The 57671-nt window shown below is 62.4% G+C and carries 48 protein-coding genes, 1 rRNA gene and 2 pseudogenes (1 of these 51 running past the window's edge); 23 read left to right on the top strand and 28 right to left on the bottom strand.

Features of this window, described 5'->3' with window-relative positions; all coding sequences use genetic code 11:
• A protein-coding gene (gene ettA / locus OIU19_RS08725; protein ID WP_186554239.1) for an energy-dependent translational throttle protein EttA crosses the window boundary here: on the bottom strand, positions 1-48 show its 5' end (the start). It extends 1620 nt beyond the left edge of the window; the window shows 48 of its 1668 coding nt (coding positions 1-48); the start codon lies at positions 46-48; the stop codon falls past the left edge of the window.
• 256 nt (positions 49-304) lie between these two features.
• A complete protein-coding gene (locus OIU19_RS08720; RefSeq protein WP_264234691.1) occupies positions 305-700 on the bottom strand; it encodes a hypothetical protein in 396 nt (131 codons plus the stop codon).
• A 250-nt stretch (positions 701-950) separates the two neighbouring features.
• On the opposite strand from OIU19_RS08720, the gene OIU19_RS08715 reads away from it, so the two are divergent.
• Together OIU19_RS08715 and glyA are read left to right on the top strand one after the other, a co-directional pair.
• Complete coding sequence (locus tag OIU19_RS08715; RefSeq protein WP_264234690.1) at positions 951-4781, top strand: bifunctional diguanylate cyclase/phosphodiesterase; 3831 nt, start codon at positions 951-953, stop codon at positions 4779-4781.
• Positions 4782-4975: 194 nt separating this feature from the next.
• The gene (glyA, locus tag OIU19_RS08710; RefSeq protein ID WP_186554242.1) at positions 4976-6229 is read left to right on the top strand and encodes a serine hydroxymethyltransferase; all 1254 of its coding nucleotides are present in this window, start codon (positions 4976-4978) and stop codon (positions 6227-6229) included.
• A gap of 155 nt (positions 6230-6384) precedes the next feature.
• Here the strand turns inward: glyA and yjiA are convergent, their stop codons facing one another.
• From yjiA to OIU19_RS08695, 3 genes are all read right to left on the bottom strand, one after another.
• A complete protein-coding gene (yjiA, locus tag OIU19_RS08705; RefSeq protein WP_264234689.1) occupies positions 6385-7362 on the bottom strand; it encodes a GTPase in 978 nt (325 codons plus the stop codon).
• A gap of 77 nt (positions 7363-7439) precedes the next feature.
• Positions 7440-7637, bottom strand: a complete 198-nt coding sequence (locus OIU19_RS08700) for a YbdD/YjiX family protein (RefSeq protein WP_119145888.1) — start codon at positions 7635-7637, stop codon at positions 7440-7442.
• A gap of 17 nt (positions 7638-7654) precedes the next feature.
• On the bottom strand, positions 7655-9721 hold the full coding sequence (locus OIU19_RS08695; RefSeq protein WP_186554244.1) for a carbon starvation CstA family protein: 2067 nt from the start codon (positions 9719-9721) through the stop codon (positions 7655-7657).
• A gap of 165 nt (positions 9722-9886) precedes the next feature.
• On the opposite strand from OIU19_RS08695, the gene OIU19_RS08690 reads away from it, so the two are divergent.
• Positions 9887-10255 (top strand): PilZ domain-containing protein, encoded by a 369-nt coding sequence (locus tag OIU19_RS08690; protein ID WP_264234688.1) that lies wholly within the window; start codon positions 9887-9889, stop codon positions 10253-10255.
• A gap of 260 nt (positions 10256-10515) precedes the next feature.
• Positions 10516-12033 carry a nucleobase:cation symporter-2 family protein gene (locus OIU19_RS08685; protein WP_186554246.1) on the top strand — a complete coding sequence of 506 codons (1518 nt, stop codon included), beginning with the start codon at positions 10516-10518 and terminating at the stop codon, positions 12031-12033.
• Positions 12034-12105: 72 nt separating this feature from the next.
• Here the strand turns inward: OIU19_RS08685 and OIU19_RS08680 are convergent, their stop codons facing one another.
• Positions 12106-12234, bottom strand: coding sequence for a hypothetical protein (locus OIU19_RS08680; protein ID WP_264234687.1), 129 nt, complete (start codon positions 12232-12234; stop codon positions 12106-12108).
• A gap of 37 nt (positions 12235-12271) precedes the next feature.
• Complete coding sequence (gene radA, locus OIU19_RS08675; protein ID WP_264234686.1) at positions 12272-13639, bottom strand: DNA repair protein RadA; 1368 nt, start codon at positions 13637-13639, stop codon at positions 12272-12274.
• A 177-nt stretch (positions 13640-13816) separates the two neighbouring features.
• Here radA and mscL point away from each other — a divergent pair, with 177 nt between their 5' ends.
• Positions 13817-14236, top strand: a complete 420-nt coding sequence (mscL, locus tag OIU19_RS08670; protein ID WP_264234685.1) for a large-conductance mechanosensitive channel protein MscL — start codon at positions 13817-13819, stop codon at positions 14234-14236.
• 106 nt (positions 14237-14342) lie between these two features.
• Here the strand turns inward: mscL and OIU19_RS08665 are convergent, their stop codons facing one another.
• Positions 14343-15119: a ferredoxin--NADP reductase gene (locus tag OIU19_RS08665; RefSeq protein WP_264234684.1), complete on the bottom strand. Its 777-nt coding sequence runs from the start codon at positions 15117-15119 to the stop codon at positions 14343-14345.
• 205 nt (positions 15120-15324) lie between these two features.
• On the opposite strand from OIU19_RS08665, the gene OIU19_RS08660 reads away from it, so the two are divergent.
• Both OIU19_RS08660 and OIU19_RS08655 read left to right on the top strand, forming a co-directional pair.
• Positions 15325-16029, top strand: a complete 705-nt coding sequence (locus tag OIU19_RS08660; RefSeq protein WP_264234683.1) for an autoinducer binding domain-containing protein — start codon at positions 15325-15327, stop codon at positions 16027-16029.
• Positions 16030-16127: 98 nt separating this feature from the next.
• The gene (locus OIU19_RS08655; protein WP_264234682.1) at positions 16128-17252 is read left to right on the top strand and encodes a methyltransferase; all 1125 of its coding nucleotides are present in this window, start codon (positions 16128-16130) and stop codon (positions 17250-17252) included.
• A gap of 43 nt (positions 17253-17295) precedes the next feature.
• On the opposite strand, the gene OIU19_RS08650 is transcribed toward OIU19_RS08655, so the two are convergent.
• Genes OIU19_RS08650 through OIU19_RS08640 form a run of 3 tightly spaced genes read right to left on the bottom strand, consistent with a single transcriptional unit; the run spans position 17296 to position 19918 of the window.
• Positions 17296-17451, bottom strand: coding sequence for a DUF2474 domain-containing protein (locus OIU19_RS08650; RefSeq protein ID WP_264234681.1), 156 nt, complete (start codon positions 17449-17451; stop codon positions 17296-17298).
• Positions 17452-17464: 13 nt separating this feature from the next.
• Positions 17465-18472 (bottom strand): cytochrome d ubiquinol oxidase subunit II, encoded by a 1008-nt coding sequence (gene cydB, locus OIU19_RS08645; protein ID WP_264234680.1) that lies wholly within the window; start codon positions 18470-18472, stop codon positions 17465-17467.
• Positions 18473-18475: 3 nt separating this feature from the next.
• Entirely contained in the window at positions 18476-19918 is a 1443-nt protein-coding gene (locus OIU19_RS08640; protein ID WP_264234679.1) for a cytochrome ubiquinol oxidase subunit I, read from the bottom strand.
• Positions 19919-20338: 420 nt separating this feature from the next.
• Here OIU19_RS08640 and OIU19_RS08635 point away from each other — a divergent pair, with 420 nt between their 5' ends.
• The 3 genes from OIU19_RS08635 to trmA all read left to right on the top strand — a co-directional run bounded on the left by OIU19_RS08635 (position 20339) and on the right by trmA (position 24150).
• Complete coding sequence (locus tag OIU19_RS08635; protein WP_264234678.1) at positions 20339-21559, top strand: MFS transporter; 1221 nt, start codon at positions 20339-20341, stop codon at positions 21557-21559.
• 213 nt (positions 21560-21772) lie between these two features.
• The gene (locus tag OIU19_RS08630; protein ID WP_186554263.1) at positions 21773-23068 is read left to right on the top strand and encodes an NCS2 family permease; all 1296 of its coding nucleotides are present in this window, start codon (positions 21773-21775) and stop codon (positions 23066-23068) included.
• Positions 23065-24150 (top strand): tRNA (uridine(54)-C5)-methyltransferase TrmA, encoded by a 1086-nt coding sequence (gene trmA / locus OIU19_RS08625; RefSeq protein WP_264234677.1) that lies wholly within the window; start codon positions 23065-23067, stop codon positions 24148-24150. Before OIU19_RS08630 ends, trmA begins: the two co-directional genes overlap by 4 nt.
• A gap of 176 nt (positions 24151-24326) precedes the next feature.
• Here trmA and pcaG read toward each other — a convergent pair whose 3' ends face one another.
• A complete protein-coding gene (gene pcaG, locus OIU19_RS08620) occupies positions 24327-24932 on the bottom strand; it encodes a protocatechuate 3,4-dioxygenase subunit alpha (RefSeq protein WP_264234676.1) in 606 nt (201 codons plus the stop codon).
• Positions 24933-24943: 11 nt separating this feature from the next.
• Positions 24944-25663 (bottom strand): protocatechuate 3,4-dioxygenase subunit beta, encoded by a 720-nt coding sequence (gene pcaH / locus OIU19_RS08615; protein ID WP_264234675.1) that lies wholly within the window; start codon positions 25661-25663, stop codon positions 24944-24946.
• Positions 25664-25860: 197 nt separating this feature from the next.
• Between pcaH and OIU19_RS08610 the strand changes: the two genes are divergently transcribed.
• From OIU19_RS08610 to OIU19_RS08600, 3 genes and pseudogenes are all read left to right on the top strand, one after another.
• Positions 25861-26751: a neutral zinc metallopeptidase gene (locus OIU19_RS08610; RefSeq protein ID WP_264234674.1), complete on the top strand. Its 891-nt coding sequence runs from the start codon at positions 25861-25863 to the stop codon at positions 26749-26751.
• A gap of 203 nt (positions 26752-26954) precedes the next feature.
• A pseudogene (locus tag OIU19_RS08605) lies at positions 26955-28019 on the top strand (methyl-accepting chemotaxis protein); the annotation flags it as partial.
• On the top strand, positions 28011-28874 hold the full coding sequence (locus OIU19_RS08600) for a methyl-accepting chemotaxis protein (protein ID WP_372353301.1): 864 nt from the start codon (positions 28011-28013) through the stop codon (positions 28872-28874). The pseudogene OIU19_RS08605 and the gene OIU19_RS08600, both read left to right, overlap by 9 nt.
• Before the next feature lie 99 nt (positions 28875-28973).
• On the opposite strand, the gene ggt is transcribed toward OIU19_RS08600, so the two are convergent.
• From ggt to OIU19_RS08585, 3 genes are all read right to left on the bottom strand, one after another.
• A complete protein-coding gene (gene ggt / locus OIU19_RS08595; RefSeq protein ID WP_264234672.1) occupies positions 28974-30641 on the bottom strand; it encodes a gamma-glutamyltransferase in 1668 nt (555 codons plus the stop codon).
• A gap of 128 nt (positions 30642-30769) precedes the next feature.
• A complete protein-coding gene (locus tag OIU19_RS08590; RefSeq protein WP_264234671.1) occupies positions 30770-31672 on the bottom strand; it encodes a LysR family transcriptional regulator in 903 nt (300 codons plus the stop codon).
• A gap of 100 nt (positions 31673-31772) precedes the next feature.
• Positions 31773-32363, bottom strand: a complete 591-nt coding sequence (locus tag OIU19_RS08585; protein ID WP_264234670.1) for an NAD(P)H-dependent oxidoreductase — start codon at positions 32361-32363, stop codon at positions 31773-31775.
• A gap of 179 nt (positions 32364-32542) precedes the next feature.
• Between OIU19_RS08585 and OIU19_RS08580 the strand changes: the two genes are divergently transcribed.
• Positions 32543-32857: a putative quinol monooxygenase gene (locus tag OIU19_RS08580; RefSeq protein WP_264234669.1), complete on the top strand. Its 315-nt coding sequence runs from the start codon at positions 32543-32545 to the stop codon at positions 32855-32857.
• On the opposite strand, the gene OIU19_RS08575 is transcribed toward OIU19_RS08580, so the two are convergent.
• Entirely contained in the window at positions 32847-33611 is a 765-nt protein-coding gene (locus OIU19_RS08575) for a sulfite exporter TauE/SafE family protein (protein ID WP_264234668.1), read from the bottom strand. The two genes, OIU19_RS08580 and OIU19_RS08575, sit on opposite strands and share 11 nt — an antisense overlap.
• A gap of 77 nt (positions 33612-33688) precedes the next feature.
• Between OIU19_RS08575 and OIU19_RS08570 the strand changes: the two genes are divergently transcribed.
• Entirely contained in the window at positions 33689-34573 is an 885-nt protein-coding gene (locus OIU19_RS08570) for a LysR substrate-binding domain-containing protein (protein WP_264234667.1), read from the top strand.
• Positions 34574-34595: 22 nt separating this feature from the next.
• Here the strand turns inward: OIU19_RS08570 and OIU19_RS08565 are convergent, their stop codons facing one another.
• The gene (locus OIU19_RS08565) at positions 34596-35003 is read right to left on the bottom strand and encodes a type II toxin-antitoxin system HicB family antitoxin (RefSeq protein ID WP_186554277.1); all 408 of its coding nucleotides are present in this window, start codon (positions 35001-35003) and stop codon (positions 34596-34598) included.
• 46 nt (positions 35004-35049) lie between these two features.
• Positions 35050-35233 (bottom strand): annotated as a pseudogene (locus OIU19_RS08560) (type II toxin-antitoxin system HicA family toxin).
• 224 nt (positions 35234-35457) lie between these two features.
• Here OIU19_RS08560 and OIU19_RS08555 point away from each other — a divergent pair.
• From OIU19_RS08555 to OIU19_RS08525, 7 genes are all read left to right on the top strand, one after another.
• Positions 35458-36063, top strand: coding sequence for a CDP-alcohol phosphatidyltransferase family protein (locus tag OIU19_RS08555; RefSeq protein ID WP_264234666.1), 606 nt, complete (start codon positions 35458-35460; stop codon positions 36061-36063).
• A 43-nt stretch (positions 36064-36106) separates the two neighbouring features.
• Positions 36107-37861: a bifunctional alpha/beta hydrolase/class I SAM-dependent methyltransferase gene (locus OIU19_RS08550; RefSeq protein WP_264234665.1), complete on the top strand. Its 1755-nt coding sequence runs from the start codon at positions 36107-36109 to the stop codon at positions 37859-37861.
• Complete coding sequence (locus OIU19_RS08545; protein ID WP_264234664.1) at positions 37861-39285, top strand: dual specificity protein phosphatase family protein; 1425 nt, start codon at positions 37861-37863, stop codon at positions 39283-39285. Before OIU19_RS08550 ends, OIU19_RS08545 begins: the two co-directional genes overlap by 1 nt.
• Positions 39282-39713, top strand: coding sequence for a hypothetical protein (locus OIU19_RS08540; RefSeq protein WP_264234663.1), 432 nt, complete (start codon positions 39282-39284; stop codon positions 39711-39713). Before OIU19_RS08545 ends, OIU19_RS08540 begins: the two co-directional genes overlap by 4 nt.
• Before the next feature lie 10 nt (positions 39714-39723).
• Positions 39724-40347: a lysophospholipid acyltransferase family protein gene (locus tag OIU19_RS08535; protein ID WP_264234662.1), complete on the top strand. Its 624-nt coding sequence runs from the start codon at positions 39724-39726 to the stop codon at positions 40345-40347.
• 1 nt (position 40348) lies between these two features.
• On the top strand, positions 40349-41281 hold the full coding sequence (locus OIU19_RS08530; RefSeq protein ID WP_186554284.1) for a phosphatidate cytidylyltransferase: 933 nt from the start codon (positions 40349-40351) through the stop codon (positions 41279-41281).
• Between the two features lie 110 nt (positions 41282-41391).
• Positions 41392-41736, top strand: a complete 345-nt coding sequence (locus OIU19_RS08525) for a cupin domain-containing protein (RefSeq protein ID WP_003251579.1) — start codon at positions 41392-41394, stop codon at positions 41734-41736.
• A 123-nt stretch (positions 41737-41859) separates the two neighbouring features.
• Here the strand turns inward: OIU19_RS08525 and mmsB are convergent, their stop codons facing one another.
• Positions 41860-42747 carry a 3-hydroxyisobutyrate dehydrogenase gene (gene mmsB, locus OIU19_RS08520; RefSeq protein WP_186554285.1) on the bottom strand — a complete coding sequence of 296 codons (888 nt, stop codon included), beginning with the start codon at positions 42745-42747 and terminating at the stop codon, positions 41860-41862.
• 9 nt (positions 42748-42756) lie between these two features.
• Positions 42757-44283 carry a CoA-acylating methylmalonate-semialdehyde dehydrogenase gene (locus OIU19_RS08515; protein ID WP_264234661.1) on the bottom strand — a complete coding sequence of 509 codons (1527 nt, stop codon included), beginning with the start codon at positions 44281-44283 and terminating at the stop codon, positions 42757-42759.
• Between the two features lie 120 nt (positions 44284-44403).
• Here OIU19_RS08515 and OIU19_RS08510 point away from each other — a divergent pair, with 120 nt between their 5' ends.
• Positions 44404-45354: a LysR family transcriptional regulator gene (locus OIU19_RS08510; protein ID WP_264234660.1), complete on the top strand. Its 951-nt coding sequence runs from the start codon at positions 44404-44406 to the stop codon at positions 45352-45354.
• A 200-nt stretch (positions 45355-45554) separates the two neighbouring features.
• Here OIU19_RS08510 and OIU19_RS08505 read toward each other — a convergent pair whose 3' ends face one another.
• From OIU19_RS08505 to rrf, 7 genes are all read right to left on the bottom strand, one after another.
• On the bottom strand, positions 45555-46010 hold the full coding sequence (locus OIU19_RS08505; RefSeq protein ID WP_264234894.1) for an OmpA family protein: 456 nt from the start codon (positions 46008-46010) through the stop codon (positions 45555-45557).
• Between the two features lie 44 nt (positions 46011-46054).
• Entirely contained in the window at positions 46055-47326 is a 1272-nt protein-coding gene (locus tag OIU19_RS08500) for a diguanylate cyclase domain-containing protein (RefSeq protein ID WP_264234659.1), read from the bottom strand.
• Positions 47323-47898, bottom strand: a complete 576-nt coding sequence (locus OIU19_RS08495) for a YfiR family protein (RefSeq protein WP_264234658.1) — start codon at positions 47896-47898, stop codon at positions 47323-47325. The genes OIU19_RS08500 and OIU19_RS08495 overlap by 4 nt, the downstream gene beginning before the upstream one ends.
• Before the next feature lie 91 nt (positions 47899-47989).
• Complete coding sequence (gene recD, locus OIU19_RS08490) at positions 47990-50059, bottom strand: exodeoxyribonuclease V subunit alpha (protein WP_264234657.1); 2070 nt, start codon at positions 50057-50059, stop codon at positions 47990-47992.
• Positions 50056-53733 (bottom strand): exodeoxyribonuclease V subunit beta, encoded by a 3678-nt coding sequence (recB, locus tag OIU19_RS08485; protein WP_264234656.1) that lies wholly within the window; start codon positions 53731-53733, stop codon positions 50056-50058. The genes recD and recB overlap by 4 nt, the downstream gene beginning before the upstream one ends.
• The gene (gene recC / locus OIU19_RS08480; RefSeq protein ID WP_264234655.1) at positions 53730-57209 is read right to left on the bottom strand and encodes an exodeoxyribonuclease V subunit gamma; all 3480 of its coding nucleotides are present in this window, start codon (positions 57207-57209) and stop codon (positions 53730-53732) included. The genes recB and recC overlap by 4 nt, the downstream gene beginning before the upstream one ends.
• Positions 57210-57357: 148 nt before the next feature.
• Positions 57358-57473, bottom strand: a 5S ribosomal RNA gene (gene rrf / locus OIU19_RS08475).
• Positions 57474-57671: the final 198 nt, after the last annotated feature.

The following is a 57671-nucleotide window of genomic DNA, read 5'->3' as shown; positions in this document are numbered from 1 at the left end:
CGGCACGACCTTGCTCAGCCGATGCATGGTGTAGACGTATTGAGCCAAAACCAAGCCCTCTATCAGATAGGTAAAGACATCGACGTACGACCTGGCTGATGCCAGGGGGATGTGTTTACGGGGTGTCATTGAACAAAGTCGACCATTCTACGCCAAGTCGTGACGTTATACAGATGGCCGGATGGCGGACCGGAGCGAAGCCGGTCCGCGAGAAAATTGCGTGCCCTGCTCCCACGACAGCCAATGGCAGTTGCGTGGGAGCGGGCTTGCCCCGCGATCAGGGCGCAACAGGCTGCCAGCGGGCTTAGGCTCGACGCTGCTTCGCTTGCACGCCACGCGGCAGGCGATTGCCGGCCTGCTCGGCCAGACGCGCAGCCCACGCAGCCTTGGCATTGTAGCCAGGCGTCGCCGCGGGTTTGCTGACAGGCTGAACCACAGGCTTGCTGACAGGCTTGGCGGCGGCCGGCTTGGCCACAGGTGCGCCAGCAACAGCGACAGGCTCGGCAACCGCCTTCGCCGACTTACGCAGTTCAGCCAACGACGGGCTCTTGCGCACAGTAGCGGCAGCGGCATCCGCTTTGCTCAGCGTGCGCTGGCAGGACTTGCAAGATACGTCATCGGCCACGACAGTGCTGACCAGGGTCTGACTGCTGCGCCCGCAGGCGGAATCGAGGCCATTGGTGGAATAGTGGGTAACCAAAACCGTACATCTCCAGAAGCGTTGACAATGAAGCGGCCGGCATTCTCGCACAGGTTGCAGGGACTTGCCGACCAGCCCCAGCCAAGCACGACCGTCGGCAACCCGACTACACACTGGCACTTTGCCATATTTGCAGGCATGCTAGCCGGCTCCATGTCTACAGATTTATAGTGCGCGCCGTGCTCAGGCACAGGCACGGCCCATGCATGTACCGTCCCTGCCATCGCCAGCCCAATCGCAGGACCACCGCTTGACCAATCTCAACCAACCGTCAATCTTGCGCCCTGCCCCCCCTGCCGGGACCGCCTCCCTGCGTGGCTCACTCAAGGGCACCTTGGCCTTGCTGGCGCTGGTTTTACTGGGCCTGCTGCTGTGGCAGCTGTTCGCCCAGTTCCGCCATACCCAGGCCGATCTGCGCCAACACAGCCTGATAGCGAGCGCTGAACTGGCCGATCACCTGAACCTGAACATGGCACTCAAAGCGCAGCAGGCGGTGAACCTGGTGCAGCCCTATGTCAAACCGCCGACGCCCGAAGCGCTGCCAGCGCTGCGCGCAACCTTGCAAGCGCGCCTGCCTGGCCTGCGCCATGTAGCCTGGTTGGACAGCAGTGGACGGATTCTGAGCGACAGCTTCGAGGGCAGTCCCGACCGCCAGATGATTGACGAGCTACTCCAACTCAATCAAGGACGCAGCTACTTCTTCACCAATTCGCCCGACAACAGCTTGATCTATCTGCTGCTGCGCCAACCTGCCGAACAGGGCCGCGGCTACTGGCTACTGCGCCTGTCGGCGGATTACTACCTGCAACTGACGGCGCACCTGGACGGCCCCGATCACCCACTCTGGCTGCTGGAAAACAGCCGCAGTGGCGAAGTGCTCGAACGCCATGGGCCTACCCCGGTCAGTGACCAGCCGCTACAAAGTGTGATGCTGGCATTCATCGATAACAGCACCTGGCAACTGCGCGGTCTGTATGACGTCGGCCATGCGCAGCAGAAATTACTGCCCGCATTGATCGGCAAATGCCTGCTGGTGCTGATCTGCGCGCTGCTGCCGTTGCTCGCGCTGATCAACATGCGCCGTCGTCAGCGCGCCTTGCAGGAAGATCGACGACGCTATCAGGAGATCTTCGATGGCACGGGCGTGGCCTTGTGCGTGCTGGACTTGTCCAGCCTGCCCGGACAACTCGACCGCTATCACCTGCGCAATCATGCCGCCCTCAAGCAAAGCCTGGCGCTCGACCCTGGCTTGCGCCGCTCGTTGCTGCAAGAACTGAAGATCACCGAGATCAATGAAGTCGCCCGCCAACTGCTCAATGTCCAGTGCAACGAGGGCGCCTGGCAGCGGCTGATCGAAGGTACCGGTGATGGCCGTGACAGCGTTGGCATGCAACTGATCGATGCGTTGATCGAGCAGCGCATGCTGCTCGAACTGGAAGTGCGCCTGCCCGCCCCCCTGGGCGGCGAGCTGCACCTGTGGCTGATGTCGCGCCTGCCATTGCAACGCCGCGACTACCAGGCGGTGATCCTCAGTATCAGCGACATCACCAGCCGCAAGCAGGTCGAGCTGTCGTTGCTCGAGCGCGAGAGCTTCTGGTCGGACGTTGTGCGCACCGTGCCCGACCAGCTCTATGTGCAGGACGTTGCCAGCCAGCGGATGATCTTCAGCAACCGCCACCTGGGCCAGACCCTGGGCTACGACCGCGCCGAACTGGCGCAGATGGGCGACCGCTTCTGGGAGCTGCTGCTTCACCCCGAAGACGCCGCGCATTATCGCGAGCTGCGCCAGCTACAGCGCGACAGCGGGCACAGCCAATCGCTGCACTGCCAGCTGCGCTTCCGCCACCGGGATGGCAACTGGCGCTGCTACGACATCCGCGAGCAGGTGCTGACCCGCGACAGCGATGACCAGGTCACCCGCATCATCGGCGTAGGCAAGGATGTCACGGTGCAGATCGAGGCCAGCGAGTCGTTGCGTGACAGCGAGCAGCGCTACCGTATGCTCGCCGAAAGCATCAGCGACGTGATCTTCTCTACCGACAACAACCTGCAACTCAACTACGTCAGCCCCTCGGTGCTGGCGGTACTGGGTTATCAGGCCGACTGGATCTTCGACAACGGCTGGCAATCGATCGTCGCCAATCCAGCTCAACTGACAGGCATCTATAGCCTGATGGAGCGGGTCAGCAAGGTCCTTGATGACCCTGAGCAGCTGGCCAAACTGCGCCGCGAACTGCCCACCCAGCTGTTTGTATTCGACTGCTTGCGCGCCGATGGCCGCAAGATCCCTATCGAACTGCGCCTGGTGCTGGTGTGGGATGAGCACGAGCGCTTCGAAGGCGTTCTCGGCGTGGGCCGTGACATCAGCCAACAGCGCCGAGCCGAAAAAGACCTGCGCATGGCTGCCACGGTATTCGAGCACTCGACCTCGGCCATCCTCATCACTGACCCTGCCGGCTATATCGTCCAGGCCAACGAAGCGTTCAGCCGGGTCAGTGGCTATGCGGTCGATGAGGTGCTCGACCAACTGCCGGGCATGCTCACCGTCGAAGAGCAACAGGGTGCGCACCTGGGCTATATCCTCAAGCAGCTGCACCTGCGTGGCAGCTGGGAGGGCGAGGTGTGGCTCAAGCGTCGCGATGGCGAGCATTATCCGGCCTGGGTCGGGATTACCGCTGTGCTCGACGACGAGGGCGACCTGGCCAGCTACGTGTGCTTCTTCACCGACATCAGTGAGCGCAAGGCCAGCGAACAACGCATCCACCGCCTGGCGTATTACGACGCCCTGACCCATTTGCCCAACCGCACGCTGTTCCAGGACCGGCTGTATACCGCCCTGCAGCAAGCCGAACGGCAAAAATCCTGGGTGGTGCTGATGTTCCTTGACCTTGACCGGTTCAAGCCGATCAACGACTCGCTCGGCCATGCCGCAGGCGATCGCATGCTCAAGGACATGGCCCAGCGTCTGCTTGAGTGCGTCGCTAACGACGACACCGTGGCGCGCATGGGCGGCGACGAATTCACTCTGCTGCTGCAACCCAAGGCTTCGCGCGAGCAGGCGTTGAACCGCGCCATCCATGTGGCCGAGAATATCCTCGGCAGCCTGGTGCGGCCTTTCGTCCTGGAGAACCGCGAGTTCTTCGTCACTGCCAGCATCGGCATCGCCCTGAGCCCGCAGGATGGCAGCGAGCTCAGCCAGCTGATGAAGAACGCCGACACCGCCATGTACCACGCCAAGGAGCGCGGCAAGAACAACTTCCAGTTCTACCAGACCGAGATGAACGCCAGCGCCCTGGAGCGCCTGGAGCTGGAGAGCGACCTGCGCCATGCCCTGGAGCAGAACGAGTTCATCCTTTATTACCAGCCGCAGTTCAGCGGTGATGGCAAACGCCTGACCGGCGCCGAGGCGCTGCTGCGCTGGCGGCATCCGCGGCGCGGCCTGGTGCCGCCGGGGGACTTCATCCCGGTGATCGAAGAGCTCGGCCTGGTGGTCGACGTTGGCGATTGGGTGCTGCGCGAGGCCAGCCGCCAGCTCAAGGCCTGGCACCAGGCCAAGGTACGGGTGCCCAAGGTCTCGGTGAACATCTCGGCGCGGCAGTTCTCCGATGGTCAGCTTGGCACGCGGATCGCCACCATCCTTGAAGAAACCGGCCTGCCGCCGGCGTGCCTGGAGCTTGAACTGACCGAAAGTATCCTGATGCGCGAAGTGCATGAGGCGATGCAGATCCTCGACAGCCTGAAAATGCTGGGGCTGAGCATCGCGGTCGATGACTTCGGCACCGGCTACTCGTCACTCAACTACCTCAAGCAGTTCCCCATCGATGTGCTGAAGATCGACCGCACCTTCGTCGACGGGTTGCCTGAAGGCGAACAGGACGCGCAGATCGCCCGCGCTATCATCGCCATGGCTCACAGCCTCAACCTGGCAGTGATCGCCGAAGGCGTGGAGACCCATGAGCAGTTGGAGTTCCTCCGCGAACATGGCTGCGACGAGGTACAGGGCTACCTGTTCGGCCGGCCGATGCCGGCCAATCAGTTCGAGGCGCAGTTCAGTAACGAGACGCTGTTCATGTTCCAGTGAGGCGAATTCTGCTCATCTGCACCGGCTTTTAAAAACGGACCTGAGAGTCAACTGAAAATCCCAGCCAGCCCAGATGGGCCGCGGCATGCCACATGAACTCCATTGGTCCGCGACATGACGCCACTTCATATGCCAGGGGCGAATCAATCGGTTAGAATGCACACCCAATTCTGCCCCGATCCTTGAGGACCGCCATGTTCAGCCGTGATTTGACCATTGCCAAGTACGACGCCGATCTGTTTGCCGCCATGGAGCAAGAAGCTCAGCGTCAGGAAGAGCATATCGAGCTGATCGCTTCGGAAAACTACACAAGCCCAGCTGTCATGGAAGCCCAGGGTTCGGTACTGACCAACAAGTACGCCGAAGGCTACCCAGGCAAGCGCTACTACGGTGGTTGCGAGTACGTCGACGTGGTCGAGCAACTGGCCATCGACCGCGCCAAAGAACTGTTCGGCGCCGACTACGCCAACGTCCAGCCACACGCCGGTTCCCAGGCCAACGCCGCGGTCTACCTGGCCCTGCTGTCGGCCGGTGACACCATCCTGGGCATGAGCCTGGCCCACGGCGGTCACCTGACCCACGGCGCCAGCGTTTCGTCCTCCGGCAAGCTGTACAACGCCATCCAGTACGGTATCGACGGCAACGGCCTGATCGACTACGACGAAGTCGAGCGTCTGGCTGTCGAGCACAAGCCGAAGATGATCGTTGCTGGCTTCTCTGCCTACTCGCAGGTGCTGGACTTCCCACGCTTCCGCGCAATCGCCGACAAGGTCGGTGCCTACCTGTTCGTCGACATGGCTCACGTCGCCGGTCTGGTCGCCGCTGGCGTCTACCCGAACCCAGTGCCATTCGCCGACGTGGTCACCACCACCACCCACAAGACCCTGCGCGGTCCACGTGGCGGCCTGATCCTGGCCCGTGCCAACGCCGACATCGAGAAGAAGCTCAACTCGGCAGTATTCCCAGGCGCCCAAGGTGGCCCGCTGGAGCACGTCATCGCAGCCAAGGCGATCTGCTTCAAAGAAGCCCTGCAGCCTGAGTTCAAGGCTTACCAGCAGCAAGTGGTGAAGAACGCCCAGGCCATGGCCAGCGTGTTCATCGAGCGCGGTTTCGACGTGGTTTCCGGCGGTACTGAAAACCACCTGTTCCTGCTGTCGCTGATCAAGCAGGAAATCTCCGGTAAGGACGCTGATGCCGCACTGGGCAAAGCCTTCATCACCGTCAACAAGAACTCGGTGCCGAACGACCCACGTTCGCCATTCGTCACCTCGGGCCTGCGTTTCGGCACCCCAGCCGTCACCACCCGTGGCTTCAAGGAAACCGAGTGCCGCGAGCTGGCCGGCTGGATCTGCGACATCCTCGCCGACCTGAACAACGAAGCGGTGATCGACGCCGTGCGTGAGAAGGTCAAGGCTATCTGCAAGAAGCTGCCGGTTTACGGCAACTAAGAGCGCCTATCCGACGGCCTGATCGTCGGGTATGAAAAAACCGCTGCCAGGTAACTGGTAGCGGTTTTTTGTTGAGCTTGCGCCAAGTGCAGAACCTGAAGTGCGTTACAAAACTTACCGGCATGCGCCAGGCAGCCTTGATGCGATCTGCATCTTCAGTCCGCGCTCAATGCGTCGAAGCCTGAACGAATCTTCTCCTCTGGCAACTCATCACCAATAAACACCATCACGCTCTCCCGCGCTTCCCCTTGTTTCCACTCAGTATCCCAGTCAAAGCCATACAGCTTCAGCACGCCCTGGAACACCAGTCGGCGCTGTTCTCCGGCGATGTTCAACACGCCTTTATAACGCAGCAGTTGCTTGCCGTGGCTTTCCAGCAGCTCGTTCATGAAGTCGCTGAGGCGGTCGATATCCAGCGCGGTTTCGGTGCGCAGGACCAAGGTCGAGATGCGGTCCGGGGTGGCCGGTTTGAGCACCGGGCGCAAGCTTGGCTTGAGGCTCACACCCAAATCGGTATTGAGGTTGAAGCCGCGCACATCGAGCAGTTCGGCCAGATCGATGCGGCCATGCTCAACCACGCGGATGCCCGCTCGACCGTTGATCCGCGCCAGCCGGTCGCGCAGTGCTTGCACCGCCTGCGGCTCGACCAGATCGGTCTTGCTCAGCAGTAGACGATCGGCAAAACCCACCTGCGCCTGGGCGATGGCCTGGGTCAGGTGCAGCTCGGCATGCGCGGCATCGACCAAGGTGATAATGCCGTCGAGGATGTAGCGCTCGCGCAGTTCCTCGTCGATGAAGAAGGTCTGCGCCACCGGCGCAGGATCAGCCAGGCCGGTGCATTCGATCACCAGCCGGTCAAAGGCGATTTCACCAGCGTCCAGGCGCTCCAGGAGCAGGTACAGGGCCTTGGTCAGGTCGGTGTGGATGGTGCAGCACACGCAGCCATTGGCCAAGGTCATGACCTGTACTGGCTCATCGCCCAGCAACTGGCTGTCGATGCCGGCTTCGCTGAACTCGTTTTCGATCACCGCCAGCTTCAGGCCATGCTCGGCCTTGAGCATGTGCTTGAGCAGGGTGGTCTTGCCGGCACCGAGAAAGCCGGTCAGGACAGTTACGGGAATGGGCGCTTGCACGCAGAAATCTCCTCAAGCCGAAAATGAAAGTGGGAGCCGGTTACCCAGGCTCCCACAGGTTCACGCTTGCCGCTGGTTCAACAGCACTTAGGCCCCGACTTGCCACCGTAACGGGCTTCCTGGCGCTCTCGGAAGAACTCCTCGTAGCTCATCACCGGCTTGTCCGGATGCTTGCCCTGCATGTGTTCGACATAGTTGTCGTAGTCGGGCATGCCGACCATCAGGCGGGCAGCCTGCCCCAGGTACTTACCCAGTCGACCCAGGTCGTTGAACATAGCTGCAATCCTCTCGTTTACGCGTCAGGCAAGGCCTGGAATGGGGTTTCTTTATCGCTGCGCTCCTTGTGACCCAAGGCGCGGTAGCCAACCTTGAGGGCGAAGAACAGGATGCTGAAGACCACCAGCAGGAACAGGATCGTCAGGCCAGCGTTGGTGTAGGCGTTGAAGATCACGTGCTGCATCTGGCCGATGTCCTTGGCCGGCGCCAGCACCTGACCGGCATCCAGCGCCACGCTGTACTTGTTGGCCAGGGCCAGGAAGCCGACTGCCGGGTTCGGATCGAACAGCTTGATCAAGCCAGCAGTGGTGGTGCAGATCAGCAGCCATACCGCAGGCAGCAGGGTGACCCACATGTAGCGCTGACGCTTCATCTTGATCAGCACCACGGTGCCGAGCATCAGGGCGATACCCGCCAGCATCTGGTTGGAGATACCGAACAGTGGCCACAAGGTGTTGATGCCGCCCAGCGGATCGATTACGCCCTGGTACAGCAGGTAGCCCCATAGCGCTACGCAGCCCGCGGTGGCGATCAGGTTGGCCGCCCACGACTCGGTGCGTTTGAGCGCCGGCACGAAGCTGCCCAGCAAGTCTTGCAGCATGAAGCGCCCGGCACGGGTACCGGCGTCCACTGCAGTGAGGATGAACAGCGCCTCGAACAGGATCGCGAAGTGGTACCAGAAGGCCATGGTGTTCTCACCCGGCAACACCTGGTGGAGGATCTGCGCGATACCCACCGCCAAGGTTGGCGCACCGCCGGCACGGGCCAGGATGGTGTGCTCGCCGATGTCGCGGGCAACCGCTTCGAGTTGCTCAGGGGTGATCAAGAAGCCCCAGCTGCTGACGGTCTGCGCCACCGATGCGACGTCGGCGCCGACTACTGCGGCCGGGCTGTTCATGGCGAAGTACACGCCTGGCTCGATCACCGAAGCGGCGACCATGGCCATGATGGCGACGAACGACTCCATCAGCATGCCGCCGTAACCGATGTAGCGGGCGTTGGTTTCGTTGTCGAGCAGCTTGGGCGTGGTCCCCGAAGAGATCAGCGCATGGAAGCCGGACACCGCACCGCAAGCGATGGTGATGAACAGGAACGGGAACAGCGTGCCCTTCCACACCGGACCGGTGCCGTCGGTGAACTGGGTCAGGGCCGGCATCTTCAGTTCCGGCGCAATGATCAGGATACCGATGGCCAGGCCAACGATGGTGCCGATCTTGAGGAAGGTCGACAGGTAGTCACGCGGCGCCAGCACCAGCCAGACCGGCAGCACCGCCGCGACGAAGCCGTAGCCGACCAGCATCCAGGTGATCTGCACGCCAGTGAAGGTGAAGGCCGGGCCCCAAACCGGATCTGCGGCAATCAGGCCCCCCAGCCAGATCGACAGCAGCAGCAAGACCACACCGATGAGCGAAATCTCACCGATACGCCCCGGGCGGATGTAGCGCATATAAATGCCCATGAACATCGCGATCGGGATGGTCGCCATCACCGTGAACATGCCCCATGGGCTCTCGGCCAGGGCCTTGACCACGATCAGCGCCAGCACCGCGAGGATGATGATCATGATCAGGAAGCAGCCAAACAAGGCGATGGTGCCAGGGATCCTGCCCATCTCCTCGCGCACCATGTCGCCCAGCGAGCGGCCGTTGCGGCGGGTGGACATGAACAGGACCATGAAGTCCTGAACGGCACCGGCCAGCACCACGCCCGCGATCAGCCACAGCGTACCGGGCAAATAGCCCATCTGCGCCGCGAGCACCGGACCGACCAGCGGCCCTGCACCGGCGATCGCCGCGAAGTGGTGACCGAAGAGGATGTGCTTGTTGGTCGGGACATAGTCCAGACCATCGTTATTGAGTACCGCGGGCGTCGCCCGACGGGGGTCCAGTTGCATCACCTTGGTGGCGATGAACAGGCTGTAGTAGCGATAGGCGACCAAGTAGATAGCCACTGCCGCGACCACGATCCACAAGGCATTGATCGCCTCGCCGCGACGCAGGGCAACCACACCCAGCGCACAGGCTCCCAGGACTGCCAGCGCCAGCCACGGAAGGTGGCGTAGCAGGCTATTATTGTTGTTCATGGTTTACTTCCAGCTGGTGGATTGGAAAGACCGCCCATCGAGTCTAGGGCGTGTCATCGCGCATTGCCACACTTGCTTTGGTCTAGAGCCTTTGCTGCCCGTTTGCTTTACCTGATGCAGGTACGAAATTAACTATAGTCAGGATGTACTCCGGAGGGCTTTCCCATGAGCAACCACGATGAACGCCGGCGCTTTCAGCGCATTGCCTTCGATGCGCCCACCGAATTGCGTCAGGGCGACCGACGTTGGCCGGTAAAATTGCTCGATTTGTCGCTCAAAGGGCTGCTGATCCAACGACCTGAACCATGGGACGCCGATGCCACGCAAGACTTCGATGCAGTCATCCATCTTAGTGACCAACAGACCCAGCTGCGCATGCAGGTCGAACTGCGTCACGAAGAACCCGACCGGCTCGGATTCGTCTGCCTGCACATCGACCTCGACTCGATGAGCCATTTGCACCGTCTTGTGGAATTGAACCTGGCTGACAGCACCGAAATGATGCGCGAACTGCGCGAACTCATCGAAGATTGATATCTCTTAGCTAGCTAACGTACTTCCCACCTTCTGTTTCCTGTCTACCCAGACAGCTTCTTGCGGGGCGTCTGGGCGCTTGTACACATCCATCCTGCACCGCCTCTGACTAGTTGGAACGCATTCTGCATTCAGTAAACGCGCTGTTTGCGGCCACCCTTGTGCGCGCTCCAATCAAAATATTGTATACAATTTTTGTGGCCATCTAATGTAGGAAGTGTCTACAGTAGCGGCACAACAATAAACAGAGAGCCTGCTCCATGACTACGTCCCCTAGCACGTCTCCCGCCCAACGCCCCGAGGACGAAAACCTCGGGCTGGGTGCCAACCTGGCTTATGGTCTGCAACACGTGCTGACCATGTATGGAGGGATCGTTGCAGTACCCCTGATCCTGGGGCAGGCTGCAGGTTTGAACCCTGCAGAAATCGGCCTGCTGATCGCCGCCTCGCTGTTTGCCGGTGGCCTGGCGACGCTGTTGCAGACCTTGGGCCTACCGTTCTTCGGCTGTCAGTTGCCGCTGGTACAGGGTGTGTCGTTCGCCGGTGTGGCGACCATGGGCGCGATCCTCAGTAGCGAAGGCGGCGGTGGCCTGCAGGGTGTATTGGGTGCGGTCATGGCGGCTTCGCTGATCGGCTTTCTGATTACCCCGGTGTTCTCGCGCATTACCAAATTCTTCCCGCCGTTGGTGACCGGTATCGTCATCACCACCATCGGCCTGACCCTGATGCCAGTCGCTGCACGCTGGGTGATGGGCGGCAACAGCGCCTCGCCGGAGTTCGGCAGCATGGCCAACATCGGCTTGGCGGCGGCGACCTTCGCCATCGTCCTGCTATTGAGCAAACTGGGCAGCGCGGCTATCTCGCGGTTGTCTATCTTGCTGGCAATGGTCGCCGGAACCCTGATCGCCTGGTCGCTGGGCATGGCTGACTTCAGCAAGGTCACCGAAGGCCCAATGTTCGCCTTCCCTACCCCGTTCCATTTCGGCATGCCGACCTTCCACATCGCTGCGATCCTGTCGATGTGCATTGTGATCATGGTGACCCTGGTGGAAACCTCGGCGGACATCCTCGCCGTCGGTGACATCATCGACACCAAGGTCGATTCCAAGCGCCTGGGTGATGGCCTGCGCGCCGACATGGCCTCGAGCATTCTCGCGCCGATCTTCGGCTCCTTCACCCAGAGCGCCTTTGCCCAGAACGTCGGCCTGGTGGCCGTGACCGGGGTCAAGAGCCGCTATGTGGTCGCTACCGGTGGTGTGATCCTGGTCGTGCTGGGCCTGCTGCCGATCATGGGCCGGGTGATTGCCGCAGTGCCGACGCCGGTGCTGGGCGGTGCAGGGATCGTGCTGTTCGGCACCGTTGCCGCCAGTGGCATCCGCACCCTGTCCAAGGTCAGCTACAAGAACAACGTCAACCTGATCATCGTCGCCGCCTCGCTGGGCTTTGGCATGATCCCGATCGCCGCACCGAACTTCTACCACCACTTCCCAAACTGGTTCGAGACCATTTTCCACTCCGGCATCAGCTCGGCGGCGATCATGGCAATTCTGCTCAACCTGATCTTCAACCACTTCACCACTGGCAACTCGGACCAACAGTCGGTATTTGCCGCCGCCTACGAGCGCACCATCCAGTACTCGGACATCTCGGCATTGCGCGATGGCGACTACTTCAAGGATGGCAAGCTGTTCGATGCCGAAGGTAATGAAGTGCCGTTGCTCGAAGCCGATGAGCATGGCGACGAGGCGCCACGGCGCAAGGCCATTGCCGAGCATTGATCGCTGATCGAAGCGGTCAGGGGGGAGCCGATGCGCATCGTCGGCTCCCCTTTTTTGTGGGTGTTGATGACGCTATCGCGGGTGCACCATGCCGAGCTTGCCAGTCAGCGCCATGCGCTGGATCCGGCCGATCAGACGGTCGAGCACCAGCGGGCTGCGCAGTGTCAGGGTCGAGCTGTAGCTGCGACAGGCCCGCTGCACGGTGCGGTCGCCCAGCTTGCGATTGCAGAGAACCCGCTTACTCGAACAGGGCGTCCAAAGCCTGTTCCAGACGCGTCACGGCAATCACCTGCAAGCCCGCTGGCGACACCTTGGGCGCATTACCCTTGGGCACAATGGCGCGTTTGAAGCCGTGCTTGGCAGCCTCTTTGAGGCGCTCCTGGCCACTGGGCACGGGGCGCACTTCACCCGACAGGCCAATCTCGCCGAACACCAGCAGGCCGTGGGCCAATGGCCGGTTGCGCAGGCTGGACATGACGGCCGCCAGCAGCGCCAGGTCGGAGGCGGTTTCCAATACCTTGACCCCACCGACCACGTTGAGGAATACGTCCTGGTCATGGGTAGGAATGCCGCCATGGCGATGCAGTACCGCCAGCAACATGGCCAGGCGGTTCTGGTCCAGGCCCAAGGTGACTCGCCGTGGGTTGGCCAGGTGGCTGTCGTCGACCAGCGCCTGTACCTCGACCAACATCGGCCGGGTGCCTTCCCAGGTGGCCATCACCACGCTGCCCGGTACCTCTTCCTGGGTCCGGTTGAGGAAGATCGCCGAAGGGTTGGATACCTCCTTCAGACCACGATCGGTCATGCCGAACACGCCCAATTCATTGACCGCGCCGAAGCGGTTCTTCACTGCGCGCAGCAGACGCAGGCGGCCGTCCGACTCGCCCTCGAAATACAACACGGTATCGACCATGTGCTCCAGCACCCGCGGGCCGGCCAACGAGCCTTCCTTGGTAACATGGCCGACCAGGAAAATCGCCGTGCCGCTCTGCTTGGCATAGCGCACCAGCAGCGCCGTGCTCTCGCGCACTTGCGCCACCCCGCCAGGCGCCGATTGCAGCTGCTCGGTGAAGATGGTCTGGATCGAGTCGATGACCATCACCCGCGGTTTTTCCACGCGCGCCGTGGCGATGATGGTTTCGATGCAGGTTTCGGTCATGACCTTGAGCTGATCCTGCGGCAACCCCAGGCGCCGTGAGCGCATCGCCACCTGCTGCTGGGATTCCTCGCCCGTCACGTATAACGCCGGCATGCCGGTGGCGATGTTGCACAGGGTCTGCAACAGGATGGTCGACTTGCCGATCCCTGGGTCTCCCCCAATCAACACCACCGAGCCGTCGACCAGGCCACCACCGAGCACCCGATCCAACTCGGTGCTGCTGGTCGTGAAGCGCGGGATTTCTTCAACGCTGACCTCGGCCAGGGTCTTGATCTGCGCCTGCTGCCCAGTCCAGCCGGCGCGCCCGCTCGGCGCAGCCGCGCCGCCGCTCTCGATCATGGTTTCGGTCAGGCTGTTCCAAGCGCCGCACTCACCGCACTGGCCGGCCCATTTGGGGAAGGTCGCGCCGCACTCGGTGCAGCCATACAAGCGCTTGGCCTTGGCCATGGGGGCAGTCTCCTGGAAAAAACCGCCATGATAGCTGAGCTGGACGTGTCTCGAACGCCGCGGGATGCGACAAAACTATTCGATCTAACCGCAGTCTCTAGCTGCACACATCACGCATGAAGCGTTTAAGTGGCTTACACTGCGTTTACTTATCCATTTGTTACAAGGAACACAACCATGGGCATGATCAGTGAATTCAAGGCGTTTGCGGTCAAGGGCAATGTCGTCGACATGGCCGTCGGTATCATCATCGGCGCCGCCTTCGGCAAGATCGTTTCGTCTTTCGTCGGTGACGTGGTGATGCCACCGCTGGGCCTGCTGATCGGCGGCGTGGACTTCAGTGACCTGGCGATTACCCTCAAGGCGGCCGAGGGCGATGCTCCGGCAGTGATGCTGGCCTACGGCAAGTTCATCCAGACCGTGATCGACTTCCTCATCGTCGCCTTCGCCATCTTCATGGGGGTCAAAGTGATCAACCGCCTCAAGCGCGAAGAAGCCGTGGCGCCGAGCGTACCGCCAGCGCCTACCCCGCAGGAAACCCTGCTGACCGAGATTCGCGATCTGCTCAAGACGCAGAACCAGAATCGTCTGCCCTGACCGCAGCTACGAGCTGCAAGCGCCAAGCTGCAAGAAAAGCAGGGCCGCGCTCTGATCGGGCATTTCTTGGGATTGGGGATTGGGGCTTGGGGCTTGTAGCTGATTCTCACCAGTAGTTTTCTACCGCCACTTGTCCCGGCCGCTTGCTCAAGCTCAGTTGCAGATCGCGCGCCTTGAGTACCTTGCGCGTGTCATCGATCATCTGCGGGTTGCCGCAGAGCATGACGCGCGAATGCTCAGGCGAAAACTCAAGCCCCGCCGCCCGCTCCAATTCGCCATTTTCGATCAGTGTGGTAATGCGCGCATTCAATGCCCCAGGGTGCTGCTCGCGGGTTACCACCGGAATGAACTGCAACTTGCCAGCGAACTCAGCCAGGTAGTCACGCTGCTCCAGGCCAGCGATCTCCTCTAGATAAGCCAGCTCATTGGCTTCTCGTACCGAATACACCAGCTTGATGTTGTCAAAACGTTCCCAGGCCTCGAAGTCCTGCAGGATCGACATGAACGGTGCAATGCCGGTACCGGTCGCCAGCAGCCATAGATCGCGACCGCCAATGAAGCGATCAAGCGTTAGAAAACCAAACGCCTGACGGTCGATCAACAGCGTATCGCCTTTGCCCAGACGGCTCAGCTCGCTGGTGAACTCGCCTCCTGGGACTACAATCGAGAAAAAATCCAAATGCTCATCATGCGGCGCGCTAACCATCGAATAGGCCCGCCAAACCACGCTGCCGTCGGCCTTGGTCACACCCAGCCGGGCGAACTGGCCGGAGCGAAAGCGAAAGCCTGCGTCGCGGGTGACTCGCAAGGAGAACAAGCTGGGCGTCAGCGGTTGCACGTCGAGCAAGGTCTGGCGAGTAAATTTGTCGGCGCTGGCGGTCATGACGGGCTCCATAAATCAAGTGTGCACAGTTTCGCCCAAAGCGGCGGCGATGAACACCGACGGTTTGCAGGGGCAAGCCAAACGGAGTGTCATACATGGCTTAGGGGGCTATAGCGAAAAAATCCCAACGCAACGCTAGGTCTTTTCCTACAATGTGCCGGGTGGTAGTGGAGTTGAATCCAGGGAGCTATCAGGGAGCGTTTCAATGTCGCAATGGAACCCGGAGCAGCTGCAACAGCTGCAGGATGAGCGCGACCCGCAGCAGTTGTTCAAGCGTGCGTTGGCGTTGGTACAGGATATGGGCATGCCCTACATGGGTTTGGCTTTGCATATCCATCTCGCCGCTAGCCGGCCGCAAATCATCCTGTACAACAACTTCCCAGCTGAATGGAACGCATTCTATACGCAAGCTGAGCTGATCAAGCAGGACCCTATCGTCAAGCGCTGTCATGAATCCACTCTCCCGGTGCTATGGGATGACGAGCTGTTTCGCGAAGTGCCAGCACTGCGCAGTACGGCGTGCTCCTATGGCTTGCGCCATGGCTGGAGCCAATCGGTGCACGACCAGCGGCATAATGAAACACAGTTGAGCGTAGCCAGGCCGCAGGGCAAGATCGACACCATTGAGTTCTATGACAAAAGCGCGCGTATCGTCTGGCTGTGCCATACCCTGCACGAGCGGCTCAGTGAGCACCACCTGGCTGCACTGGCACCGATCCCCAAACTCAGCGAACGCGAGTTGGAAGTGCTCAAGTGGTCCGCCGACGGCAAGACCGCGGCAGTGATTGCCCGGATCCTGTCGCTGTCGACCAGCACAGTGAACTTCCACATCCGCAGCGTGATCACCAAGACCAACGCCTCCAACAAGGCCGCTGCCATTGCCATCGCCGCCAGCCGCGGACTGTTCTGACGCCAGGCAGCCCACCGCTTGGGCAAAGCCCTGTAGAATTGCGCGCTTCAAGCTCGTCGTGGTCTGCGCCGGGCAGATTCGTACCCGAGCCCCATGCCATGCCTTTGTTGACCAGCCCCTTTGCCGAACTCGACCTGATCCGCCAACCGGAACAGGTCAACGACCCCCTGCAAGCGTTCGACGCTGCCGATGAGTATCTGCTCGAGCACCTGGCCAGCCAGGCGCTGCCGACGGGTTGCCGGGTGCTGGTGCTCAACGACAGCTTCGGCGCCCTGGCGGCCAGCCTGTGCGCTGATGTGCAGGTGGTCAGCAGCGGTGATTCGCACCTGGCGCGGGTGGCCCTGGAAAAGAACCTGGCGCGTAACGCCAAGCCCTTCGACGCCGTGCCTTTCGTGCCCGCCAACGCTTCCTGGCAAGGGCCGTTTGACCGAGTGCTGGTGCGGGTGCCGAAGACCCTGGCGCTGCTCGAGGAACAACTGATTCGCCTGCAAGGCCATCTGGCCCCAGGTGCGCAAGTGATCGCCACGGCCATGATCAAACACCTGCCGCGGGCAGCGGGCGACCTGATGGAAAAGTACATCGGCCCGGTACAGGCGTCGCTGGCGCAGAAAAAAGCCCGTTTGCTGACCGCCACCGTGGCCGAACGGCCACGGGCTAGCTCGCCTTATCCCACGCGCTACCGCCTGGATACGCCAGCTCTGGAGCTGGTCAACCATGCCAACGTGTTCTGCCGCGAAGGCTTGGATATCGGCACCCGCGCGTTTCTTCCGCACCTGCCGCGTGATCTGGGCCAGGCTCGGGTAGCCGACCTTGGCTGTGGCAATGGCGTGCTGGCGATCGCCAGTGCCCTGGTTAATCCTGAGGCGCAGTACACGCTGGTCGACGAGTCGTACATGGCGGTGCAGTCGGCGTTGGATAACTGGCAGGCGGCGTTGGGCGATCGGCCGGTAGAGGTGCGCGCAGCCGATGGTCTGGCTGGGCAGGAGAAGCAGTCGCTGGATGTGGTGCTGTGCAATCCGCCGTTCCACCAGCAGCAGGTGGTGGGCGACTTCCTTGCCTGGCGGATGTTCCAGCAGGCGCGCGATGCCTTGGTGGTGGGCGGCGCGCTGTACATCGTGGGTAACCGGCACCTGGGGTATCACAGCAAGCTGGCGCGGCTGTTCCGGGGGGTTGACCAGGTGGCGGCTACGCCAAAGTTCGTGATCCTCAAGGCCCGCAAGTAAACCCAAAGGTCTTGGGACCGCGTTGCGGTCCCAAAACCTGCATTCAGTGGGTACTCAACCCTGCCGCGGCCATGAACATCCGCATCAACCAGGCCACCACCCCGAGCGCCGCCACACTGCCCGCCCAGATCAGCACCAGCCAACCCAGCCGTTGCCACAGCGGCTTCTTCTGCTCCTCGATGCCATGTTTACCCGTCATCGTGCAGCCCTCCCTAGTGGTAGCCATCTTCGTGGGTCACCTTGCCGCGGAACACGTAGTAGCTCCAGAAGGTGTAACCCAGGATGAACGGCAGGATGAACAGCGTCCCCACCAACATGAAGCCCTGGCTCTGCGGCGGCGCGGCGGCCTCCCAGATCGAGATCGAGGGCGGAATGATGTTCGGCCACAAGCTAATGCCCAGCCCGCTGTAACCGAGGAAGATCAATACCAGGGTCAACAGGAATGGCGTGTAGTTGGCATTGCGCGCCACCGCCTTGAGCAGCCCATAGAAGGTCACCAGGACCAGGACGGGCACCGGCATGAACCAGATCAGGTTAGGCATGCTGAACCAGCGCTCGGCGATCTGTGGATAAGCCAGCGGTGTCCACAGGCTGACAATACCGATCACCACCAGCAGCACCAACGCCAGCGGCCGCGCCAGGTCATGCATCTGCTTTTGCAGCGGGCCTTCGGTTTTCATGATCAGCCAGGTGCAGCCAAGCAAGGTGTAGGCGACGATCAAACCCAGCCCGGAATACAAGCTGAATGGCGTCAGCCAATCCAGCGAGCCGCCGGCGTAATGGCGGTCGACCACCTTGAAGCCTTCGATGAACGCGCCTAGCGCGACGCCCTGGAAGAAGGTGGCCACCAACGAGCCGCCAATGAACGCCTTGTCCCACAGGTGCCGCTTGTCATCCTTGGCCTTGAAACGAAACTCGAAGGCCACACCACGGAAGATCAAGCCCACCAGCATCAGGATCAGCGGCAGGTATAACGCTTCCAGCACCACCGCATAAGCCATCGGGAAGGCGCCGAACAAGCCCGCGCCCCCCAGCACCAGCCAGGTTTCGTTGCCGTCCCATACCGGGGCGACGGTATTCATCATCACATCGCGGTCACGCTCGGCCTTGACGAACGGGAAGAGCATGCCGATGCCCAGGTCGAAGCCGTCCATCACCACGTACATCATGACGCCGAAGATGATGATCACAGCCCAGATCAGCGGAAGATCGATACCCATGGCTCAGCTCTCCTTGTTTAGGCTGATGGCGTCGGTGTTGGCGTCGGCGCTATCGTCGGCGGCAGACAACGGCCGCGCGGGTGTGCGTTGCTGGCCAGGACCGCCCGGTGGCTGCGCATCGCCCTCGCCGGTGTGCGGGCCTTTGCGCACCAGGCGCATCATGTAGCCAAGGCCGGTACCGAACAGGGCGAAGTAGACCACCACGAAGATCACCAGGGTCACACCGAGCTGGGTGTAGCTATGGTTGGACACTCCTTCTGAGGTGCGCATCAATCCATAGACTACCCACGGCTGACGGCCGATCTCGGTGGTGAACCAACCGGCCAGAATGGCAATCAGCCCGGACGGCCCCATCCACAGGGTCAGGTAGAGGAAGGGTTTGCTGCTGTACAAGGTGCCGCGTTTACGCAGCCACAAGCTCCACAGGCCGACGAAGATCATCAGCAAGCCCAAACCCACCATGACCCGGAACGACCAGAACACAATGGTCGAATTGGGTCGATCTTCGGCTGGGAACTCTTTCATTGCCGGCACTTGCTTATCCAGGCTGTGGGTCAGGATCAGACTGCCCAGGGCCGGAATTTCGATCTTGAAGCGGGTCGTTTCAGCCTGCATGTCGGGGATACCGAACAGGATCAGCGGCGTAGGCTCACCGGGGACGTTCTCCCAATGTCCTTCAATCGCGGCGATCTTCACCGGCTGGTGCTTCAAGGTGTTCAAACCATGGAAGTCGCCAATCACCGCCTGGATCGGCGCGACGATCAGCGCCATCCACATGGCCATCGAGAGCATCTTGCGCACCGCCGGGTTGTCACGCCCGCGCAGCAAGTGCCAGGCCGCCGAGGCGCCGACGAAGAACGCGGTGGCGACAAAGGCCGCGGTGGCCATGTGCATCAGTCGATAGGGGAAAGAGGGGTTGAAGATCACTGCCAGCCAGTCCACCGGCACCACGCGACCGTCGATGATTTCGTGGCCTTGCGGGGTCTGCATCCAGCTGTTCGAGGCCAGGATCCAGAAGGTCGAAACCAAGGTGCCCAGGGCCACCATCACTGTCGAGAAAAAGTGCAGCCCCCGGCCGACGCGGTTCCAGCCGAACAGCATGACACCGAGGAAACCGGCCTCGAGGAAGAACGCGGTGAGCACTTCATAGGTCAGCAACGGTCCGGTAACAGCCCCGGCGAAGTCAGAGAAGCGGCTCCAGTTGGTGCCGAACTGATAGGCCATGACCAAGCCGGAGACCACCCCCATGCCGAAGTTGACGGCAAAGATCTTCGACCAGAAGTGATAGAGGTCGCGGTAGACCTGCTCGTGGGTTCTCAGCCAAAGGCCTTCGAGAACCGCCAGGTAGCTCGCCAGGCCAATGGTGATGGCTGGGAACAAGATGTGAAAGGACACGGTAAAGGCAAACTGGATTCGGGCGAGCTCTAGGGCTTCTAATCCGAACATGGTGCTTCCTCTTCAGATAATCCGGCGTCCGGGCTCATGGCCCTGTCGCCCACTGCCCCCACGGTTATCGAGTGCGGCGCGTTGGAATTGTTCTGTTCGATCGCAGGGATTGAGGCCTGATGGCCAAATCGTTGCTTCTGGAACGATTGATCCAGGTCAACGGTTGACAGTGAGCATAGCCCCGAATGGCCGCCCTAGCCGTGCGGTTGAATGCCGCGTGACCCGTTGTCTCACCCGCCTTTCGTTGAATAGGCAAGGCAGCGCTTGAGAGCTGGGCTGATCATTTCTTCACGCTGAAGCCGTGACGCGATCAGATGTGCAGCTCAGCTCCCCTCCTCTCCAACCCAGCCCCAGCAACTATTTGTTACAAACAGATGTTACGCTCTGGCCCTCCCTATCGCCGAGGCCACAGGTTTCCCGATGTCCGATTCTGCCCCGCTGTTGCTCCGTCAACACCGCCCCTTCCTCGCCTTCTGGTTGGCCCGCGTATTCACCGCCAGTGGTTTTCAGATGCTCACCGTGGCCATCGGCTGGCACCTCTATCAACTGACCGGCAACGTGCTCGATCTGGGTTTGGTCGGCCTGGTCGAGTTCGCCCCACGGGTGCTGTTCATGCTCCACACCGGCCATGTGGCGGACCGCTTCGATCGGCGCCGGGTCGCCGCCCTGTGCCAAAGCCTGCAAGCTCTGATTGCCCTGGCCCTGGTGGTGGGCAGCGCCACTGACAACGTCAGCCGCGAGATGATCTTCATCCTGGCCTTCCTGCTCGGCACGACCCGCTCGTTCGAAATGCCAGCGACCCAGGCACTGCTGCCCAATGTCGTGCCACCGGGGCTGTTTCCACGGGCAGTAGCCGCCTCGGCCTCGGCGACCCAGGCAGCGACCATCGTCGCCCCGGCGGTTGGCGGCTTGCTGTACGCCTTCGGCAGCATCTGGGTATACGGCCCAACCGTGGCGTTGTATGCGATTGCCTGCCTGCTCACCCTGAGCCTCGACGCACGCCAACAGCTGCCTCAGCGTGGCCGCGCCAGCCTCGAGTCGCTGCTGGCCGGGATCCGTTTCATCCGCAGTCGCCCGGACATCCTCGGCGCCATCTCCCTGGACCTGTTCGCGGTACTGCTCGGCGGCGCTACCGCCCTGCTTCCGGTGTTCGCCAAGGACATCCTGCTCACCGGCCCATGGGGCCTGGGCCTGCTGCGCTCAGCGCCTGCGGTGGGGGCGCTGCTGATGTCGATCTGGCTGGCACGCTTCCCATTCGAGCGCAAGGTCGGCCGGACCATGTTCACCGCGGTCGGGGTGTTTGGCGTGGCGACCATTGCCTTTGGCTTGTCGACCTCGTTCTGGTTCTCGCTGGCGGTGCTGGTGGTACTGGGCGCGGCGGACATGATCAGCATGGTCATCCGCAGTTCGTTCGTGCAGCTGGAGACGCCCGATGAGATGCGCGGGCGAGTGAGTGCGGTGAACGGGTTGTTCATCGGTGCCTCGAATCAGCTCGGCGAATTCGAATCTGGGGTGACAGCGCACTGGTTTGGCACAGTGCCAGCGGTGGTGCTCGGTGGGGTGGGCACATTGCTGGTGACCGGGGTGTGGATAAAACTGTTCCCGACCCTGGCCAATCGGGATCGGTTGCACAGTTCCTGATCAGCTCGCGCCAGCAACCCGTGAAGGCGTGGGAACAGGCTGCTCGTCCGGTCCGCCAGGTGACCTGCCAACGGCCATAGGCCCCCGCCATCCATGCTGGTATGATGCGCGGCTTTTTTCCGCCCCACATAAACCACGGCAGCCGGTACGGTCTGTGCTTTGCTGATGGGGTCGATATATTCACGGCGCCTGGGGGCGCCTTGGGGAGCGGGCATGCTGGAAAGGCTGTTTCAACTAAAAGCACACAACACCAATGTGCGCACCGAGATTCTCGCGGGCGTCACTACCTTCCTGGCCATGGCCTACATTCTGTTCGTCAACCCGAGCATCCTCGGCGAGACCGGCATGGACAAGGGTGCGATCTTCGTCGCCACCTGCCTGGCCGCAGCGATCGGCTCGGCCACCATGGGCCTGATCGCCAACTACCCGATCGCCCTGGCGCCGGGGATGGGCCTGAACGCCTTCTTCACCTACACCGTCGTGCTGCACATGGGCCATACCTGGCAAGTGGCGCTGGGTGCGGTATTCCTCTCGGCGGTGCTGTTCTTCCTGCTGTCGATCTTCCGCATCCGTGAGTGGATCGTGAACAGCATTCCGCTGCCGCTGCGCTCGGCGATCGCCGCCGGCATCGGCCTGTTCCTGGCACTGATCGCCCTGCATAACGCAGGCATCGTCGTCGATAACCCGGCTACCTTGGTGGGTCTGGGCGACCTGAAGAATCCGGCCCCCGTGCTGGCTACGCTGGGCTTCTTCCTGATCGTCGCCCTGGAAGCAATGAAAGTACGCGGCGCGGTGCTGATCGGCATTCTCGCGGTCACCCTGGCCTCGATCCTGATGGGCGTAACGCCCTTTGCCGGCGTGGTGTCGATGCCGCCTTCGCTGGCCCCGACCTTCCTGCAACTGGACATCGCCGGCGCCCTCGATGTGGGCCTGATCAGCGTGATCTTCGCCTTCCTGTTCGTCGACCTGTTCGACAACTCCGGCACCCTGATTGCCGTCGCCAAGCGCGCCGGCCTGATGGGCAAGGACGGTCACATGCCGAAGATGGGCCGGGCCCTGATCGCCGACAGCACCGCGGCCATGGCCGGCTCGCTGCTCGGCACCTCGACCACCACCAGCTATATCGAGTCGGCTGCGGGCGTGAGCGCCGGTGGCCGTACTGGCCTGACCGCCATCGTCGTCGCGATCCTGTTCCTCCTGGCGTTGTTCTTCGCGCCCCTGGCTGGCAGCGTACCGGCCTTCGCCACTGCGCCGGCGCTGCTGTTCGTCGCCGTGCTGATGGCCTCGGGGCTGGCGGAAATAAACTGGGATGACGTCACCGAAGCCGCGCCAGTGATGGTCACTGCCCTGGCCATGCCGCTGACCTACTCGATCGCCAACGGCATCGCCTTCGGCTTCATTACCTGGACCGCCATCAAACTGCTCTCGGGCCGCCGCCACGAGCTCAACCCGGCATTGGTGATCCTCTCCATCCTGTTCGTCATCAAGCTGGGCTGGTTAAACGCATGAGTGCTGTCTTCGATCCATCGTCCTACGAAAGCCTGCTGACGCCCAAGGTCGAGCGCCTGCGAGAGTTGCTGGCGCCGTTCGATGCGCCAGAGCCTGCGGTGTTCGATTCGCCGCGCGAGCACTATCGCCTGCGTGCCGAGTTCCGCCTGTGGCGTGAGGAAGGCCAGCGCCACTACGCGATGTTCGCCCCAGGCGAGAAGCACAAGGCGATCCTGATCGACGACTTCCCGATTGCCAGTGAGCGCATCAACGCGCTGATGCCGCGCCTGAAAGCGGCCTGGCAGGCCAGCGAGGCGCTGAGCAATCGGCTGTTCCAGGTGGAGTTTCTGACCACCCTGGCAGGCGATGCGATGGTCACCCTGTGCTACCACCGTCCACTCGACGAGGCCTGGGAAACCGCTGCCCGCGTGCTTGCCGAACAACTCGGCGTCAGCCTGATCGGCCGCTCCAAGGGCAAGCGCCTGGTGATTGGCCGCGACTACGCGGTCGAGCAATTGCAAGTCGCTGGCCGCACCTTCAGCTACCGCCAACCCGAAGGCGCGTTCACCCAGCCTAACGGCGCCGTGAACCAGAAGATGCTCAACTGGGCCTTCGACGCCATGGGCGAGCGCGACGACGATCTGCTCGAGCTGTACTGCGGCAATGGCAACTTCACCCTGCCGCTGGCCACCCGCGCACGTAAGGTGCTGGCCACCGAGATCAGCAAGACCTCGGTCAACGCTGCACTGCATAACCTCGACGAGAACGGCGTGAACAACGTGCGCCTGGTGCGCCTATCAGCTGAAGAGCTGACCCAGGCGCTGAACGAGGTCCGCCCGTTCCGCCGCCTGGAAGGCATCGAGCTGAAAAGCTACGACTTCGGCACGGTGTTCGTCGACCCGCCACGCGCCGGCATGGACCCGGACACCTGCGAGCTGACCCGTCGCTTCGAACGTATCCTGTACATCTCTTGCAACCCGCAAACCTTGGCACAGAACATCGCCCAGTTGCACGATACCCACCGTATCGAACGCTGTGCGCTGTTCGACCAGTTCCCCTATACCCATCATATGGAAAGCGGGGTGTTGCTGGTTCGGCGCTGACCCGCAACCCGGCGAGGCCGCAATGGCCTCGCCGCGAACGCAGCAAAAACCCCGTCAAGCCAGCCTCTACTGGTTCGCGCCGTCATCGAGGACGGCGCGCTACCGGTAGGCGCTGGCTTGACGGGGCGCCGAACCGCTGCGCTAACAGCGCAGCGGCCCCTCTAAGCCAATGCGGATCAAAAATCGAAGAACACCGTCTCCCCTTCCCCCTGAATACGGATATCGAAGCGATACGCCGTCTTGCCATCAACCTCGCAGCGCTTGGCAATCAACGTCTCACGCCGCTGCGGCTGTTCGATCAGATTCAGCACCGGGCACTTGGCGTTAGCCTCGCCTTCGTCATCGAAATACAGCCGCGTATGCAACTGGATGTTGATCCCCCGGGCAAACAGACTGATGTTGATGTGCGGCGCCATCGGCACACCTGCGGCGTTGTTGACTACGCCCGGCTTGACCGTGTGCAGGGTCCAGTCGCCCGAATCGAAGGTGGTGGCGGTTCGACCAAAGCTGTTGAAGGGGTTTTCCAGGTTGTACTCGTCCTGATACTGACCCTCGGCATCGGCCTGCCAGATCTCCAGGAACGAATCACGCACCAGATGGCCGTTGCCGTCATACACCTGGCCGATCAACAGGATGTGCTCGCCCGGCGCTTCAGGGCGGGCCAGGCGGTTCCAGATTTCCTCTGGGCGGATCGGGTTACCGGCCGCTTCCAGGGCCAGGCCGATGTGCACGTAGGGGCCGGCGGTCTGCGAGGGCGTTTCCGGCAGCAGTTCGATTGGCATGTCGGCGCTCCTCAGCGGTTTTCGAAGTGGGTCTGGCGCTGACCGCGCAGGACGATATCAAAGCGGTAGGCCAGGCAATCCATCGGGTTGGCGTTGCTCATGTCGAGCTTGGCGATCAGCTGCTGCACCGCTGCCGGGTTGGCGATGGATTTGACGATCGGGCACATCGGGATCAGCGGGTCACCTTCGAAATACAGCTGGGTGATCAGCTTGGTCGAAATCGACGGGCCACTAACCGAAAAGTGAATGTGCGCCGGGCGCCAGTCATTCGGGCCGTTGCGCCATGGATACGGGCCGGGCTTGATGGTGCGGAAGCTGTAGTAGCCGTCGCTGTCGGTCAGGGTGCGACCAACGCCACCGAAGTTGGGGTCCAGCGGGGCCAGATAGCGATCGTTCTTGTGCCGATAGCGACCGCCAGCGTTGGCCTGCCACATTTCCACCAGGGTGTTGGGCACAGGCTTGCCATACTGGTCGATGACCCGGCCGGCAACGATGATGCGTTCGCCAATTGGCAGGCCACCGTTGTCGAAGTTCAGCAACAGGTCGTTGTCGTGTTGACCAAAGCGCAGATGAGAGAAGTCGGGACCGGTGGTCTCGCTGATCGACTGCGGGATGCTCACCAGCGCCTGGCGCGGGGAGCGGGCAATCGAGGTCTTGTAGTCAGGCGTTAAGGCTTTCGGGTGCCAGTTGCGATCACGGATCACGAAGCGGCTGGTGTCCTGGGCGGGCATGCCGTTTTCCTCTTATTGGACTTATGCGAGCGCCTGTGCGTGGCAGGCGGACTTGCAGTTTCCGACAGGTCGCGGGGGATGAATATTGAATTCAACGGCCCATAACATAACCATTTGGTTATGACTGCAGCTTTAGCTGTCAGAGCGCCCTGCCCTGAACTAATCTTTAACCTCATGTTTCAAGCTGGAGCACACTCATGGAATGGCGAAAAGGCCGGCGTAGCGACAACGTAGTCGATGCCCGCGGCGAAGGCGGTGGCGGCGGTATGCGCTTTGGCGGCGGTAAAGGGCTTGGCCTCGGCGCCATCTTGCTGATCGTCGGTATCGGCTGGCTGACTGGACAAGACCCGTTGCAGATCCTCGGCCAGATCGCCGGACAGATGGACCAACAGCAAACCCAGACCGCCCCGGCTGGTGTGGAAGGCAAGGCGCCGCCGGCCAATGACGAGCAGGCCGAGTTCGTCGCCTCGATCCTGGGCGACACCGAAGACACCTGGAAGGCGCTGTTTGCCCAGGCTGGCAAGCAGTACCGTGATCCCAAGCTGGTGCTGTTCAGCGGCCAGGTCAATTCTGCCTGCGGCTTCGCCTCGTCGGCAGTCGGGCCGTTCTACTGCCCAGGCGATCAGCGGGTATACCTGGACATGAGCTTCTTTCGCGAGATGGAAAGCCGCTTTGCCGCAGCCGGTGATTTTGCCCAGGCCTATGTGATTGCCCATGAGATCGGCCACCACGTGCAGACCCTGCTGGGCGTCTCTTCGCAGGTACAAGCCGCGCGCCAGCGCGGACAGAAAATGGAGGGTGACAATGGCTTGCTGGTCCGCCAGGAGCTGCAAGCTGACTGCCTGGCGGGGGTGTGGGCCTACCAGGCGCAGAAACGCTTGAACTGGCTCGAGCCTGGTGACATCGAAGAAGCGCTGAACGCCGCCAATGCCATTGGCGATGACCGCCTGCAACAGCAGGGCCAAGGCCGGGTGGTGCCGGACTCCTTCACCCATGGCACCTCGGCGCAGCGTGTGCGCTGGTTCAAGACCGGTTTTGCCAATGGCGATGTGAACCGCTGCGATACCTTTACCGCGCGTAGCCTCTAACCCCTGCCTACCGCTTCGCGGGAAAACCCGCGAAGTTGCCTATGAAAACGCAAACGTTTTCATAGGGTTACAATTCTGCAGAAAAAGCGTTTCAGCTCCAGCCAATCTTGCCGATAACTCCTGCACGAATCAGCGGGCACTCAGGAAGAATAACGCCCAGCGATTCAGATCAAGTGAGCGAAATCATTTTCTGGAGAGCGTGCATGAACAGCTGGTTTGCCAACATCAGCGTCAACCTCAAACTCGGACTGGGCTTTGGCCTGGTCTTGCTGCTGACCGGCCTCTTGGCCCTGACGGGCTGGAACAGCCTGGGCAGCCTGATCGACCGCAGTAACTGGATGGGCGACATCGGTCAGCTCAATAAAGACCTGACCGACCTGCGCGTGGCGCGCCTGCAATACATGATCGCCAACGGCGACGATACCGCTGCGGCCAACACCCAGGCCAAGCTGGATGCCTTCAGCGCCCAGCAGCAGCGCCTGGCGACTACCTTCAAGAGCCCCGAGAACGTCAAGCTGCTCAATGAGCTGGGCGCGATCATCAGCGACTACAAGACCTCGCTGAGCAAGATGCGGGCTGGCTACAAGACCACCTTGGCCAACCGCGAGAACATGAACAAGGCGGCAAGCAAAGCCGATGAAATCCTTGAAAGCATCAGCCGTGACGTGCTCGCCCAAGGTGAAAACGACAGCGTGCGCTTTGCCCAGTACCAGGTCATCAGCAAGACCCGCCAGCAACTGGCCCAGGTGCGCGTAGACGTGCGCGGCTACATTGCCGACAGCGATGCCGCCAGCGAACAGGCTGCCCTGCGTCAGCTCGATGCGGCCCTGGTGGAAGTCGACAACCTCAAGCGCCAGCTGCCTAACGAAAGCACCCGCGTGCAACAGTTCGAAGACAGTGTGCAGGCCTACCGGACCGCTGTGCGCGAGTACCGCGACGCTGTCGCCGCGATCGCCGTGGCGCGTGCCGAAATGACTGTACAGGGGGCCGACATCGTCAAGCGTAGCGACGCGCTGTACAAGATCCAGATCGAGCGTCGCGACATCGAAAGCGCCCAAGCCCGCAGCATGCAGATCATCGCCACCTTGCTGGCACTGCTGGTGGGTGTCTTGGCAGCAGTCATCATTACCCGGCAGATCACTCGCCCTCTGCGCGAGACCATGGCAGCCGTGGAGCGCATCGCCGGTGGCGACCTGACCCACGACCTGCGCGTCACCCGCCGTGACGAGCTGGGCGTGCTGCAACAGAGCATCGGCCGCATGGGCACCACGCTGCGCGAGCTGATCGGTGGTATTCGCGATGGCGTTACCCAGATTGCCAGCGCCGCTGAAGAGCTGTCGGCGGTGACCGAGCAGACCAGCGCCGGCGCCAACAGCCAGAAAGTCGAAACCGACCAGGTAGCGACCGCCATGCATGAAATGGCCGCGACCGTGCAGGAAGTGGCACGCAACGCCGAGCAAGCCTCGCACGCCGCCACCGGTGCCGACGACGAAGCGCGCGCGGGCGATCGGGTGGTGGGCGAAGCCATCAGCCAGATCGAACGCCTGGCCGAAGAAGTGCACCGCTCCACCGAAGCGATGAACCTGCTGCAGCAGGAAAGCCAGAAGATCGGCAGCGTCATGGACGTGATCAAGTCGGTCGCCGAACAGACCAACCTGCTCGCCCTCAACGCGGCCATCGAGGCAGCACGCGCGGGTGAGGCGGGTCGTGGTTTTGCCGTGGTCGCCGACGAAGTGCGCGGCCTGGCGCAGCGCACCCAGAAGTCTACCGAAGAGATCGAGGAGCTGGTCGCCAGCCTGCAGAACGGCACCCAGCAGGTGGCCAATGCCATGCTCGGCAGCCGCAACCTGACTGAAAGCAGTGTCGAGTTGGCGCGCAAAGCCGGTGGTTCGTTGGAGAACATCACCCGCACGGTGTCGAACATCCAGTCGATGAACCAACAGATCGCCGCCGCTGCCGAGCAGCAGAGCGCCGTGGCTGAAGAGATCAGCCGCAGCATTCTCAACGTGCGCGATGTGTCGGAACAGACCGCTTCGGCCAGTGATGAGACCGCGGCCTCCAGCGTTGAGCTGGCGCGTCTGGGCGGTCACTTGCAGATGCTGGTCAGCCAGTTCCGCGTCTGACGTCGAACGCATCGCGGGACAAGCCCGCACCTACAGGGTTCGAGTAACCCTGTAGGTGCGGGCTTGTCCCGCGATTGCGTCAGCCCTGCCTAAAGGGCTCTATTTGACCACTCGACCCTCGCCGCGCCCACGCGGATCCGAAGCGGTCTCGATCTTCTCGCCCGTCACCCGGATCGCCTGGATATCGCCCATTTCCCAGCCCTGATCCTCCAGCACATAGCCCATCTTCTTCAGCTCTTGCGCCACCGCACCGGTGAGCGGCGCGTAGCTGTCGAAGTAGATGGTGTCCTTGGGCAGCAACTGGTGATGCACGCGCTGCGCGGCCACGGCCTTGTCCAGCGGCATGTTGTAGTCATACAGGTTGTTCATCACCTGGAAGATCGAGGTAAAGATCCGCGATCCCCCCGGGGTGCCGATCACCAGGGTGACCTTGCCGTCGCGCGTCACCAGGCTTGGGCTCATCGACGACAGCATGCGTTTGCCCGGAGCGATCGCGTTGGCATCGCCGCCGACCACGCCAAAGGCATTGGCCGCACCCGGCTTGGCGCTGAAGTCGTCCATCTCGTCATTGAGCAGGAAGCCTGCGCCCTTGACCACTACACCGCTGCCGTAGTCGAGGTTGAGGGTGTAGGTGTTGCTCACCGCGTTGCCCTGTTTATCGACGATCGAGAAGTGGGTGGTCTGGTGCGGCTCCAGCCCTGGACGCACCTTGTCGGTCGCGGATATGGCAGTGGGGTTGACCTGTTCGGCGCGCTTGGCCAGGTAGTCCTTGGCGATCAGCTTGTCCACTGGCACCTTGGTAAAAGCCGGATCGCCCAGGTAGTCGGCGCGGTCGGCGAAGACGCGCTTCTCGATCTCGGCCAGCAAGTGGATGTAGCGCGCCGAGTTCTGCTCCACGCCCTTGAAATCGGCGGCGCGGTTTTCCTTGATCCCCAGCAGCTGGGCCAGGGCTACGCCGCCGGAGCTTGGCGGCGGTGCGGTATAGACCACATTACCACGCCAGTCGATGGCCATTGGATCGCGCCACAGCGCCTTGTAGTCCTTCAGGTCGTCCTTGGTGATCAGGCCCTTGTCTGCCTGCATCTGCGCCACCAGCAGGTCGGCGGTCTTGCCTTGATAGAACTCGCTGACGCCCTTGTCGGCGATGCGTTCGAGGGTCTGCGCCAGTTCTGGCTGCTTGAACAGCTCGCCGACCTTCATGTTGCCGAAGTAGTCATTGAAGTTGGTCGCGGTCTTGAACATGCCCTGGGCATCGTCGCGGTACTGGTACTGCTTCTGGGCGATCTTGAAGCCGTTTTGGGCATAACCGATGGCGGGGGTGAGCAGTTCGCTCCACTTGAGCTTGCCGAACTTCTGATGCGCTTCCCACAGGCCCATCACCGTGCCGGGCACGCCAGCTGCGCGGGCGCCGACCAGGCTGAGGTTTTCGATCACCTCGCCCTTGTCGTCCAGGTACATGTTGCGTGTGGCCGCCTTGGGCGCCACTTCGCGGTAGTCGAGGAAGTACGGCTTACCATCGACGAACAGGGTCATGAAGCCACCGCCGCCGATGTTGCCGGCCTCGGGGTAGGTCACCGCCAGGGTGAAGGCCGTGGCTACCGCGGCATCCACGGCATTACCGCCTTTTTTCAGGATATCGGCGGCCACCTGTGCGCCATATTGATCGGGGGCAGCCACCGCGCCGCCTTCCAGGGTGACGGCGAAGGCCGACGAACAGCTTAGGATCGCGGCCCCGAGGGCCATGGACTGGAACATGACAAGACGCATGTGCGCTTCCTTGGTGTTGTTTTTGTTGATCAGTCATTAAGGCCGAAGCGTTTCGACTAAGCAAACAACCCAGGAGCATTACGACGCCAATCAGCCAAAACTGTCGCGTTCAGAACACTGCTTTTCCATCACGGGGAGCAGGCGTACCCCGCCAGCTTGTGCTGGATGAAGTCGAGGAAGCACTGAATGCGCAGCGCCAGCTGGGTGTTGCGGTAGTACACCGCGTGGATCGGCTGGCGATAGCCGTTGTTGGCCTCGCCCAGCAGCACCTGCAAGCGCCCGGCGCGGATGTCTTCATGGGTCATGAAGTGCGACAGGCTGACGATGCCCTCGCCTGATAGCGCCAGCTGGCGCAGGGTCTCGCCACTGGAGGCGATCAGGCTGGGGCGGATCGTCCAGCGATCGCCTTCGGCATGGCGCAGCGGCCATTGATTGAGCACCTCAGGCTGGCTGAAGCCAAGCAGGCAATGCTGGTGCAGATCCTCGACCTTGAGCGGCGTGCCATGGCGCTCGAGGTACGCCGGGCTTGCCAGGATCTGCATCGGGCTGCAGCCGAGCGAGCGTGCATGCAGGCTGGAGTCGGCCAGCTCGCCAATGCGAATGGCCACGTCGGTGCTTTGCTCCAGCAGGTCGATGATCAAATCGTCGGTATTCAACTCAAGCTCGATACCGGGGTACTGCTGACGGAACTCGCCGATCCACGGCACGATGGCATGCAGCATGAACGGTGCTGCGGCATTGATGCGTAGCCGGCCCGAGGGGGTTTGCCGGTTCATCGACAGGCGCTCTTCCATCTCGTCCATCTGTTCGAGGATGGTCCGCGCGCGTTCGAGGAAGAAACGGCCCTCTTCGGTCAGGTCCATGCGCCGGGTGGTGCGGTTGACCAAGGTGGTGCCAAGTTTGCCTTCCAGGCGCGACAGGGTGCGGCTGACCGCCGACGGGGTCTGGCCCATCTGCTCGGCGGCGGCGGAGATCGAACCACAATCGATGACGGTGACGAATACCTGGAGTTCTTCTGAACGGGTTTTCACTTGGCGGCCTGCACTTGAATGACGCGATGATAGATAGCCGGTTGAGCCTCCTCCTGCAAGCGATCTGAAGGCCCGTGCAGCCCCCTCAGCAATCAGCGCATCAGTTGGCCTTGGCGAACACCTTGGCCAGATGCGCCTCGTAGGCTGCCATGGTCGCCGGCACATCGGGACGTTTCATCACATCCACTGCCAGGAAGGTCGGCAGGCCGGTCATGCCGAGGAACTGGTTGGCCTTGTGGAACGGGAAGTACACCGCATCCACGCCCTTGCCTTCGAAGAAGTCGCTCGGATCGTCAAAAGCCTGCTGCGGGGCGTTCCAGGTGACCGAAAGCATGTACTGCTTGCCGTGGATCAGACCACCACTGCCGTACTTTTGCGAAGCATCGGAACGGGTGCGACCATCGCTGGCGTACAGGCTGCCGTGACCTGCGGTGAACACCTCATCGATGTACTGCTTGACGGTAAACGGCGCGCCCATCCACCAGCCTGGCATCTGATAGATCACCACATCGGCCCACAGGTACTTCTCGACTTCTTCCTGGATGTCGTAGCCGCCATCGATGAAGGTCTGCTTGACGTCGTAACCGGCGCGGTCCAGGTGGGCCAGCGCCAGGTCATGCAGGGTTTCGTTCAGGCGGCCATCGGAATGGGCAAAGCGTTTACCGCCATTGAGCAGGAGAATCTTTTTCATGGTGGGCCTCTAACTGTGTCTGGCTCGATCCGGGGACCGAATGGGATGACGGCAGATTAGGGGCTCGCGAGCGGGGGAAACAGCAGGGACGGAGCAAAATACATTTGCCTGCAATTCACGAATGGCATTTTGATTGTTGCTTTAAAATCGGCGTACCACTTCCTTCAGAGGCCCAACCCATGAGTGAGCAGTACGCCTTTATCCTTAAAGCCAAGACCCGCCCAGAGATGGCCGAAGCCTTCGAACAATTGTTCCGTGGCTATGTCGAACCGAGCCGCCAGGAGCCTGGCTGCATCGAGTACCACATGCTGCGTGACCAGCAAGACCCGAGCTTGTTCGTGTTCTTCGAGGTATGGGCCGACAAGGCTGCGCTGGATGTGCACTCGGCGCTGCCGCACATGCAGCAGTTCTTCGCCCAGCGCATGGACTACCTGGAACGCGACTTCGATATCCAAATGATCGAAATGCTCAGCCCGTCGTCGGCTAGCCGTTAACCAGCAGATGCCCGCCCAGCACTGACAGGCCAATGAAAAAACAGCGCCTGAATAGCTGGGCGCTGATCCGCTGGCGCAGCCACTGGCCAGCGAACATACCCAGCAAGGCGGGCGCCAGCATCACCAGCGAAGCGCCCAACGCCTGCCCACCCAGGGCATCCTGACCGCTCAGGCCAACTGCCAGGGCGAGGGTCGAGACGCTGAACGACAGGCCCAGGGCCTGGATCATTTCTTCTCGCGACAAGCCCAGGCCTTGCAGATACGGCACTGCGGGCATGACGAAGACACCGGTGGCGGCCGTCAGCACACCGGTCAGCAGCCCACACAGTGGCCCCAGCCAGCGCTGCCGTGGCGCTGCGATGCGAAAGCCCGGCCCAACCAGGCCATACAGCGCATACACCAGCAACGCCCCACCCAAGGCATGCGCCGCCCACGGCCCACTGTTTATGCCCAACCAGGCACTACCCAGCAGCGTGCCCAACACGATCATCAGCAGCATGCCCGCCAGCCGCCGTGATAGCGCCCGCAGGTGCCCGCCGGTTGTCAACTGCCAGAGATTGGTCAGGGTCGACGGCACAATCAACAGCGCCGCAGCCTGCGCCGGTGGCATAGCCAGACCCAGCAGGCCCATGGCGACCGTTGGCAAGCCAAGGCCGATCACGCCCTTCACCATACCAGCCAGCAGAAAAGTCACCAGCACCAACAGCGACAGTGCCGGGCCTATGTCGGTGTAGAACGTGAGTAATTTATCCATGGGCTGATACTGACGCCTCGGCCAATACCTGAGAATCTGCCATATACTCAGCCAGGCTCTTGCCAGGACAGAGGCACATGCATTTCGATCTGACTGACCTCAAGCTGTTCCAGCACACCTTGGAGTGCGGCAATATCACCGCTGGCGCGCAGCGCAGCCACCTGTCGCTGCCTGCGGCGAGCGCGCGCATTCGAGCGATGGAGGCGTCGCTCGGTATCGCCCTGCTCGAGCGCAACCGCCGTGGCGTGCAACCGACCCCAGCGGGCCAGGCCTTGTTCCAGCATGCGCGGCTGATCGCCCAGCAGGTCGAGCGCCTGCAATACGACCTGGCGCTATACGCTCAAGGCCAGCAAGGCCAGGTGCGCCTGCTGTGCAATACCGCAGCGCTCACCGAGTACCTGCCCGAACTGCTTGCCGCCTACCTGGCGGACTACCCCGCTGTCAGTGTCGATGTCCAGGAGCTGCCTAGCCTGCGCATCGTCCAGGCGATCACTCAGGGTATGGCCGAGCTGGGTATCGTCTCCACCGCCGCGCCCTGCGCGCATCTGCAAACCCGCCCTTTTCGCGATGACCCGCTGGTGTTGATCATGCCGCTCGGGCATCCCCTGGCCGAGCAGCACGCTCCCCGCTTCAGCGACAGCCTCGCCCACGGCCATGTGGCCCTTGGCAGCCAAAGCGCGTTGGCCTTGCACCTGGAGGAGCAGGCCCTGCGTCAGGGCCTGCGCATGCAGGTACGCGTCCGCGCGGAGGGCTTCGACGGGGTCATTCGAATGGTCGCTGGGGGCGCGGGGGTGAGCGTGGTACCGCTGGCTTCGGTGCGCCGCTGGGAGGCCGTATTGCCACTTAGCTGGGTGGCGCTAGGCGAAGATTGGGCCAATCGCCGGTTGCAGCTGTGCGCGCGAGATTTCGCTGCCTTACCGGGGTTTGCCACAAAGCTGGTTGAACGCCTGGTGAAGCGGTAAGCAGCGTTGCAATCGTTGCAAATCAATGGGCCAGTGCCAGCTCGCGCAATGCGGCCGAAGCCAAAAAGCCAGACCGTGAAGCATAGCGATGATCACGTTTTACTTTCTCATCAATACGCTGCAAGAGGTTTTCCGGCAACGTGGCGTTAAACCGTACAGCCCTACCGAGATACGGTGTGACATCGAAATCCACTACCGCCCACACCCCGCCGGCATAATCTGGATTTGCGACATGTACATCGATTTCCTGCGCTTGCGGTAATGCCTCCCCATCGGCCACCAGCCCTTCAAAATGCAGTGCGAGGGCCTCCTGAACATTCTCCAGCGCTTGTGCAACGCTCGCACCCGCTGAAAAACAGCCAGGTACATCGGGCACGATCACACCGTAGTCCGACTCAACGTCTTTGTGCATCACAACCGGAAATTTCATTGCGCCTCTCCGTAAATTTTCGAGCCTGCAGACCTTGGACCTGCCCCTACTTCAAACCTGCTTGTTTCAAGATGCTGTGCACTGTGCCTTTGGGTAGCTCACTTTTAGGATGGGGAACCGTAACCCTGCCTCGCTTCACGGGGTGTCTGAATTGATGATGACTGCCCTTCACCTCGACCTGATTACCACCCGTGCGCCTCAATAAGTTCGATCACATCCCTACTGCGCATTGATTCTTCCTTGGGCAGTTAGTGTGTATGGTACACACCTAAATTAACAAGAACAAAGCGCAGTACACACCATGCATACTCAAGACGACGAGCGGCGGGCTCGGCATTACCCATAGCTCTATACCTCAGGGCTTGTAAGAAAAATCAAACTTGCTGTTAATAGGCCGATTTCTCACAATCCCTACTGCTGCGTCTTCGATGAGCACCCCGAAAAGGAATTTCAAGTGCCCTCCATCTATCAACTTAAACCGCGCTTTCAGGCCTTGCTGCGCCCTTCGGTCCAGCGCCTGTACGAGCGCGGCGTCACAGCCAACCAGGTCACCGTCAGTGCTGCACTGGTCTCAGTGTTGCTGGGCGTGCTGTTGGCCTGGCTCGCCCACGTCACCTGGTTATTCGTCCTGATTCCGCTATGGATGCTGCTGCGCATGGCACTGAACGCCGTGGACGGCATGCTCGCCCGTGAGTTCGGCCAGCAATCCAAGCTCGGCGCCTACCTCAACGAGCTCAGCGACGTGATCGCCGATGCCGCCCTGTACCTGCCCTTCGCGCTGTTGGCTGGCGTGTCGCCAACCCTGGTGGTGCTGGTGGTGATCAGCGCGCTGATCTGCGAATACGCCGGGGTGATGGGGCCGCTGGCCGGCGCTTCGCGGCGCTATGACGGGCCGATGGGCAAGAGCGATCGGGCGTTTGCCTTCGGCGTTTTGGGGGCTGGGGTGGCCTTCGGCCTGCTCAGCCCGACCTGGATCAACGGCCTGCTGCTGGTCATTGCGCTGCTGTCGCTCTATACCCTCTACAACCGGGTATGTCGCGGGTTGGCTGAAGCCCGCTGAGCCCCCTCGCTGCCCTCATTGCTGCCGGACAAGGATTTTCGCCATGCGCCAAGCGCAATCGCTGCACTTCACTACCCATGACGGCGTCGAGCTGCATTACCGTTACTGGCCCGCCACCCGTAACGAGCATCAGCCACGACGCGCCGTGGTGATGTTCCATCGCGGCCACGAACACGGTGGGCGCCTGGCCCACCTGGTCGATGAGCTGGACATGCCGGGCTACGACTTCTTCGCCTGGGACGCCCGTGGCCACGGCCAGTCGCCTGGGGCGCGTGGCGACAGCCCGGGCTTTGCCTGCAGCGTGCGCGACGTGCAGACCTTCATCGAGCATATTCACGCCAGCCACGGCATCGAAGAGCAAGACATGGTGGTGCTGGCGCAGAGTGTCGGGGCAGTCCTGATCGCCACCTGGGCCCACGACTACGCACCCAAGGTCCGCTGCCTGGTGCTCGCCTCGCCAGCGTTCAAGGTCAAGCTCTACGTGCCCTTCGCCCGGCCTGGCCTGAAACTGCTGAAAGCGCTGCGCGGCAACTTCTTCGTCAACAGCTACGTCAAGCCACGCCTGCTCACCCACGACCCGCAGCGAGTCGCCTCGTATGTGGCCGACCCACTGATCAGCCGGCCGATCTCAGTGACCATGCTGCTGGGTCTCTATGAGGCGGCCGACCGCGTGGTGGCCGACGCCCAGGCGATCCAACTACCGACCCAGCTGCTGGTCTCCGGCGCTGATCTGGTGGTTGAGCGCAAGCCTCAAGAGCTGTTCTTCCAACGCCTGGGCAGCGCGCGTAAAGAGCTGCATGTGCTGCCCGGCTTTTTCCATGACACCCTCGGCGAGCGGGATCGCGCCCATGCCCTGGCGCGGATCAGCCGCTTCGTCGGGCACTGCTTTGCCTCGCCAGTGGCGGCGCCCTCGTTGCTCGATGCCGACAAGACTGGCGCCAGCTGCGCCGAAGCCGAAAGCCTGGCGGCGCCATTGCCGCGCAACTCGCCTCGCGATCTGTACTGGCGCGCTACCCGCGCTGGCCTGCGTCTGGGCAAGGGCTTGTCCGAAGGGGTGAAGCTGGGCTTCGACACCGGCTTCGACTCCGGCAGCACGCTTGATTACGTCTACCGCAACCAAGCCACCGGCAAGGGCAAGCTGGGCGAGCTGATCGACCGTAACTACCTCGATGCCATCGGCTGGCGTGGCATTCGCCAACGCAAGCTGCATGTCGAAGAGCTGCTGCGCCAAGCCATTGGCCTCCTGCATGAACAGGGTAAGCCGGTGAACATCGTCGACATCGCCGCCGGCCACGGTCGCTACATCCTCGAAGCCCTGCAGGAGCTGGAGCAACTGCCAGACTCGATCCTGCTGCGCGACTACAGCGAGCTGAATGTCGAGCAAGGCACAGCATTGATCGCCGAAAAAGGCCTCGGCGAGATTGCTCGTTTTGTCCAGGGCGATGCCTTCGACCGCCAGAGCCTGGCGGCGCTCGACCCTCGCCCGACGTTGGCGGTGGTGTCCGGGCTGTATGAGCTGTTCGCCAGCAACCAGCTAGTTGGCAACTCCCTGTCAGGCCTGGCCGATGCGGTCGAGCCGGGCGGATATCTGGTCTACACCGGGCAACCCTGGCACCCGCAACTGGAGATGATCGCCCGCGCCCTGACCAGCCACCGTGGCGGCCAGGCCTGGGTGATGCGTCGACGCAGCCAGGCGGAGATGGACCAATTGGTGGCGGCGGCAGGCTTTCGCAAGATCACCCAGCGCATCGATGAGTGGGGCATCTTCAGTGTCAGCCTGGCGCAGCGGGTCAATTGATGAGTCGCGAGCCCGGGCTGATTCGTCGTGGCGTGTTGTGGCTATTGCTGCTCGCCCCGTTTTTCTTCCTCAGCTATGGCCTGGCCAACACCTACACCGCAACCCGAGACGATGTCGGCAGCCTGGTGTTCGCCTGGGAAACGCTGATGCCATTGTGGCCGTGGACGATCATTCCCTATTGGTCGATCGACCTGCTTTACGGGCTGTCGTTTTTGTTGCCGCGCAGTCGCCGCGAAATGGACCGGCATGCCCTGGCGCTGCTAACCGCGCAGTTGATCTGCGTCGCAAGTTTCCTGCTCTGGCCGCTGCGTTTCACCTTCGAGCGGCCGGAGTTGGGCGGCCTGTTTGGCTGGCTGTTCGATGTGTTGATGGGCTTCGACAAACCTTTCAACCAAGCGCCCTCGTTGCACATCGCGCTGCTGGTGATCATCTGGACGATGTTCGCCCGGCATGTACGCAATCCAATCGGGCGCATCGTGCTGCATGGCTGGATGGGGCTGATCGGGGTATCGGTGCTGACTACCTGGCAGCACCACTTCATCGACTTACCCACAGGGGCATTGGTTGGTTTTCTATGCGTCTGGTTGTGGCCCGGCGAGGGCAGATTACCGCTGCTGCAGGCCCGCCTTGCAGGTGATCGCAAACGCTGGCGGCTGGCCTTGCGCTATGCCCTGGGCGCGGCGCTGTGCGCTTGGCCAGGGTTGACGATGGGCGGTGCTTGGCTGTGGTTGCTGTGGCCGGCCGTATCGCTGTTGCTGGTGGCCTTGAACTACGCGCTGCTGGGGGCTGGCGGATTTCAGAAAGGCGCCGATGGGCGGCTGTCGGTAGCAGCGGGTTGGTTGCTGGCGCCCTATCTGTTGGGGGCGTGGCTCAACTCCAGGTTGTGGACACGGCGCCATCCGCAGGCCGATGAGGTGTGTGATGGGGTTTACCTGGGGCGCATTCCGGGGCGGGGGGAGGCCAATGGGTTCGTGGCGATTGTGGATCTGTGTGCAGAGCTACCCTGCAGAGCTGTAGTTGCCTGTGCCGGCCCCTTCGCGGGCAAGCCCGCTCCTACAGTGGCCGCCGCATCCACCGAGACCTCTGTGGGAGCGGGCTTGCCCGCGAAGGGACCGGCACAGGCAACAACGACCTCTCAGCCGAGCTACAAAAGCTTGCCTACCCTGGATTTGGTCATCCCCGACGCCGCCCTCCTGCGCCAGGCCGCCCAGACCATCGAACAGCTCCATGACCAGGGCCCCGTACTGGTCTGCTGCGCCTTGGGCTATTCACGCAGCGCCAGCACCGTGGCCGCCTGGTTACTGCACAGCGGCCGCTGCGCGGATATCAGCGAGGCTGAAGCACTAATCCGCCAGGCCCGTCCAGGCGTGGTGTTGCCCCCCGGCCATCGCTTGGCGTTGCAACAGCTAGGAGCCCAAGCATGAACCTGCATCTGGTCGCCACCCTGCTCGCCCGGGGCCGGCAATTGGAGCGCGTCTCTGACGGCATCAGCCTGCTGGCCTTGGCCTATGCCCTGGCGCCGCTGCTGGGGCTGGCGTTGCCGGCACTGGCCAGTGCGCTGTGCATCCTGCTGGTTTGCCTGGGCCTGCTGCATAAGTACTGGGCGATCCGTGTGGCACTGGACGCCGAGCTATTCGCCCACCTCGCCAACAGCACCGACCTGACGACGGCCACCCAACAACTCGACCGCGCCCTGTTCGACCTCAACTTGAAAGCTAACGCCAGCGACCCGCGCGACTGGCCCAGTCGCAGCCAGGCCGCGCTCGCCCTGTTGCGCCGTCAGGCGCTATGCCTGGGCCTGCAGGTCGCGCTGGTACTGACTACCCTGCTGACACTCCCCTTTATCGGATAAGAACCGTGCCATGCTCGCCGCCCTGACTGCCTTTGCCATCACCTCCGCCGCCCGCCTGATCACCGGCGCCCGTGCCCTGTGGCTGGGTTGCACACCACAACCGGTGCAACGCCTGTACTTTGCCAACCACAGCAGCCATGGCGACTTCGTCCTGCTGTGGGCTTCGCTGCCCGCCCCTTTGCGCCAGCGAACCCGGCCAGTGGCTGGCGCCGACTACTGGGCCAAGCCTGGGCTGCGCGATTTCGTCATTCGCAAGGTGTTCAATGGCGTGCTGATCGATCGCCAGCAGAGCGAGCCGCACGACAATCCCTTGCAGCCGGTGCTGGACGCCCTGGCCGCCGGTGATTCGCTGATCTTTTTCCCCGAGGGCACGCGCAACCTCAGTGATGAGCCGCTGCTGCCGTTCAAAAGCGGCCTGTTCCACCTCGCCGCCGGCAATCCCAGCATCGAACTGGTGCCAGTGTGGATCGCCAATCTCAACCGGGTCATGCCCAAGGGCCGCGCCCTGCCGCTGCCACTGTTGTGCACCCTGAGCTTTGGCGAGCCATTGCACCTGGACGCCGCTGAAGGCAAGCACGCATTTCTCGAGCGGGCCCGCCAGGCTCTGCTGAACCTGGCCCCCAAGGAAGCCTGAGATGGACCACAACACCTATGCCCTGTTCGCCGGTATCGGCGCGCTGCTGCTGCTCGCCAGCGTCATCGGCCGCCTGCTCAAGTGGCGCGCAGGCCCGGCGCCGCACGCAGTCATCGACAACCTCAACGCGCGGATCAACGCCTGGTGGGTGATGGTGCTGGTGATCGGCATCGCCTTCCTGTTCGGCAAGTACGGCGTCATCGTGCTGTTCTACTGCGTGTCGTTCTATGCCCTGCGCGAGTTCATGACCCTGACCCCAACTCGACGCGGCGACTACCCGGCCTTGGTGGCGGCGTTCTACGTGGCACTGCCGGTGCAGTACCTGCTGATCGCGATGGACTGGTATGGGCTGTTCAGCATTTTCATTCCGGTCTATCTGTTCCTGTTCCTGCCGATCCTGGCCAGCTTCGGCGGCGATACCACGCGCTTTCTCGAGCGCGCCTCGAAGGTGCAGTGGGGGCTGATGATCGCGGTCTACTGCCTGTCCTCGGTGCCTGCGCTGTTGACCCTGGACATCCCTGGTTTCGAAGGCCGCAACCTGCTGCTGATCGCCTGGCTGATCCTGGTGGTGCAGATCAGCGACGTGCTGCAGTACGTGTGCGGCAAATTGTTCGGCAAGCGCAAGGTGGCGCCCAACCTGTCGCCGTCCAAGACCCTTGAAGGCCTGCTCGGCGGCGTGGCCCTGGCCACCCTGGTCGGCGCAGCGCTGTGCTGGATCACCCCGTTCAGCTTCTGGCAGGCGGCGCTGATGGCACTGACGGTCAATGCCATGGGCTTCTTCGGCGGCCTGGTGATGTCGGCGATCAAGCGTGATCGCGGAGTGAAAGACTGGGGCCACATGATCGAAGGCCATGGCGGCATGCTCGACCGGATGGATTCGGTGTGCTTCGCAGCGCCGGTGTTCTTTCACTTCGTGCGCTACTGGTGGGCCTGATCAGCCAGGCATAGCGCGACCAGGCAGGTGGACGTCGAGCCCAGGCAACTGGGCCGAGGTCGATAGCCCTATGGTGATGAGTCTTCGAACCCACCAACAGGAAACCTGCCATGTCCGATTTCATCACCGTCCTGCGCGAAACCTGCCCGACTCCAGTGGTCGACGCCACCAAGTGGAAGCGCATTGGCGGCGATCCGCACACCGTCAACCTCAACGCCTACCTGTCGGCTGACGGCAGCAAGATCATGGGCACCTGGATCTGCACCCCGGGCAAGTTCGAGGTCAATTACGACAAATGGGAGTTCTGCCACTTCCTCGACGGCTACTGCATCATCACCCCCGAAGGTGAAGAGCCAAAGCACCTGAAAGCGGGTGATGTATTTGTCATCGAACCCGGGATGAAGGGCACCTGGGAAGTGGTCGAGACGGTACGCAAATACTTCGTCTTCGCCTGATTAGCGCTCCCAAGCTGCTCAACCAAGCGAAAAAAATCGCAGCTCAAACGCCCCTCCCCCAGGTGCGCAGTTACAGGGGGAGAGCCGTTCGAGCCGCGAACAAGATGAAGCCCACCTCGTTGCTCAGTCTTTCTTGCGATAACCCTCGACGATGGCCGAGAAGTCTTTGCCGCCTTCACCGCGCAGGCTCATGGCCTGGTACAGCTGCTGTGCCACCGCACCGAGAATTACCGGCTGGTGCGCCTGACGCGCCGCCTCGGTGGCCAGCCCCAGGTCCTTGAGCATCAACTCAGCGCCAAAGCCGCCGGTATAGCCACGGGCCGCCGGGGCACTGTCGATCACCCCCGGCCACGGGTTATAGGTATCCGAACTCCAGCAACGCCCAGTCGAGCTGTTGATGATGCCGGCCAGCACCTTGGTATCGATCCCCAGCGCGTTGCCCAAGGCCATGGCCTCGGACACGCCGATCATCGAGATGCCCAGCAGCAGGTTGTTGCAGATCTTGGCGATCTGCCCGGTACCCACCTCGCCGCAATGGACGATATTGCGCCCCATCTGCTTGAGCACCGGCTCCAGCGTGGCGAACAGCTCGGCACTGGCGCCGACCATGAAGGTCAGGGTGCCTGCTGCTGCGCCACCGGTGCCGCCTGATACCGGCGCATCGCCCATGTCCACGCCCTTGGCGGCGGCCGCCTTGGACACATCACGCGCGGTCTGCGGATCGATGGTGCTGCAATCGACTGTCGGCGTGCCCGGTTTTACCCCGGCCAATACCCCGTCTTCGTTCAAATACACGCTGCGCACATGGGCGGCAGCCGGGAGCATGGTGATGACCAGCTCGCTGGCGGCGGCAGCGTCCTTGGGCGAGGCGCTGATCTGCCCGCCCAGTTCGGCAAGCTCAGCCAGCACGGTCTTGTTCAAATCGAACAGGTTCAGCTGATGGCCGGCCTTGATCAGGTTGCGCGCCATAGGCGCGCCCATGTTGCCCAGACCGATGAATGCAATGCGCATGGGGCCTCCTTAGCGCAGGCTGATGGTGGTGTTCACGCCGTCGTTGACGCTGTCGTCGTCGAACCAGCGTGCGGTGACCGTCTTGGTCTGCGTGTAGAACTGCACCACCTGCTTGCCGTACGGACCGAGGTCGCCGAGCTTGGAGCCACGCGATCCGGTGAAGCTGAAGTACGGTACGGGCACCGGAATCGGGATGTTGATACCGACCTGGCCGATGTCGATCTCGCTCTGGAATTTGCGCGCCGCAGCGCCGCTCTGGGTGAACAGGCCAGTGCCATTGCCGAACGGGTTGGCGTTGACCAGGGCGATAGCCTCATCGAGGGTATCGACCTCCAGGGTCACCAGCACCGGGCCAAAGATTTCCTGGGTGTAGACCTGCATGTCGGTAGTCACCCCGGAGAACAGGGTTGGGCCGACGAAGTTGCCTTGTTCATAGCCCGGCACCGTCACGCCACGGCCGTCCAGCTCAAGCTTGGCACCTTCCTTGATACCGCTCTCGATCAGGCCCAGCACACGTTCCTTGGCGCGCTTGGAAACCACCGGGCCGACATCGGTGCCCGGCTCGCACCCGGCGTTGACCTTGAGCTGGCTCGCCGCAGCCTTGATGTCTGGCAGCCATTCACGGGCCTTGCCGACCAGCACGGCCACCGAGGTCGCCATGCAGCGCTGGCCAGCGGCGCCAAAGGCAGCTCCCACCAGGGCGTTGACAGTTTGCGTGCGGTTGGCGTCCGGCAGTACCACGGCGTGGTTCTTGGCGCCCATCATCGATTGCACGCGCTTGCCGTGCTGGCTGCCCAGGTTGTACACGTGGGTGCCGACTTCGGTGGAGCCGACGAACGAGATCGCCTTGATGTCCTTGTGCGTGCAGATCGCATCGACCACCTGCTTGCCGCCATGCACCACGTTCAGCACACCGGCCGGAATTCCCGCCTCCAGCGCCAGCTCGACCAGCAGCATGGTCGACAGCGGGTCCTGCTCGGAGGGCTTGAGGACGAAGGTGTTGCCACACACGATAGCCATCGGGAACATCCACAGCGGAATCATCGCCGGGAAGTTGAATGGCGTAATACCGGCGCATACACCGATCGGCTGGCGCAGGGTGTAGGTATCGACGCCACCTGCGACGTTCTCGGCGAACTCGCCCATTTGCAGGGTGCCGATGGACGCGGCGTGCTCGACCACTTCCAGGCCACGGAAGATATCGCCCTCAGCGTCAGCCAGGGTCTTGCCCTGCTCGGCGCTGAGGGTTTGCGCGATGCGCTTGGTGTGTTCGCGGATCAGCGCTTGCAGCTTGAGCATGATGCGCATGCGTGCGCCGATCGGGGTGTCGCGCCAGCTGACGAAAGCGCGCTGGGCAGCGGCTACGGCGGCGTCGACTTCCTCCACGGTGGCGAACGGCACACGCGCCAGCACTTGCTGGGTGGCCGGGTTGACGATATCGCGCCACTCGCTGGTTTTAGATTCGACCCATTGCCCGTCGATCAGCAGCTTGACCTGCTCGACTGTGGCCTGGGTGGGGGTTTGAGGTGCGTTCATCTGCGCTCTCCTTGGAATTATTGTGGGACGAGATCGCCAACGCGAGGTGGCGTCTAGGCGCTGATTTCGAGTATAGATGTGCAAACATCCAACAAGAACGCACAAAAAAACCGGATCATCATGCAAAAAGACCTCACCTCCCTCGGGTCGCTGAACTGGGACGACCTGAAGTTCTTTCTTGAAGTGGCGCGCACCCGCAAGGCCAGCAGCGCGGCCAAACGCTTGAGCGTCGACTACACCACGGTGTCGCGCCGGATCAGCTCGCTGGAGGGCGCGTTGGCCACCTTGCTGTTCGAAAAGTCGCGGACCAACGGCTTCGTCCTGACGGCCGAGGGCCAGCGCTTGCTGGGCTATGCCGAGTCGATCGAAAGCACGCTGCACATGGCGTGCGAGCAAGTATCAGGGTCGGGCGTGGCGTTGTCCGGGCATGTGCGCATGGGCTGCACCGAGGGCTTCGGCAGCTTTTTCGTTACCCCGCAGCTGAGCCACTTCGTCGATGCGTGGCCGGCGATCTCAGTGGATATCCTGCCGTTGCCGCATTTCATCAGCCTGTCCAAGCGCGAGGCGGACATTGTCATCGCCCTGGAGCGGCCCGAGCATGGGCCATACGTGTGCTGCAAGTTGTGTGACTACCGCTTGCGGCTCTATGCAACGCAGGACTACCTCGACAGCCACGAGCCGATCCGCCAAGTCAGCGACCTGGCCGCTCATCCGTTCATCAGCTACGTCGACGATCTGGCCTTCAGCTCGGAGCTGTTGTACCTGGCCAACTTGATCCCCAACGCCCATGCGCATTTGCGCAGCACCAGTGTCATCGCCCAGTACACGGCAGCGCTGCAAGGGCGTGGGCTGGCGATTCTGCCGTGCTTCCTGGCGGCGCAGGATCCGCGTTTGATTACCGTTTTGCCTGGGGAAGTGGACATTACCCGGCAGTTTTGGATGTATTGCCGGGAGGACCTGCGCAAGCTCAAGCGCATCACCTTACTGTGGGATTACATCCGCAACGTGACCGAGGCGAATGCGCCGTTGTTGATGGGCGAAACGCGTGAGATGCGTTTCGCTCGCGAGTGAATATTCCACTGCTTTGCACTTAAGATTCTGGGGCTCTTCGCAGCCCTTCGGTTCGGTTCGGCGCCCCGACTAGCCCGCTCCCACAGGAACAGCGCTGAGCCAAGAGTCAATGCTATCCCTGTGGGAGCGGGCTAGTCGGGGCGCCGAACCGCCGCGAAGGGCCGCAAAGCGGGCCCCAATGATTTAAGCGACAACTTGACTCAATCAGACGCCACCACGATCGACACCCGCCGGTTCTCGGTCCGCCCACTGCTGGTGCTGTTATCCGCCACCGGCTGGCTACTACCCAGACCCCGGGTCTGGATGTTCTGTGGCTGCATGCCGATGCCCACCAAAGTCTTGGCCACGCTCTGCGCACGGCGCTCGGACAGTTGCTGGTTGTAGGCGGCCTTGCCCGATGCATCGGTGTGACCGTCAACGCGCACGCGCTGGATATCGACGCTCAACAAGGCCTTGCCAATGCGTTCGACGATGTCCTGACTCTGCCTATTGAGGCTGTCCAGGTCACTGCCGAACAGCACTTTGCCAGACAGATCGAACGCCCAGCCCTCCTCGGTCGGGGCGAACCCCTCGCGCTTGAGCACGGCCACCTGCTCGGCCGTCAGGCCCTGGGGCACGCTCTGGCAACCAACCAGGGTCAAGAGCGCCAGCAGCATGGTCAGCAAAGGAAAACGCAGTTGGGAAAACGGGTGAATCACGGCTAGCTCCTTTTTTTCACGTCAGCAGCGCCACGTTCCGTATGCGCCACTTGCCAATGGCCACGGCGCTTGCGCTTGGCCTGGTACATCGCCGCGTCGGCGGCGTTGAGCAGACTGGCCGGGTCTTGGCCATCGTCCGGGTAGTAGGCGATGCCTACGCTGAGCGAGGTGGTGAGGCTGTCGCCATCGTCGAGTTGAATGGGCAGCTTCATGCTGGTGACTATTTTTTCCGCGATGCGCTCGGCATCTTCGCGCGAGTGCAGCGGGGTCAGCAGCACCGCGAACTCATCGCCACCGAGCCGCGCGACCAGATCGTGCTCGCGCAGCTGCGCGCGGATCCGGTTGGCCACACTGATCAGCACTTCATCGCCCACCGCGTGGCCGAGGCTGTCGTTGATCTGCTTGAAGTGATCGCTGTCGAGGAACAGCAGCGCCAGATGCTCCTGCTCCCGGGCCGCGTTGCGCAGGCTACGGCTGACCCGGCCTTCGAAGAAGGCGCGGTTGGGCAGGCCGGTCAAGCTGTCGTGGCTGGCCAGATGGGCCAAGGTCTCGTTCTCGCTCTGCAAATGGCTCTGCCAAGTTTCCAGCTCGTCGAGCAAGGCGTTGAAGTCGTTGCCCAGCTCGTTCAGCTCAGCAATCTGCGCCTCGGGGACGCGCCGGTCGAAGCTGCGCTCGCGACGTGCGGCATGGGCCACGCTAGCCAGGCTGCGCAACGGGCGGATGATGTCGCCGAGCAAGCGCCGCGACAGGTAGCTGGCAACCAGCGCGCTGAGCATGGTGCACAGCACCACCCCAGCCAGACCACTGAGCAGGAAACGCAGCAGGCTGCGGCCCTGGCCGATCAGCTCGATATGCCCGACCTTTTGCTGCTGATGCATGATCGGCAGATTGATCGGCTGCTCGAGCAAGGTGCTGGCAACCATGGCTTCAAGCGGCGCGAGCACGCCGTCATCCTCACGCTGCCAGTGGGCCAACTCCTCACCATCGTTGTTGAACACCTTGGCATCGGCGACCTCTTCGGTGCCGGCGATCGTCACTAGCGCCTCGTTGGCTGCGGCGCGGTCGTCGAACACCACTGCGGCTTCCACGGTGTAGTTGATCGAGCGGGCGATCAGGTGCAGGTTGTGGTCGGCATAGACGCGCAGTGCCAAAACGCCTAGCAAAGTTACCGAAACACCCGCCAGTCCTACCGCCAACAGCGCGGCGCTGAGATGTCCACGACCGAGCACGGCGCGCAGAGTCGGGCGGATAACCCTTTTGGCTGAGGCAATCATGGCTGCGCCGCTCGCCGACGGGACAGCTGCAACACGCTGGGGTGAATGCGTACGCCACTACGCGCTACCGAGTCCAGGTTCACCTCGAAGGTCACCTGCCGGTCGCCCACTCGCAGGCAGAACAAGCTGCCGACCGTGCACGGGTCATCGGCCTCGCTGATGCTCAGTACCGGTTGGCCGCTGAGGGCCTGAAACAGATGATCGCGCTCGCCCTGGTCGAGCTTGCCGATATACACCGCATCGCAAGCCCCGGCGATGCGCCGGTCGTTGGCCAACAGGCGGCGGACTTGCAGGGGCTGGCCAGAGTTCTGCACGTTGCCCTTGATCAGGTCGTCGGCGTATTCGGTAGGCCCGACCAGGCACAGCCGCAACGGCACAGGCTCTGTCGGCCAACGGGCATAGCTGAAAATGCCCAGCACCACCTGGGTAACAGCCTTGGCCCGTTGTTGCACTTGGGCGGTGGTCGCGCCAGTGTCTGCCTGGCTGGGGCTGGCGAAAAGCATCAAGGCCGCCAACAGCAGCGATAAGGCACAGCCAATTACTCGACCCCAGGGCGAGACAGCCACCATCATGTGGGAAAACTCTCAAAATCAGGTCAGATAATGCCGCAAAGATAGCATATCGCCGCCAGACAGCGTGTACGTCCGTCCCAACCCCAGCGCCTCAGACCTGCTCCAGCATCAGCCCGGAAATCCGCCGCACCTTGCGCTTGACCGCTTCTTCGAAGATACCTGCGCGTGGCTCGATCAGGCTGAAACAGTGTTTGGCCCGGGTAATGCCGGTATACACAAGCTCTTTGGTCAGCACCGGATTGAGCGCATCGGGCAGTACCAACGCGGTATGGCTGAACTCCGAGCCTTGGGACTTGTGCACCGTCATGGCAAACACCGTTTCCACTTCATTGAGCCGGCTGGGCAGGACGAAACGCACACCGCCACTGCCGTCGTTGCGCGGGAAGGCTACACGTAGCAGCGATACGCCCTGCTCGTCAGGCAAGCGCAGGGCGATGCCGATATCGCCGTTCATCAGCCCCAAGCCATAGTCGTTGCGGGTTACCAAGACCGGACGGCCTTCGTACCAGGGCTGTTGGCTGTCGATCAGCCCGGCGTTGTGCAGCACTCGGCTCACGCGCTCGTTCAACCCTTGCACACCCCAAGGCCCCTTGCGCACTGCGCAAAGCAGCTGAAAGTCTTCAAAACTTTGCAGGACCTGGCTCGCCCACACCTCCCAACGAGGATCTGTGAGCGGCGTGCCGGGTTGCGGTCGCTGGCGGCCGATGGTGCGCAGGTAATGGCGATAGCCTTGTGGCCCGTCGTTGCCCAGACCGTCGAGCAGTAGCCGGTCAAACCGGCGGTCATGCTCGCCCTGCAATGAAAGGCCATGGACATCGGCAAGTGTGTGCGTCAGCAACTCGCGCGCCTCTTGTGCCTGCTGGCGATTGACCAGGCGTGCCAGCTGGCCGATACCGCTGCCTTCGCCAAAACGCCGCGAGTGACGCAGCATCACCACCTGCTGGGCCAGCGGGTTGCGCTGAGCATCGCCGGTCTTGAGGCCGCTAGCGCCCAGCGCCTGGCCACCGACCTGCTCCAACCAAGCCTGGGTCGCCGATGAGTAACAGCCGTCCTCGGCATCCCGGCATAAATCACCGAGTACCGCCCCGGCTTCCACCGAGGCTAATTGGTCCTTGTCCCCTAGCAGCACTAGCCGTGCCTTGGGCGGCAGAGCGTCGAGCAGCACCGCCATCATTTCCAGGTCGATCATCGACGCTTCATCGATCACCAGCACATCCAGCGGCAACGGGTTGGCCGCATGGTGGCGAAAGTGCCGCGAGCCGGGGCGACTCCCCAGCAGGCGGTGAACGGTACTGACGTCGGTGGGGATCTGCGCACGAATCTCAGCGCTCACCTGCAAGCGCTCGACCTGCTGGCCAATCGATTCGGTCAGACGCGCCGCGGCCTTGCCAGTGGGCGCGGCCAGGCGAATCCGCAGGGGCCGGCCCTGCTCCACCGCTGGGGCTTGCAGCAGCGCCAGCAGGCGTACCACGGTGGTGGTCTTGCCGGTGCCTGGGCCGCCGGTGATGATGCTGAACGCGGCGCGGGTCGCCAAGGCGCAGGCCAGTTTCTGCCAATCCACCTGGCCGGCCGGCGTGCCACCTTCGAACAGTTGGGCAAGACGCGCAGGCAGATCCGCCGGAATCGACTCATCCGCCGCCAACCGCTGGCGTAGCGCATCGTCGATCTGGCGCTCATAGCTCCAGTAGCGCCGCAGATACAAGCGCAGGCCGCTTAGCACCAAAGGCCGCGAGCGCTGCTCGGGCGTGTTACCCGCAGCGACCAGTGAACTGGCCGCGATGCGTTGGCGCCAGGTGTCTTGATCAAGGTTGGCCAGCAGTTGCGAGGGCAGTAGCAGTGGCCCCGTCAGGGCGTCACCTTCTGGCGGCAGGGACAAGGCGAAATCCGGTTCGGCCAGGGTTTGCGCCAGATCCAGGCAGACATGCCCATGCCCCAGTTGATGGCTGGCCAAGGCCGCCGCCAGCAACAGCAGCGGATCGCTGCCAGGTGCCCGCTCTTCGAGAAAGCCCACGAAGGCCCGGTCCAGTGCACGCAACCAACCGCGCTCAACCCAACGGTCGAGCAAGATCAGCAGATCCTTGCTGTCCCTCAGCGGCGCCAGGGCCGCTAACTGCTCAGCTTGCAGCGGCGTAGGCAATAGGTCGTCGAGACGTCGGCTCATGGCGCGGCTCCGGCAAACAGGTCCTGCTGTTCAGGCGCAAGGGCGCCGCGGAACAGTGCGTCGAGGGACTCGATCAGCTCACGCGGCGGCTTGGCGAAATACAGGCCATGACCTGCGCGGTTGGCGCCGCGCAGGAAGATGAACAAGGCACCGCCAACATCGCGGTCGTAATCGTAATCGGGCAAGCGCGCGCGCAATTGCCGGTGCAGGGCGAGCAAATAGAGCACGTACTGCAGGTCGTAGCGGTGTTCGAGGATCGCCTGCTCCATCGCCAGCGCGTTGTAAGACTGGGTATCCGGGCCGAGCCAGTTGGACTTGTAGTCGGTCACGTAATAGCGGCCATCCAGCTCGAACGCCAGGTCGATGAAGCCCTTGAACATGCCATTGAGCTGGGAGGCCTGCGCCGCTGGCCGGGCGGTGCCAGCGTGGGTGTGATGGGTCACCAGCTGGTCGAGGCGCAGCACATCGACCTGATGGCTGGCGAACCAGAACTCCATTTCGATCTGGTACTGGCGCAACTGCGCGAGGGTCAGCTGCGCACCTGGTGCTTGTAAAGGCAGCGGCTCGTTGAGCATGTGCCCAAGCCATTGGCTCAAGGCGGGGATCCAGCCGGTCCAGTCACGCCGATTGCAGCGCTGGCCAACGGTGCGCTCGATCAATTCGGGGTTGGCGCTGATTTCGGCAAAGCCTTCACGCCCAGCCCACTCCAACAGCCCATGGAGGAAGGTACCTGGGCCTGGGCCACGCGGGAAGCGATGAATGTCGCCGCTCTCGGCAGGGATTTCACGCAGTTGCTGGGCATCGACTCGCTCATCATCCATCAACTGTTGGGCTTGCGAGCTGTCGGCGCCCAGGGTCTGGTCGCCGACGCGCAGGGCGCTGTAGGAGGCAATCCACCAATTCTCTGCGGCAGAGCGACGGGGCTTGCGTGCGGTCATCAATTCGCGGGCATCGTTAGGGAGCAGATAGCGCACCTCATCCGGCGCAGGGACGCTGGCGCAGGCGATATGTGTGCTGCCTGCTTGCAAGGCTTGTAGCCAGTCCGCTAGCTGCGGCGAGGCCGCCAGGGGTTGACCGCCGCCAAGCAGATAGCCCAGGGCCGAACGATGCAGCTGCGAGTGCTTCTGGTTGCCACGCTTGAGGTCGGCGACGCCGAGCCAGCAGGCATGCTGGGCGCGGGTCAGGGCGACGTAAAGCAGGCGCAAGTCTTCAGCCAGGCGCTCATCGTCGGCGCGGGCGATCTGCTGCTCATTCGGGGTCAGCGTCAGGTGGGCATTGCCCTGTTCATCGTGCCAGGTCAGCGGCAGGCGCTGGCCATCGACTGGCTTGCTGGTGCAGATGAACGGTAGGAAGACCAACGGATACTCAAGGCCCTTGGACTTGTGGATGGTCACCACCTTGACCAGCTGTTCGTCGCTTTCCAGACGCAGGATTTGCTCTTCGCCAGCCTGACCGGCACCGGCCAGATTCTCCGCAAGATGACGAATCAGTGCCTGCTCGCCATCCAGCTCGCCAGCGGCTTGTTGCAGCAGCTCGGCCAGGTGCAGCAGGTTGGTCAGCACCCGCTCGCCATCACTGCGGGCGATCAGCGTGCGTGGCAGTTTGAAGTCGTGCAGCAAGCGGCGCAGCATCGGCAGCACGCCCTGGCGTTGCCAGGTCTCGCGGTACAGCCGAAAACGCATGACCCAGTCTTCCCAGATCCGCTCGTCCTGGTTCAGGCGTTCAAGCTCGGCCAGCGACTGGTCGAGGGTCAGGCTCGCCAGCGCGGCCTTGAGCAAGCGCTCTGAGTCCGGCTCGGCGCAGGCCTTGAGCCAGGCCAGCAGGTCATGGGCCTCCTGGGCGGCGAACACCGAGTCCTTGTCCGACAGGTACACGCTGCGCACATCGCGGGCAGCCAGCTCGCTGCGGATCAACTGCGCCTCGCGGCCATCACGCACGAGAATGGCGATGTCCGAAGGCAGGCAGGCCCGCAGCAGGCCGTCAGCATTGCTGAAGCCGGTTGCCCCGCGCTGTCCGCCATTGAGCAGCGCGACGATCTGGCTGGCGCAGCTGGCGGCCAACTGTTGCCGGTACAGGGTGCTGGACACCGGCTCTTCGCTTTCCAGCCGCCAGCAGTGCAAGGCAGCGGTCGGTTGGCCCTCGATCAGCAACTGCTCGCCGCGTCCCTTGGCGTTCACTTCAATGAAAGGCAAGGGGTTGTTCTGCCCCTCGCGGAACAGGAACGCACCACGCCCTTGCTCACGTGCCTCCGCCTGGAGAAACACGCGGTTGACCGCGCCGACCATGGCCTGGCTGGAGCGGAAGTTGGTATCCAGGCTGTGCAGCCGCCCTGCCGTGGCGCGCCGGGCAGCGAGGTAGGTGAAGATGTCGGCACCGCGGAAGGCGTAGATGGCCTGTTTGGGGTCGCCGATCATGAACAAGCCGGTTTCCGTGCGATTCTCGCTGATCCGGTAGATGCGCTCGAAGATGCCGTACTGGACCGGATCGGTGTCCTGGAATTCGTCAATCATCGCTACCGGGAACTGCTCGCGGATCAATCCGGCCAGGCGCTCGCCAGCCTCTTGCCCAAGGGCGTGCTGCAGACGCAGAAGCATGTCGTCGAAGCCCATTTCAGCGCGGCGGCGTTTTTCCACCTCGAAACGTGCAGATACCCAGTTGGCAGCGTGCTCGAGCAAACGTACATCGGGGCTAGGCAGCGCCTGTAGCTGCTGAGGCAGGCTTTGCATAGCGTGCAGCGCTGGGTGCTGCGGCGGCTCGCCAACCTTCCAGGCCTCGGCCATACCCGCGGGGGTGAGACGCGTGAAACCAGTGCCCAGGTCCAGTTCCAGCGCCTGCTCATCAGTGGCCCAGCTGCGCAGCTTGTCAAACCAGGGCTCGAAGAAGCGCGCCTGCATTTTGCGGCCATCGACGTGCTTGGCTGCCACGGCATCGCGGCAGATCTGCTGCAACTGCTCGGCCCACTCTGCCCACGGCGCCTTCAGTTGGCCAAGCTGCTCGCTGCGCTGCTGCAGGGTGGCCTCGATCAACGCCTGCGGCTCGACCTCTTCCTGCTCAGCTGTGGCGCGGGCGAACAGCGGGCGAATGCGCGGCAACAGCGCATCGGGGCTGATCCAGTGAGCGCGGACCCAGGTCAGGGCTTCGCCACGCATGCTGTAGCAGTAGCGGCGCCAGTAATCCCGCATGACCTGGCCGAGCAATTCGCTGTGGTCGGTTTCCAGGCTTTGGGTAAACAGGCTGCCACTGTCGAAGGCATGCTCTCGAAGCATGCGCTGGCACCAGCCGTGAATGGTCGACACCGCGGCCTCGTCCATCCACTGCACGGCCACCTCCAGGCGGCTGGCACAGCGCGGCCAAAGCGCTTCGGGATAGTCGTCACGCAGTAGCTGCAGCAGTGGATCGGCGTCGGCCAGCTCGCCACGGAAGAAGCGCGCAGCTTCTGCCAGGCGGGTGCGGATACGCTCGCGCAACTCTTTAGTGGCGGCGTCGGTGAAGGTCACCACGAGGATCTGCGGCGGCAACAGTTCGCGGCCAAAGCCCTGCTCGTCGCCATGCCCGAGGATCAGGCGCAGGTACAGCGCCGAGATGGTGAAGGTCTTGCCGGTACCGGCGCTGGCTTCGATCAGCTGGCTGCCATGCAGCGGAAAGCTCAAGGCCAAAGGGCGGGCCTGGGTCATGCGGCACTCTCCGGGTTGCCCCAGGTCTGCCAGGGCGCGGCGAACAGGGGGCGGTACAGGGCTTCACACCAGCCTTCGAAGGTTTCATCAGCCGTAAGCGCGGCAAAGTCGCGGAACTGCCGGGCCAGGGCCAGGCTTTCGCTGCGCTCGCCAAAGCTGTTCTGGCCGTCGCCTTCGTAGGCGCGGGCAGCGGCAGCCAAGGCTTTGTCGGCATCGTCCTGGGCCAGCCAGGCGAATGCGGTCTTGGCCGCCACTGGCAGCGGCGCGTTCATTGCGGCTTGGCGCGAGATCAGCAGATCGCCCAGCAGGTCGGCGGCCTGTGCCTGTGGTAGCGGCTCAAGCAGCAGGGTCAGGTCACTGGCAACCAGGGCGCTGTGCAGCGAGTAGCCGGCAGCGCAAGCAGCCAGGTGCATCACCCAGGTGGGGATCAGGCGATGTCGCTTGAGGTTGTTGCGCCCTGCACTGATGGTGTTGGGCACGGTGGTGATGCTCAACAAGCTCTGGTCCTCGGACTGATAAACCCGGCCCAGCCAGCCCTGCAAGCGATCGCTACCGCGTTCGAAGTGGATCGGCAGGGCGCCCTCGACCAATGTCGGCCAGCGCTGAAGCAGTTGCCGATGGCGTTGCAGCAGGTCCGGCAGCGGCTGAACCAGCTCGGCTTGGAGGATCTCGCCGAACCCCGCCAGTGGCAGCAGGCCACATGCCTGTAGTCGACGCGCCTGGGTGTGCAAGGCGCGTTCGGCGTTGTCTGGATCGGCCAGCGCTGCGCCCAGCAGGGTTTCGCTAAGGCCGTATCGCTGTAGCGCATCGAGGACGAAAGGCTCTTCGTCCGGAGTCGGCGCTTCAAGTGCCTCGAAGAACACCTTCAAGCGTTGACTGAAGAAATGCCGAACCGGGTGGCGCAAGAAGTCCTGCAGTTGCACCAGGTTCAGTGGCTCGTCACTCACATACGGCGGCAATGGTTGATCAGCCGGAAGCGGCGAGTCGTCGGCCTGGTGCAGTACCTGCCACTCATGGGCGTAGCTGAACAGCGGGCTGCCCTTCTGGAAATAGCGCTGGCTGAAGGGTTGCAAGGGGTGCTCCTGGGTCAGCGCGTGCAGCAGTTGCTGGCCAGGGTCGTCACGCAGCCCTTGCTTGGCTCCGGCCAGTCGCCATCCTGCTGCGAGGTGATCACGCAACTGGCCAATCAGCACCGATGCCGGACGCTCACTGTTGTCGCGGATGCTGCGGCCGACCCAGCTGACGTACAGCTGGTCACGGGCCGAGAGCAGTGCTTCGAGCAGCAGGTAGCGGTCATCCTCGCGCCGCGAACGGTCACCTGGGCGGTAGTCGCTGGCCATTAGGTCGAAGTCCAGCGGTTGTTGGGCGCGCGGATAATCGCCGTCGTTCATGCCCAGCAGACAGACCACCCGGAAGGGGATCGCACGCATGGGCATCAGGGTGCAGAAGTTCACCGAACCTGCAAGAAAGCGCTGCGACAGCTTGCCTTGATCGAGGCCGGACAACCAGGCTTCGCGCACCACGGTCAGTGGCAAGGGGTCTTGCAGGCCGACGGTATCGCAGGTTTGCAGCCAAGTGTCTTGCAGGTCTTGCAGCTGGACCAGAAGAAACTCGTCGTGTTCGTTTTCAGCCAGGAAGAACACCTGCAGCAAGGCGTTCAGGCGCTCGCCCCACTGCGCTGCGGTGGCGGGTTGCGACAAGGCCTGGCAGGCCACATCGAGGGCATCGAGCAAGGCTACTAGCGGGCCGATCAAGGCGGCGTCCAGGCCGCCAATTTCGTCATAAGGTTCGATGCCATCACAGCCCTCGCCCACCCCCACGGCGTAGCCAAGCAGCATGCGCCGCAGGCCAAAGCGCCAACTGTTCTGCTCCAGGCCGTGCGGTAAACCGAGGGTAGCGCGCTGTTCGGCACTCAGGCCCCAACGGATACCGGCGCCCTCGATCCAGCGGTGCAGGGTTGGCAAATCACTTTCTTGGATGGCGAAACGAGCCCTTAGCGCAGGGACATCAAGCAGGTCGAGGACTTCACTTACCGCGAAGCGGCTTTCCGGCAACTTGAGCAAATGCTCCAGGGCAATCAGCAATGGGTCACGGCCACGCTGGCCCTGGTCGGTCAGGGTGAAGGGAATATAGCGCGGATCATGGCGATCCAACTGGCCAAACACCGCGCGGATGTGGGGGGCATAGTCATCGATCGCAGGCAGCATGACGATAACGTCGCGCGGGCGCAGGCTTGGGTCGGCGCTGAAACGGGCTAACAGTTGGTCATGAAGGATTTCGACTTCGCGCTGGGCACTGTGCGCGACGTGAAAGCGTACCGAGCGATCCTTGCTGGGATCGACTGGCGGCCACACGTCGCGAGTCTCAGCCAACGGCCGCAACTCAAGGATGTCGTCCTGCAGCTGGTTGAGCAGGTTGGTCGGCTGGCCGTCGCTGAACAGGTCGATACGACCGTCGCTGAACACCCCTTGGTAGCTGGCGGGGTCGTCATAGCTATCGAGCAAGTTGATGTAGTCACGGCCCTGCTTACCCCAGGCGGCCAGCAGTGGATGGGCATGCTGGTGCAGCGAGTCGTCGTCCAATTGCAGCGGCATGCCCTGCTTGCGTTGTTGACGCTTGTACTGGTGCCGAAGCAGATCTTTGTCGGCAACGATATCGGCCCAATGGTGGCGACAGGGGTTATGCACGCATAACAGCACCTGGCTGAAACGGGCCAGGCCAGCAAGGGCTTCGAGGGCTTGCGCGGGCAAGGAAGAGATGCCGAATACGATCGCTCTGCCGGGGAGACCGCTGGGCGCTTGCTCCAGGCTGTGCATGCGCTCGATAAAGCGTTGGTGCACCCCTGCGCGGCTCTGGGCCATGCCTTCCAGGCCGACATCTTCGAGTAATGCGCGCCACAGCTCGGCCTGCCAGCGATTGCCGGGAGCCAACGGCTTGCGCTCGCCGCGAGCGCTGTTAAGCACATGCTCACCGCCAGCCCAGTCCTTGAGCCAGTCAGCGCGGTAGACCTGGTATTGGTCGAACAGATCGGCCAGCCGCTCGGCCAGCTGATAGCGCTTGCGCAGGTCGCTGTCGTCGGTCAGAAAACGTCGCAGCGGTTCGAAATGCGGGCGCTCGATCAACTCGGGGAGCAGGCGCATCAGCCGCCAGGTCAGCGGCGCCTTGTCGAGCAAGGACACTTCGGGGATTTCATCACGACCCAGAACCTTGCGGTACAGCTGCCACATGAAGCTACCCGGCAATTGCACATCGATGGCAGCGGCAATGCCGCAGCCACCTTGGTCGTCGTCCTGAGGGTCTTCGGCCAGGGCCAGCTTGAGCCATTGGGCGATGCCATTGCTCTGCACCAAGGCGACTTCGTTCTCCAGCGGCGCGAGCGGGTAACGACGCATCCAGCTCACAACCAGGCTACGCAGGTCATCCAGGCGGTTGCCGTGAACGATCATAAAGCCGGGGTGCAAGGGGATATTTGCCATTGGGCACTCTCTGGAGGGCAGTCGGTCCTGGGGAGGAACCATATCATGGGGATGGGCTGCGAACTGAAACCCACACAGCCACATTTCTTTTCAGCCAGAAAGACAAAACCCCTACCTGCTCGCGCAGATAGGGGTTTTGCGAAATGAATCTTGACGATGACCTACTCTCACATGGGGAAACCCCACACTACCATCGGCGATGCATCGTTTCACTACTGAGTTCGGGATGGGATCAGGTGGTTCCAATGCTCTATGGTCGTCAAGAAATTCTGTAGCCAGAATGTCCAGATGGACAGCCCAGCAAATTCGGATATGCGATAGTTGTGAGTACGAACTTTCGGGTCTTTCGTCTTCACCACCGCAATTCGCGCTAGCAAATTGCTTGGGTGTTATATGGTCAAGCCTCACGGGCAATTAGTATTGGTTAGCTCAACGCCTCACAGCGCTTACACACCCAACCTA

This window comes from Pseudomonas sp. BT-42-2, from assembly GCF_025847435.2.
In the GTDB taxonomy this organism is placed as follows: Bacteria; Pseudomonadota; Gammaproteobacteria; order Pseudomonadales; family Pseudomonadaceae; genus Aquipseudomonas; species Aquipseudomonas urmiensis.
Note: the sequence above shows the minus strand (reverse complement) of the source record. Positions and strands in the feature narration are given on the sequence as shown.

Excerpts from the sequence above, each read along its gene's own strand:
- glyA (WP_186554242.1), top strand. The coding sequence starts at position 4,976 with ATGTTCAGCCGTGATTTGACCATTGCCAAGTACGACGCCGATCTGTTT.
- OIU19_RS08700 (WP_119145888.1), bottom strand. The coding sequence starts at position 7,637 with ATGTTCAACGACCTGGGTCGACTGGGTAAGTACCTGGGGCAGGCTGCC.
- OIU19_RS08695 (WP_186554244.1), bottom strand. The coding sequence starts at position 9,721 with ATGAACAACAATAATAGCCTGCTACGCCACCTTCCGTGGCTGGCGCTG.
- OIU19_RS08690 (WP_264234688.1), top strand. The coding sequence starts at position 9,887 with ATGAGCAACCACGATGAACGCCGGCGCTTTCAGCGCATTGCCTTCGAT.
- OIU19_RS08685 (WP_186554246.1), top strand. The coding sequence starts at position 10,516 with ATGACTACGTCCCCTAGCACGTCTCCCGCCCAACGCCCCGAGGACGAA.
- radA (WP_264234686.1), bottom strand. The coding sequence starts at position 13,639 with ATGGCCAAGGCCAAGCGCTTGTATGGCTGCACCGAGTGCGGCGCGACC.
- mscL (WP_264234685.1), top strand. The coding sequence starts at position 13,817 with ATGGGCATGATCAGTGAATTCAAGGCGTTTGCGGTCAAGGGCAATGTC.
- OIU19_RS08665 (WP_264234684.1), bottom strand. The coding sequence starts at position 15,119 with ATGACCGCCAGCGCCGACAAATTTACTCGCCAGACCTTGCTCGACGTG.
- OIU19_RS08660 (WP_264234683.1), top strand. The coding sequence starts at position 15,325 with ATGTCGCAATGGAACCCGGAGCAGCTGCAACAGCTGCAGGATGAGCGC.
- OIU19_RS08655 (WP_264234682.1), top strand. The coding sequence starts at position 16,128 with ATGCCTTTGTTGACCAGCCCCTTTGCCGAACTCGACCTGATCCGCCAA.
- OIU19_RS08650 (WP_264234681.1), bottom strand. The coding sequence starts at position 17,451 with ATGACGGGTAAACATGGCATCGAGGAGCAGAAGAAGCCGCTGTGGCAA.
- cydB (WP_264234680.1), bottom strand. The coding sequence starts at position 18,472 with ATGGGTATCGATCTTCCGCTGATCTGGGCTGTGATCATCATCTTCGGC.
- OIU19_RS08640 (WP_264234679.1), bottom strand. The coding sequence starts at position 19,918 with ATGTTCGGATTAGAAGCCCTAGAGCTCGCCCGAATCCAGTTTGCCTTT.
- OIU19_RS08635 (WP_264234678.1), top strand. The coding sequence starts at position 20,339 with ATGTCCGATTCTGCCCCGCTGTTGCTCCGTCAACACCGCCCCTTCCTC.
- OIU19_RS08630 (WP_186554263.1), top strand. The coding sequence starts at position 21,773 with ATGCTGGAAAGGCTGTTTCAACTAAAAGCACACAACACCAATGTGCGC.
- trmA (WP_264234677.1), top strand. The coding sequence starts at position 23,065 with ATGAGTGCTGTCTTCGATCCATCGTCCTACGAAAGCCTGCTGACGCCC.
- pcaG (WP_264234676.1), bottom strand. The coding sequence starts at position 24,932 with ATGCCAATCGAACTGCTGCCGGAAACGCCCTCGCAGACCGCCGGCCCC.
- pcaH (WP_264234675.1), bottom strand. The coding sequence starts at position 25,663 with ATGCCCGCCCAGGACACCAGCCGCTTCGTGATCCGTGATCGCAACTGG.
- OIU19_RS08610 (WP_264234674.1), top strand. The coding sequence starts at position 25,861 with ATGGAATGGCGAAAAGGCCGGCGTAGCGACAACGTAGTCGATGCCCGC.
- OIU19_RS08600 (WP_372353301.1), top strand. The coding sequence starts at position 28,011 with ATGGGCACCACGCTGCGCGAGCTGATCGGTGGTATTCGCGATGGCGTT.
- ggt (WP_264234672.1), bottom strand. The coding sequence starts at position 30,641 with ATGCGTCTTGTCATGTTCCAGTCCATGGCCCTCGGGGCCGCGATCCTA.
- OIU19_RS08585 (WP_264234670.1), bottom strand. The coding sequence starts at position 32,363 with ATGAAAAAGATTCTCCTGCTCAATGGCGGTAAACGCTTTGCCCATTCC.
- OIU19_RS08580 (WP_264234669.1), top strand. The coding sequence starts at position 32,543 with ATGAGTGAGCAGTACGCCTTTATCCTTAAAGCCAAGACCCGCCCAGAG.
- OIU19_RS08575 (WP_264234668.1), bottom strand. The coding sequence starts at position 33,611 with ATGGATAAATTACTCACGTTCTACACCGACATAGGCCCGGCACTGTCG.
- OIU19_RS08570 (WP_264234667.1), top strand. The coding sequence starts at position 33,689 with ATGCATTTCGATCTGACTGACCTCAAGCTGTTCCAGCACACCTTGGAG.
- OIU19_RS08565 (WP_186554277.1), bottom strand. The coding sequence starts at position 35,003 with ATGAAATTTCCGGTTGTGATGCACAAAGACGTTGAGTCGGACTACGGT.
- OIU19_RS08550 (WP_264234665.1), top strand. The coding sequence starts at position 36,107 with ATGCGCCAAGCGCAATCGCTGCACTTCACTACCCATGACGGCGTCGAG.
- OIU19_RS08545 (WP_264234664.1), top strand. The coding sequence starts at position 37,861 with ATGAGTCGCGAGCCCGGGCTGATTCGTCGTGGCGTGTTGTGGCTATTG.
- OIU19_RS08540 (WP_264234663.1), top strand. The coding sequence starts at position 39,282 with ATGAACCTGCATCTGGTCGCCACCCTGCTCGCCCGGGGCCGGCAATTG.
- OIU19_RS08535 (WP_264234662.1), top strand. The coding sequence starts at position 39,724 with ATGCTCGCCGCCCTGACTGCCTTTGCCATCACCTCCGCCGCCCGCCTG.
- OIU19_RS08530 (WP_186554284.1), top strand. The coding sequence starts at position 40,349 with ATGGACCACAACACCTATGCCCTGTTCGCCGGTATCGGCGCGCTGCTG.
- OIU19_RS08525 (WP_003251579.1), top strand. The coding sequence starts at position 41,392 with ATGTCCGATTTCATCACCGTCCTGCGCGAAACCTGCCCGACTCCAGTG.
- mmsB (WP_186554285.1), bottom strand. The coding sequence starts at position 42,747 with ATGCGCATTGCATTCATCGGTCTGGGCAACATGGGCGCGCCTATGGCG.
- OIU19_RS08515 (WP_264234661.1), bottom strand. The coding sequence starts at position 44,283 with ATGAACGCACCTCAAACCCCCACCCAGGCCACAGTCGAGCAGGTCAAG.
- OIU19_RS08510 (WP_264234660.1), top strand. The coding sequence starts at position 44,404 with ATGCAAAAAGACCTCACCTCCCTCGGGTCGCTGAACTGGGACGACCTG.
- OIU19_RS08505 (WP_264234894.1), bottom strand. The coding sequence starts at position 46,010 with ATGCTGCTGGCGCTCTTGACCCTGGTTGGTTGCCAGAGCGTGCCCCAG.
- OIU19_RS08500 (WP_264234659.1), bottom strand. The coding sequence starts at position 47,326 with ATGATTGCCTCAGCCAAAAGGGTTATCCGCCCGACTCTGCGCGCCGTG.
- OIU19_RS08495 (WP_264234658.1), bottom strand. The coding sequence starts at position 47,898 with ATGATGGTGGCTGTCTCGCCCTGGGGTCGAGTAATTGGCTGTGCCTTA.
- recD (WP_264234657.1), bottom strand. The coding sequence starts at position 50,059 with ATGAGCCGACGTCTCGACGACCTATTGCCTACGCCGCTGCAAGCTGAG.
- recB (WP_264234656.1), bottom strand. The coding sequence starts at position 53,733 with ATGACCCAGGCCCGCCCTTTGGCCTTGAGCTTTCCGCTGCATGGCAGC.
- recC (WP_264234655.1), bottom strand. The coding sequence starts at position 57,209 with ATGGCAAATATCCCCTTGCACCCCGGCTTTATGATCGTTCACGGCAAC.